The sequence below is a fragment of the Ottowia pentelensis genome, from assembly GCF_964341695.1.
In genome coordinates this window covers 1,332,704-1,386,534 of record NZ_OZ224513.1, presented here as the reverse complement: position 1 = coordinate 1,386,534, position 53,831 = coordinate 1,332,704, and the positions used below count along the sequence as shown (strand labels likewise).

Here is a 53,831-nt window from a genome sequence, read left to right as displayed (position 1 = left end):
ACGCCGGGCAAGGTGGTGTACCGCAATCACCTCATCGAGCTGATCCGCTACGCGCCGCAGACCGACAGGGTGCACCCCGAGCCGGTGTTCATGCTGCCCTCGTGGATCATGAAGTTCTACATCCTCGACCTGTCGCCGCACAACTCGCTGGTGCGCCACCTGGTCGAGCAGGGCCACACGGTGTACATGGTGTCGTGGCGCAACCCCGACGAGTCGGACCGCGAGCTGACGATGGACGACTACCTGGAGCTGGGCGTGCTCGAAGCCATGCGCGCGGCCCAGCACGACGCCGGCGGCGCGCCGCTGCACGCCATGGGCTACTGCCTGGGCGGCACGCTGATGGCCATAGCCGCCGCCGCGCTGTCGGCCAAGGGCGGCGTGGACGGCTACCACGATCTGCCGGCGCCGCGCACGCTGAGCCTGCTGGCGGCGCAGGTGGACTTTGCCGAGCCGGGCGAGCTGGGCCTGTTCATCGACGAGGGGCAGATCAACCTGCTGGACCACGTCACCAAGGGTCAGGGCTATCTGAGCGGGCAGCAGATGGCCGGCTCGTTCCAGTTTCTGCATTCGCGCGACCTGGTGTGGACGCGGCGCATGCGCGAATACCTGATGGGCGAGCGCGAGCAGGGCAACGACCTGATGGCCTGGAACGCCGACACCACCCGCCTGCCGGCCCGCATGCACCACGAATACCTGGTGGCGCTGTACCTGAAGAATGCGCTGGCGCACAACCACTACCTGGTGGCCGGCCGCCCGGTGGCGCTGGCCGATTTGCGCATGCCGATCTTTCTGGTGGGCACCGAGCGCGACCACGTCTCGCCCTGGCGCTCGGTCTACAAGCTGCACCTGCTGACGTCCACCGAGATCACTTTCGTGCTGGCCAGCGGCGGGCACAACGCCGGCATCGTGAGCGAGCCCGGCCACCCGCGGCGCCACTACCGCATCGACACGCGGCCCGAGCGCGGCGACTGGGTCAGCGCCGACGAATGGCCGCAGCAGGCCCGGCGCGTCGAAGGCTCGTGGTGGCCCGCCTGGCAGGGCTGGCTGGCGGCGCATTCGTCGGCCCCCGTCAAGGCCAGGCCCATCCCGGCCGGCCACGTGCTGGGCGACGCGCCGGGCGAATACGTGATGCAGCGCTACGCCGAGCCTTGAGGGTCAAATTGGGCTCTGGCCCGCTACAGACTTGCGCAAGGCGCTATCGTTTCAGGATTTTTCCGGCGCCATGGCGCGCGCCGCGCGCGGGTCGTACAGCCAGCGGCGCAGCTTGGCCAGGCGGATGCGCCCGGCCTGCGGGTGGCGCGGGTTGACCAGCAGGTTGCCCTCCTCGGGCACCACCACCGACGGTACCTCGGCCACGCAGCTGGCGCCGCCCTGCGCCCAGGCCGTGCCCCAGGCGATGCTGACGCGCCCGGGCGGCAGCGCGTCCCAGCCGACGTGAACGGCGGCGTCGAACACGGTGCGCTCGGCCCACACGTCGGCCGGCACGTCGACGCGCACCAGATAGCGGTTGAGCGGCAGCGCCAGGCCGCCGCCCAGGTGCACCACCGTCTCCAGGCAGGCCAGCGCGCGCGTGCTGCTGGCGTACAGCAGGGGCGTGCCACGCGCGTTCCAGCGCCCACCGCTGCGCTGGGCGCCGGTGCCGCTGGCGTCGTCGGCGGTGTAGTCGGGCGTGTCGGTGGCGATGCGCCAGAACGCCAGCGCCTCAGGCATACACGCCCGACTGCATCTGCAGCAGCAGCGTGCCCAGCGCCTCGCGGCCGTCGGCGGTGTCCAGCAGCTCGTGCGGGCACAGGCCGCCCAGCGCCGCCACGGGTTGTGCCATCCAGCCGGCAAACCAGCGCGCGGCGCTGAAGTCGGCCGGCGCCTGGCCCGACGCGCGCACCATGGCATCGACCTGCCCGATCAGGCGCGACAGGCCCACCAGCTTTTCGCTTTCGCCCTCCGACAGGCGCGCGCGCGCGGCGATCTTGCGCTCGACCGTGGAGCGCGCCAGGCCGACGGCGCGCATCAGCTGGTCGCGCGGCAGGCCCATGGCCACGCTCATCTCCTGCACCGTGCGCGCGGGCAGGCCCTGCTTGACCAGGCGCACGCGCTCGAGCGCCGACAGGGCAAAGGCATCGCCCTGCCCGGCGGTGGGCGTGCCCAAAAAGTAGGTGGCGCTGCGCTCGCGCGCGGCATGGTCGGCGGGTTGGGCGGCGGCGGGGTAGGCAGGCATGCGGATCTCCAATCGAGATTTAATTTACTCTCGATCGAGATGTTGCGCAAGACCGCGCCGGCCGCCGCGCAGCATGCCGCCCACGATCAGCGCCTGCGCCGCGTAGTAGCTGGCCAGCACCCAGACCTGCGCGCCCGGCAGCGGCGTGACGAAGCGGTTGATGGCCAGCAGCGAATCGCTCAGCATGAAGCAGCACGCCCCCAGCGCCACCAGCAGGGCCGGCCGGTCGCGCAGCGCGGCCCAGCGGCCCCAGGCCTGCGCCGCCATCAGGGCGATCACCCCCACGTACGCCGCCACCGGCCCGCGCAAGGCCACCGGCAGGCCGCCCCACCACAAGAAGGCATACATGCCGGCCGCCAGCCCCAGCGCCGCCACCAGCGCCGCGCGCTGCCCGAACCAAGGCACGCCCTGGCGAAACAGCGCGATGTAGCACAGGTGCGCCAGCAGGAAGCTGAGCAGGCCCGGGATGAACAGCCCGGGCAGCATCAGGAACACATCGCCCGCCAGCGAACCCAGCAGCGCCGCCAGCAGCAGCACCTGCGAGCGATTCAAGCAAAATCGGCCTCTGGCCCGCGTCGACCAAGCGCCGGCAGCTACCGCAACGATAGCAAACACCATCGCCGCCGGCTTGGCCAGCACATGCCATTCGCGCAGGCCCAGCGCGCTGGTGGCGGTGGCCAGCGCCCCGGCCTCGATCATCAGCGCCTCCCACATGCCGATGCGCCCCTGCATGGCCGCGCCCAGCGCCCACTGGCAGGCCGCCAGCGCCGCGAACCAGACGGCGTTGGTGGCCAGCGGCGCGCCTTCGGCCTGCCACAAGAAGGCTGCCACGCCGGCCAGCAGCAACACGAACTGCACACCGGCAAACCAGCGCAGGGCGGGCGACATGGCGGGGTTGAACAAGGGCATTTGGTCGATGTCGAAGGCGGGTTTGGGAAAGCGCCGGGCCACATCCTGCGGGCGCCAGCCGGGCGGCCGCAGCCACACGCCCAGCTTGTCGCGCCAGCGCCGCGTGTGCCAGCTGTCGCGCGCCAGGCCCGTATACACCTGCGCGTTGGCCCACAGCGGGTCCCAGCTGTTCAGCAGGCCGCGCGTGCCGTACACGCAGGGCTCGCGCGCGTCCTCGTCCTCGAAGGTGCCGAACAGGCGGTCCCACACGATCAGGATGCCGCCGTAGTTCTTGTCCACGTAGCGCTCGTTCACGGCGTGGTGCACGCGGTGGTTGCTGGGGCTGCAGAACCAGCGGTCGAACCAGCCCAGGCGCCCCACCTGCTCGGTGTGCACCCAAAACTGGTACAGCAGGTCGACCAGGCCGACGACGGCAAACACCAGCGGCGGCACGCCCACCAGCGCCATCGGCAGGTAGAACAGCCAGCCGAACAGCGCGCCCGAGCTGGTCTGGCGCAGCGCCGTCGACAGGTTGTAGTGCTGGCTGTGGTGGTGCACCGCGTGCGCCGCCCACAACACCGCCACGCGATGGCCCAGGCGGTGATACCAGTAATAGCAAAAGTCGTACAGCAGCAGCGCCAGCAGCCAGCCCACCGCGCTGTGCCAGAACGCATCGCCGCGCCACAGCGCCAGCGTTTGCCAGGTCAGCGTGTACAGCCCCAGGCGCAGCACGCGCGTGAACACCGCGCTGGTCTGGCTGAGCATGCCCAGGCTGATGCTGGTGAGGGCATCGGCCAGCCGAAACGCCGGCCGCCCGCGCCAGCGGCCCGCCGCCCACTCCAGCGCCATCAGCGCAAAGAACGCGGGCGTGACGAGGACGATGACTTGGCTGCCGGACATGGCGGCGATTTTGAGCGAAACTCCTGCCATCGGGTTGCAGTTCAACGTTCTCGATCCACACGCCCTCGACGCGGCTTGTGAAGCGGTCGCCGACCAAAAACACCATGGATTTCAATTTGATGAATAGACATGGACGAGCGTACATGGATTGAAAGAGGATCAACTTCACACAGCGGCTGGAAGCCGCTGTGTGAACATGCGGTCTGGCGCATTGGGCAAATCATCCACCGACCGAACGGTAACCGCGGCATCACCGCGTTGGAGTTGAAAATTCAGCCAAAAACGCCCCCGGGACTTAAGGCAATGCTGAAGTAGCGGTAGTTTTCAAACTCATCGCAATCGTGGGTCTCTGGATTTCTCGGATTGCGAGATATCGAGACTTTCGCGTGTCGTTTTGGGGCAGTTCTCGGCGTTTCGGGGCACTTGCCGCCCCGAGTTGCGCCCTTACGGACGCGCCTGTGCCATCAACGTTCGGCGGCACATGTAGATATTGGCACCAGCGTCAACGCTGCCACGGAACGCGTCGGCATATTCGTCCGAGTCGCGAAATGTGTCTATCGCCCCCATACCGACCGCAAGGGGCAGAGTGCGCAGCGCGGCGCGTGGCGCGCCTCTTGCAAGCTGCCCGACGTCGGGGTTCAGCGCCCGCCCCGCGCGCTGCATCAGGCCCGGCTTTGCGGCCTGGGCAGCAGGACCCGCAGGAGCGACGGGCGGTGCAGCAGGTGGTGGGGGCTGGTTTACCCACTGCCCGCCACCCATCCCCCGCTGCCGGTATTGCGAATAGTCGGTGGGGGTGGGGGTCGGCGGAGGGCTGCGCAGGTCGGGGCGGTTGAAGCGCTGGCTGTCAGCGTTCTCCCAGGGGCGCTCGACGGCGTCGATTCCGGGGATGGCCATGGTGGTGCTCCAGGTTGAGCACCTTCACAGCCGTTGGCTCCGGTGGGGTCGGGGGTGGGTCTATTCTACCGGGGGTGGGTCAGGACATGCGCGAGAGCGCCCAGATAAATATCAGTACCAATGCAAATCCGACGAGCGCCCACGTCAGGTACGTCCGGGGGCGTATTTCCTGGCCTGGTCTACTCCGCCACGGCATGAAGGCGGCGACGGCGGCGATCAGCAGCATCCAGCCGTACGCGACATCGCTGAGTCGCCCTGCGGCGAACCCCACCCGGTAAGAAAAATCCCAGGCGGGGTCGGCGGCGTCCTTAAATTCCCCGGACACGAACAAGGCGAACATCGCGCCCAGCACGAGTAGCGCCTTCCCAAACCAGATCAAAACTCGCCGCCCACCCTTCGCCGCCGCTCCGCCCACGGCCGCGGCACCACGCCCCAGGCCCTCCACGGCGCCCTGCCGGCGCTGCATCTGAGCCAGCTTGTGCCGCTCCTGCTCGAGCTGGAGCTTGGCAATTTCAAGTTGGGTCTGTTCGAGCTCGGTGGTCATGGCGGCCTTCAGTCTGTAAAGAGGTCCCGGTATTGCGCGCGGCGGTACGTCCCGTCCCAGACGGTGCCGCACAGACAGTGGCCCAGATCGCATTTGGCGGCGCCGCAGGCACTGCAGTTCTCCGCTTCGGTTGGGAAGATGTCGTGCTTGCAGTGGGGGCACTGGAGCTTGGCGTGCCGTTGTGGCGTGTTCGGGTGAGCTTCTAGCCACTTCAGGTTGTTCCAACGGTCTCGGAACTGCGGGTCCATCACCGCGTCGAAGGCGAGGTCGTTGAACTTGCTGACGCTGATGCGCTCAGTCTTGCCGCGTGGCACCACGCGATGCAGGTAGCCGTAGAAGTAGTACAGGGGGATCGAGACTACGCCAGAGCTATCTACGGCCTCTTCGGCGTATCGCGTCACCCACGCCTCGTGTCCAGTGCGAACAAGTTGGTCGGGGTTAGCCTCCGCTACCTGTCGTGCAAGCGCGAGCGCGTCCAGTTCTCTCTGCGTGCTGGCCGCATACTCTTCCACATACCCGTATTCAGACACTATCCGCCGATAGTCCGCCGCCCGTGCGTCCCCCATACCTTCGCCCTCCGTCAAGAAGCCCAGTAACAGGGAGTGTCTCACATCAGCTCGTGTAGTTGTAGTTGTGGCTCGTGCTCGTGGAATTGGTCGTGCTGTCGCTCTGGCTGCGCGCTGCCGCTGCGTACAGGTGCGTCCAGTTCAGCAGCGTGTTCTGCAGCAGGTCGGCATTGATCTGCTGCGTGCCGCCCTTGAGCTTCTTCCAGGCCTGCTGGTTGGTCAGGCCCGAACTGAAGCGCGGGCCCTGCATGCCGCCATCGTCTTCCATCAGGCGGTAGAACGGCACGTAGGGCTGCTCCTTCATCAGGTCATAGGCCGTTTGGTCGATCAGGCCCGACTCCAGCGCCACCTTCAGCGTCGATTCGTTGAAGGCGTTGAGCTGCTGCAGCGCCTGCCGGGCGCCCATCTGCAGGCCGTAGATTTTGTGCAGCGGTGGCATTCGTCGCTCCTTGGTTCGCCGCCGGCTGCCCGGCCACTTCACGCGCCGCGATCCGCAACATCCCGGCCGCCTGCCGGTTGGCCGCCTGAACATCGGGCAGGTTGGACTGCCCGGACGCGGTGCGCTCCAGCCGATCGGCTTCGCCGTGCATCAGCTCGGCCTTGCGCGCGGCCGGCAAGTCGCCGCTCATGATGCCGTCGCCCAGGTTGCGCGCGATGGCCGCCGCCCGGGTGGTCACGTGGTTGGCCGCACGCTCCGTGTCGGGCGGCGCCAGCAAGAGCCGCCGCGCCCGGTCAATCCCCATCGTCTCCAGCCTGCGCCCGTGGCTGGCCTACCTGCCGCTGGATGTGAGCGCCGAGGGGATCAAGAGCGGGTTCCGGCGCGCACGCGAGAAAGCCGGCATGCCCGAGGTGCAGTTCCGCGACTTGCGCCGATCCTGCGGGACGCTGATGCGCCAGCACGGCGTTGATCTACACACAATCAGCCGCATCCTCGGGCACTCCAGCGTGCAAGTGACCGAGCGCGTCTACGCCCACCTGTCCACCCAGCAGATGCGCGAGGGGCTGGAGGTGCTGGACGGATTGCACTCAGGATTACACTCAGAAAGAAAAACGCTCCGAAGTTTGTAGCTACGGAGCGTTTGTGTATGCTGGTGGGTGATACATGGATCGAACATGTGACCCCTGCCGTGTGAAGGCAGTGCTCTACCGCTGAGCTAATCACCCGCTTCGCCTTGCAGCGAAGGGCGAATTATAGCGTGGATTTTTCGGCCTTCCAGATGGCGCGGCCGCCGCTGGCCTTGTCGATTTCGGCCAGCACGGCGGCATGCATCGCCAGCTCGGCCTCGCTGGCGGCGAGCACCGGCAGGTCGAAGCCGCTCAGGTCCACGCGCTCGGCGTGCACGCCCGGCTGGGCCACTTCGCCCAGGTCGATCAGCAGCGCTTCCTGGCCGCGCGTGAGGTTGATGTAGACGTCGGCCAGCAGCTCGGCGTCGAGCAGCGCGCCGTGCAGCGTGCGGCCGGAGTTGTCCACGCCCAGCCGGTCGCACAGCGCGTCCAGGCTGTTGCGCTTGCCCGGATACAGCTGCTTGGCCATGGCCAGGGTGTCGGTCACGCCGTCGACGAAACGCTCGAAGGCCGGCTGGCCGACGCGCTCGAGCTCCTTGTCCAGAAAGCCGACGTCGAACGCGGCGTTGTGGATGATGATCTCGGCGCCCTCGACGTAGCGCAAAAAATCCTGCGCCACCTCGGCGAACTTGGGCTTGTCGCGCAAAAATTCGTTGCTGATGCCGTGCACCTTGAGCGCGTCCTCGTGGCTGTCGCGCTCGGGGTTCAGGTACAGGTGCAGGTTGTTGCCGGTCAGCTTGCGGCCCACCAGCTCGACGCAACCGATCTCGATGATGCGGTCGCCGCCCTCGGCCGACAGGCCGGTGGTCTCGGTGTCCAGGACGATCTGGCGCGTCATACCCGAAACGATTCGCCGCAGCCGCAGCGGTCGCGCTCGTTCGGGTTGGTGAACTTGAAGCCTTCGTTCAGGCCCTCGCGCACGTAGTCGAGCTCGGTGCCGTCGATGAAGGCGAGGTTCTTCGGGTCGACCAGCACTTTCACGCCGTGCTGCTCGATCACCAGGTCGCCGGGCGCCACGGCGTCGACGTATTCCAGCTCGTAGGACAGGCCCGAGCAGCCGGTGGTCTTGACGCCCAGGCGCACGCCCACGCCGGCGCCGCGCTTGGCCAGATGGGCGCTCACGTGCCGCGCGGCGGCTTCGGACAGGTGGATGTTCATGGTGAAAACAAAAAAGGCTGGGCAGGAATTGCGATGCGCCTAGCGTACCGCCAATCGGGCGCGCCTGCTGGGGCGCTGGCCATAGGCAGTCGAAACTATGCTTTTGATAGCTACTCGCGCACGACCGACAAGCGCTGAAGGCACATTTTACTGTGAATCGCGCAGCTGCGTCACGCCTTGGCGCAGCAGCTCGGCGGCGCGGTCGATCTCGGCGGCGGTGGTGAAGCGCCCCAGGCTGATGCGCAGCGAGGCGTGGGCGCGCTCGTCGCTGGCGCCCAGCGCGCGCAGCACGTGGCTGGGCTGCGCGCTGCCCGAGCTGCAGGCCGAGCCGCTGGACAGCGCCAGCTCGGGCACGGCCAGCATCAGGGCCTCGGCCGCCACGCCGTCGAAGGCGAGGTTCAGATTGTGCGGCACGCGCCGCGTGGGGTGGCCGTTGAGGTGCATGCCGCTCACGCCCTGCAGGCCGCGCAGCAGCCGCTGGTGCAGCGCCTGGGCGTGAGCCGTGTCGCGCGCCAGCTCTTGCGCGGCGATGCGAAAGGCCTCGCCCATGCCCACGATCTGGTGCGTGGCCAGGGTCCCCGAGCGCAGGCCGTGCTCGTGCCCGCCGCCGTGCATCTGCGCGGCCAGGCGCACGCGCGGCTCGCGGCGCACCACCAGCGCGCCGATGCCCTTGGGGCCATGGGTCTTGTGCGCCGTCAGGCTCATCAGGTCGACCGGCAGCGTGGCCCAGTCGATGGCCAGCTTGCCGGTGGCCTGCGCGGCGTCGACGTGAAACAGCACGCCGCGCGCGCGGCACAGCGCGCCCAGGGTGGCGATGTCCTGCACCACGCCGATCTCGTTGTTGACCAGCATGACGCTGGCCAGGAGGGTGTCGGGGCGCAGCGCGGCAGCAAAGGCCTGGGCGTCGACCAGGCCGTCGGCGCCGACGTCGAGCAGGGTGACGTCGAAGCCCTGGCGCTGCAGGGCGGACAGGGTGTCGAGCACCGCCTGGTGTTCGGTGCGCACGCTCAGCAGATGGCGCCCGCGCCCGGCGTGCTGCTGGGCGACGCCGGCGATGGCCAGGTTGTCGGATTCGGTGGCGCCGCTGGTCCAGACGATCTCGCGCGCATCGGCGCCGATCAGCGCCGCCACCTGGCGGCGCGCGGTCTCGACGGCCTGCTCGGCCTCCCAGCCCCAGGCGTGACTGCGGCTGGCGGGGTTGCCGAAGTGCTCGCCCAGCCAGGGCAGCATGGCGGCCACCACGCGCGGGTCGACCGGCGTGGTGGCACCGCAGTCCAGGTAGATCGGCCGCGGCGGCGTCATGGCGCGGCGCAAACTTCGACGCGGCCGCCGGCGCGGTTCACTTGTTGGTCAGGCCGCCCAGCGCGAACACCGAATTGGGCGCGGTGATGCGGATCGGCTTGACCACCGGCGCGGCCGAGATGGCGCGCTTGGCGGCCGGGCGGTCTTCCAGCTCGAAGCCGTTGGCGTGCTGCTCGTCCACCAGCTTTTGCAGCGTGACGGACTGCAGAAAGTCCAGCATGTGCACGTTGAGCGCGGCCCACAGGTCGTGCGTCATGCAGCGCCCGCCGTCGGCACGGCAGTTTTCGCGCCCGCCGCAGTGGGTGGCGTCCAGCGGCTCGTCGACCGAGGTGATGATGTCGGCCACGGTGATCTCGCCGGCCTTGCGCCCCAGCGAATAGCCGCCGCCCGGGCCGCGGGTGGATTCGACCAGCTCGTTGCGGCGCAGCTTGCCAAACAGCTGCTCCAGGTAGGACAGCGAGATCTGCTGGCGCTGGCTGATGGCCGCCAGCGTGACGGGCCCGCCGTCCTGGCGCAGCGCCAGATCGATCATGGCAGTGACCGCAAATCGGCCCTTGGTGGTAAGGCGCATGGCCAACTCCTTGCTGATGAGAAATGCGGCGGACCGTGGTTGACCGGGCACTGTGCGCGCGTCTTGCGCGGCCGCGCAACCAAATCCGACTATTTTTCTCAAGTATAACGCAAACCCGACTGAAAACTAGGGGCTTGGCTGGACTTGCGCACAAAAGTTGATCTGGTTCAAGCCGCCGCACTGCCCTCGCCGGCCGCGCCCAGCACGCGCTGCTTGAGCGCCGCCAGCTGGTCGCGCACGCGCGCGGCCTGCTCGAACTCCAGGTTGCGCGCGTGCTCCAGCATCAGCTTTTCGAGCCGGCGCAGCTCGCGCGACAGGTCCTTCTCGGACAGCGCCTCGGGCGCCACGGCGGCCGCGGCGCGCATGCGCTCGGCCTCGCGCCCGGCCTTCTCGCTGTACACGCCGTCGATCAAATCGCGCACCTGCTTGACGATGCCGCGCGGCGTGATGCCGTGCTCGGCATTGAAGGCGATCTGCCGGGCGCGCCGGCGCTCGGTCTCGCCCATGGCCTTCTTCATCGAGTCGGTGATGCGGTCGGCGTACAGGATGGCCTTGCCGTTGACGTTGCGCGCGGCGCGGCCGATGGTCTGGATCAGGCTGCGCTCGGCGCGCAGAAAGCCCTCCTTGTCGGCGTCCAGGATGGCCACCAGCGACACCTCGGGAATGTCCAGGCCCTCCCTCAGCAGGTTGATGCCGACCAGCACGTCAAAGGCGCCCAGGCGCAGGTCGCGGATGATCTCCACGCGCTCCACCGTGTCGACGTCGCTGTGCAGGTAGCGCACCTTGACGCCGTTTTCGCTCAGGTATTCGGTCAGCTGCTCGGCCATGCGCTTGGTCAGCGTGGTGATCAGCACGCGCTCGTTCTTCTCGACGCGCTCGCGGATTTCCTGCAGCACGTCGTCGACCTGGTGCGTGGCCGGGCGCACCTCGACCTCGGGGTCGACCAGGCCGGTGGGGCGCACCACCTGCTCGACCACCTGGCCGGCATGCGTCTTCTCGTAGTCGGCCGGCGTGGCGCTGACGAAGACCACCTGGTGCATGCGGCGCTCGAACTCCTCGAACTTGAGCGGCCGGTTGTCCAGCGCGCTGGGCAGGCGAAAGCCATATTCGACCAGCGTGGTCTTGCGCGAGCGGTCGCCGTTGTACATGGCGTTGAGCTGGCCGATCATCTGGTGGCTTTCATCCAGGAACATGATCGCGTCGCGCGGCAGGTAGTCGGTCAGCGTGGCGGGCGGATCGCCCGGGCGCGCGCCCGACAGGTGGCGCGTGTAGTTCTCGATGCCCTTGCAGTGGCCCAGCTCGCTCAGCATCTCCAGGTCGAAGCGGGTGCGCTGCTCCAGCCGCTGGGCCTCGACCAGCTTGCCCTCGCCCACAAAATACTTCAGCCGCTCGGCCAGCTCCAGCTTGATGGTCTCGACCGCCGCCAGCGTCTTCTCGCGCGGGGTGACGTAGTGGCTGCTGGGGTAGACCACGAAGCGCGGCACCTTCTGCTGGATGTGGCCGGTGAGCGGATCGAACAGCGCCAGGCTCTCGACCTCGTCGTCGAACAGCTCGATGCGCACCGCCAGCTCGCTGTGCTCGGCCGGAAAGACGTCGATGGTGTCACCGCGCACGCGAAAGGTGCCGCGCTGAAAATCCAGGTCCTGGCGCTGATACTGCATGCGCACCAGCTGCTGGATGGTGTCGCGCTGGCCCAGCTTGCCGCCCACCTTCATGATCAAGCGCATCTGCAAATAGTCCTCGGGCGCGCCGATGCCGTAGATGGCCGACACAGTGGCCACGATCACCACGTCGCGCCGCTCCAGCACGCTCTTGGTGGCCGACAGGCGCATCTGCTCGATGTGCTCGTTGATGGCGCTGTCCTTCTCGATGAACAAATCGCGCTGCGGCACGTAGGCCTCGGGCTGGTAGTAGTCGTAGTAGCTGACGAAGTACTCGACCGCGTTCTTCGGGAAGAACTCGCGAAACTCGCTGTACAACTGCGCCGCCAGCGTCTTGTTGGGCGCGAACACGATGGCCGGCCGCCCCAGCCGCGCGATCACGTTGGCCATGGTGAAGGTCTTGCCCGAGCCCGTAACGCCCAGCAAGGTCTGAAACGACTCGCCGTCCTGCACGCCTTCGACCAACTGCGCGATGGCCGTGGGTTGGTCGCCCGCGGGCGGATAGGGCTGGTACAGCTGAAACGGCGAGTCGGGATAGCTGACGAACTGGCCCTGCGCGGGCGAAGGCGGCGGGGCGACGGCATGAATCGGAGTGGGCATTGGCAAGGACAGCGGCAAGGCTCGGCAAACGCGCCGTAAAATTTCGGGCGAACCGGCTAGGCTAACCCAGTCGGCCGTTTCTTGCCACCCGCTGGCGCTCCCACCGCAAGGATTTTTCTCATGTCGCTGTTTTCCGCCGTCGAGCTCGCCCCGCGCGACCCCATCTTGGGCCTGAACGAGCAATTTGCCGCCGACACCAACCCCAACAAGGTCAACCTGGGCGTGGGCGTGTACTTCGACGAAAACGGCAAGCTGCCGCTGCTGGCCTGCGTGCAGGCCGCCGAAAAGGCCATGATGGCCACGCCCAAGCCGCGCGGCTACCTGCCCATCGACGGCATCGCCGCCTACGACGACGGCGTCAAGAAGCTGGTGTTCGGCGCCGACTCGGAGCCCTACCGCTCGGGCCGCGTCGCTACCGTGCAGGGCCTGGGTGGCACCGGCGCGCTGAAGATCGGCGCCGACTTCCTCAAGCACCTCAATCCCAAGGCCAAGGTGCTGATTTCCGATCCCAGCTGGGAAAACCACCGTGCCCTGTTCACGCAGGCGGGTTTCGAGGTCGGCACCTACCGCTATTACGACGCCGCCACGCGCCAGCTCGATTTCGACGGCATGCTGGCCGACCTGCAGGCCGCCGCGGCCGGCACCATCGTGGTGCTGCACGCCTGCTGCCACAACCCCACCGGCTACGACATCACGCCCGCGCAGTGGGACCAGGTGATTGCCGCCGTCAAGGCGCGCGGCCTCACGCCCTTCCTGGACATGGCCTACCAGGGCTTTGCCGACGGCATCGCCGAGGACGGCGCGGTGATCGGCAAGTTCGTTGCCGCGGGCCTGACCTTCTTCGTCTCGACCTCGTTTTCCAAGAGCTTCAGCCTGTACGGCGAGCGCGTCGGCGCGCTGTCGGTGCTGTGCACCGACAAGGAAGAGGCCGCGCGCGTGCTCAGCCAGCTCAAGATCATGATCCGCACCAACTACAGCAACCCGCCCACGCACGGCGGCGCGGTGGTGGCCACGGTGCTGGGCGACGCCGCGCTGCGCGCGCAATGGGAGCAGGAGCTGGCCGGCATGCGCACCCGCATCAAGGCCATGCGCCAGGCGCTGGTGAAGGGCCTGAAGGCCGCCGGCGTGAAGAAGGACATGGGCTTCATCACCACCCAGGTGGGCATGTTCAGCTACTCGGGCCTGTCCAAGGACCAAATGGTGCGCCTGCGCAACGAGTTCGGCGTCTACGGCACCGACACCGGCCGCATGTGCGTGGCGGCGCTGAACGAGAAGAACATCGACTACGTCTGCCAGTCGATCGCCAAGGTGATGTAAGCCGGCGCCCCGCGCGCAGCAAAAAGCCGCGAATCATCGCGGCTTTTTTCATGCTGTGGGCGAACCAGAAACTATTATTTTGATAGCTGTCCGCGCTTTACTGACGCCGGCCAGAACCAAAAAACACTCAATAATCGTCGTTGCTGCCCGGCGCCAGGCTCTCGAAGCGCGTGAGCGGCTTGATGAAGGCCAGCTTGACGGTGCCCGTGGGCCCGTTGCGCTGCTTGCCGATGATGATCTCGGCCACGCCGGGCTCGCGCGAGTCCTTGTTGTAGTAGTCGTCGCGGTAGATGAACATGATGATGTCGGCGTCCTGCTCGATGGCGCCCGATTCGCGCAGGTCGCTCATCATGGGGCGCTTGTCGGTGCGCTGCTCGACGCTGCGGTTGAGCTGCGACAGCGCGATCACCGGGCATTCCAGCTCCTTGGCCAGCGCCTTCAGGCCGCGCGAGATCTCGCCCAGCTCGGTGGCGCGGTTCTCGTCGCCGCTGCTGCTGCCGCTCATCAGTTGCAGGTAGTCGACCACGATCAGCCCCAGCTTGCCGCACTGGCGCGCCAGGCGGCGCGCGTTGGCGCGCAGCTCGGCCGGGGTCAGGCCCGGCGTCTCGTCGATGTGCAGGCTGACGTTGCGCAGCCGCTCGATGGCCTCGGTCAGGCGCGGCCACTCCTCGTCGGTCAGGCGGCCGGTGCGCAGGTGGCCCTGGTCGATGCGGCCGATCGAGCCGACGATGCGCACCGCCAGCTGCGAGGCGCCCATTTCCATCGAGAACACGGCCACCGGCAGGCCTTCGTTCAGCGCCACGTGCTCGGCGATGTTGATGGCGAACGCCGTCTTGCCCATCGAGGGGCGCGCGGCCAGCACCACCAGGTCGCCCGCCTGCAGGCCGGCGGTCATGCGGTCCAGGTCGTAGAAGCCCGTGGGCACGCCGGTGACGTCGTTGGGGTTGTCGGCCATCTCCTGCACGCGGTCGAGCAGCTTGACCACCAGGCTGTCCATGGCCTGAAAGCCCTGCTTCATGCGCGAACTCTGCTCGCCGATCTTGAAGATCTTGCTTTCGGCGTCGTCCAGGATGCTGGCCACCGCGCGGCCCTGGGTGCTGAAGGCGCTGGTGGCGATGTCGTCGCTGGCGCTGACGAGCTGGCGCAGGATCGAGCGCTCGCGCACGATCTCGGCATAGCGGCGGATGTTGCTGGCGCTGGGCACGTACTGTGCCAGCGCGTTCAGGTAGGCCAGGCCGCCGATCTCGTCGCCCTTGCCCTGGCGCTGCAGCTCCTCGTGCACGGTGATCACGTCGGCCGGCTTGCTCTCGCCCACCAGCTTGGCCAGCACGCCGTACACCAGCCGGTGTTCGTAGCGGTAGAAGTCGCCCTCGATCAGCACGTCGCCCACGCGGTCCCAGGCACCGTTGTCCAGCAGCAGGCCGCCCAGCACGCTGGACTCGGCCTCGATCGAATGCGGCGGAATGCGCAGCTGGGCGACCTGGCGGTCGAGTGGCGCGTCGTCGCCGAGGCCGGCGTAGGAAGGATCGAAAACGGAGGACATGCGAAGGCGGCTGAAACGGTGCGGCGGACTGGAGGCTGGGCGATTGGCACGCACGGCGCCCATGCCTCGCCCCAAAGCGGCCCGATCCTACGCGCTGGGCGGCCGCCCGTCACCGCACAAGTCTGTGAACAAGCCGTTGATACCCGGTGATGAACCCGGTATTGGTCCGGCCCCAAGGCACACGGCGCCCCATGCGGGGCATGGGACGCCGTGCGTTGGCGAAGCGCCGGGCGATTTATTCGATGGTCAGGCGCTGGGCGGCGCTGGGCAGCTTCTTGGGCAGGGTCAGCGTCAGCACGCCGCTGTCGTACCTGGCCTTGGCCTGCGCGGGGTCGACCTCGGCCGGCAGCTGAAAGCTGCGCGCCACGGCGCCGTAGTAGCGCTCGCCGCGCAACAGCTTCTCGCCGCTGGAGGGGCTGTCCTGCTGCTTGATCTCGGCGCGCAGGGCGACGACGCCGCCGTCGATCGACACCTGGATGTCGTCCTTGCCGACGCCCGGCACCTCGGCCAGCACCACGTAGCCGGTGTCCGACTCCTTGACGTCGACGCGGATCTGCGCCGCGCGGGGCAAGGGGTCGCCGTGCAGGGGCTTGATGAAATAGCCCGGCGCGACGTCGCGGAAGAAGTCGTCGAACAGGCTGTTGCGGATCACTGGATTGGCCATGAAATTCTCCTGATGAGCGCGGCGTCATCGCCGCATGAGCCGTATCTCGGGGCCGGGCGACCGCTTTCAAGACCCGCGGTCCGCACATCCCGGCGCGCGACACCGCCGCGTCACACCCGCCTCCGACGTGGGAAAATACGCGTTTTGCCGCCGCCATCGGGCGCGGTCTGGCGGCTCTTTCGCCGCAGCTCTTCGCACAAATCATGTCGTCCTCCCTGCACCCCATGCTCAACGTGGCCATTCGGGCCGCCCGCGCCGCCGGCGCCATCATCAACCGCGCCGCGCTCGACATCGAGGCCGTTCGCATCTCGCAAAAGCGCGCCAACGATTTCGTCACTGAAGTCGACCACGCCAGCGAGGACGCCATCATCGAAACCCTGCTGACGGCCTACCCGCAGCACGGCATCCTGGCCGAGGAGTCCGGCCGCACGCACGGCAATTCGCGCTCCGACCACGTGTGGATCATCGACCCGCTGGACGGCACCACCAACTTCATCCACGGCTTTCCGGTCTACTGCATCAGCATCGCGCTGGCAGTGGCCGGCCGCGTCGAGCAGGCGGTGGTGTACGACCCCACGCGCAACGACCTGTTCACCGCCACGCGCGGGCGCGGCGCCTTCCTCAACGAGCGGCGCATCCGCGTCAGCAAGCGCACCCGCCTGGCCGAGAGCCTGATCGCCACCGGCTTTCCGTACCGCAAGGGCGACGACTTCGACGGCTACCTGCGCCTGATGGGCGAGCTGATGCGCCACACCGCCGGCCTGCGCCGCCCCGGCGCCGCCGCGCTGGACCTGGCCTACGTGGCCGCCGGCTATTCCGAAGGCTTTTTCGAGACCGGCCTCAAGCCCTGGGACGTGGCCGCCGGCTCGCTGCTGGTGACCGAGGCCGGCGGGCTGATCGGCAACTTCACCGGCGAGGTGGGCGACACCCTGGAGCAGGGCGAATGCCTGGCCGCCACGCCGCGCGTGTACGCCCAGCTGGTGTCGGTGCTGCACAAGCACTCGCGCTATCAGGGCCAGGCCGGCGCCGCCGCGGCGGGCGAACGCAAGGGCTCGCTGTCGCTGCGCAAGCACGAGGTGGGCGCGACCGAGGCGTTCTTGCACAGCGCGTCCGAACCCGACACCGGCGCCGAATGAGCACTCCCGAGGACAGCGCCACGGGCGTGGCGCACCCGCGCGCGGTGCGCAGCTTCGTCACCCGCGCCGGCCGCATGACCACCGGCCAGGCGCGCGCGCTGACCGATCTGGGGCCGCGCTACGTGCTGCCCTACGACCCGACAATTCCTGATTTGATAGCGTATTGCGCAGATCAGGAGCGGGCCAGCGGCCAAAATCACTTAAAAACCGTGCTGGAGATCGGCTTCGGCATGGGCCAGGCCACGGCGCACATCGCGGCGCTCAAGCCCGACACGCGGTTCATCGGCTGCGAGGTGCACGAGCCCGGCGTGGGCGCGCTGCTCAAGCTGGTCGACGCGCTGCAGCTGTCCAACGTGCGCATCGTCCAGCACGACGCGGTCGAGGTGCTGCGTGACATGATCGCCCCCGGCACGCTGGACGGCATCCACATCTTCTTTCCCGACCCCTGGCCCAAGAAGCGCCACCACAAGCGCCGCCTGATCCAGCCGGCCTTCGTGCACGAGCTGGCGCTGCGCCTGGCGCCCGGCGGCTACCTGCACTGCGCCACCGACTGGCAGGCCTACGCCGAGCAGATGCTGCAGGTGCTGGGCGCCGAGCCGCTGCTGGTGAACACCGCCGAGGGCTACGCGCCGCGCCCCGACTACCGGCCGCTCACCAAGTTCGAGCTGCGCGGCCTGCGCCTGGGGCATGGCGTGTGGGATTTGGTGTTCCAGCGCGCCTGAGGCCGCGCCCATGAGCCGCCGCGCCGGCGCCGTCGACCTGCCGCTGCGCGAGGGCGTGGCCGCCAGCACGGTGGCCGTGCCGGCCGGTGCCTGGCCGACGGTGCTGGACTTTCTGGCCGAGCGCCTGCCGGCGCTGTCGCGCGCCGACTGGCACGCCCGTCTGGCCGGCGGCGAGGTGCTGGACGAGACCGGCCAGCGCCTGGCCCCGCACGCGCCCTGCCCGCACGGCCGGCGCCTGCACTACTGGCGCTGGCACGCGCAGGAGCCGGCGCTGCCCGGGCACGAATCCATCGTCTTTCAGGACGAGTGGCTGGTGGTGGCCGACAAGCCGCACTTCATGCCCGTCACGCCCGGCGGCCGCTTTGCGCGCCAAAGCCTGCTGGCGCGCCTGCGCCACCGCCTGGGCCTGCCGCTGCTGAGTCCCGTGCACCGCATCGACCGCGACACCGCCGGCCTGGTGCTGCTGGCCGTGCAGCCGCACACCCGCGACGCCTACCAGGCGCTGTTTCGCGCCCGTGCCGTGCACAAGCTCTACGAGGCGGTAGCGCCGCACCGGCCCGAACTGGCCCTGCCGCGCCGATACGCCAGCCGGCTCGAACCCGACCCCGCGCGCTTTTTCATCAGCCGCGAAGTGCCGGGCGAGCCCAACAGCGTGAGCGAGCTGGCCTGCGCCCAGGGGCTGGGCCGCCACGCGCTGTACCACCTGCGGCCCGTCACCGGCCAGCGCCACCAGCTGCGCCTGCACATGGCGGCGCTGGGCCGCCCCATCTTGGGCGATGCCTTCTACCCTGCCGTGCGCCACGCCGCCGGCGTGGACGACTGGCAGCGGCCGCTGCAGCTGCTGGCGCGCGCCTTGGCCTTCACCGACCCCGTCACGGGGCAAGCGCGCGCCTTCCGCTCCAGCCTGCAACTGGCGGCCGCGCAGGGCCGCTGGCCGGACGGTGGCGCGTGATCAGGCGTCGGCCAGCGGGCTCAGTTCGGTCAGGGTCAAGCCCTGCAGCGGGGCAAAGTCGCTGTCGATGCGCTGACGCCGGCGTGCGCTCAGGTGCTGGCGCAACTGCGTCACCCGGTCGGCCTGGCGCGGCGGGGGCGCCGCCTCGGGGTTGGCGCGGCGCAACATGGACGCCACGCGGCGCGAACTGACGTGCCCAACCGGCTGCTCGCCCACGCGGGCCTGGTCCTCGCCGTCCACGACGTGCAGGCGCAGCAGGCCGCGCTCGCCCAACTCGCCCAGCTCGCACAGCTTGCGCTGGAAATAGGCCTGCAGCTGCGGCCGCTCGGCCGGCGGCACGCACTGCGGCGTTTCGATGTGCAGCAGCACGCCGTGCTGCCCCCACTGATCGCGCGTCAGCACGCAGTCGCACTGGCCGGCCAGGCCCACGTGCCGCATCACCAGCCGGGCGGCCCCGCGCAAGCGCCGCAGGCGCGCCTCGCGCGTCAACACGGGCCAGCGGGCCCTTTGGATAAACTGCATCAGCACAGGCACTCCATTCGACGTCGCCGAACGTTACATAAAGTTCGGGCTTGGTTTGGATTGTGTGGCATTTTTGGCCGTTTTGGCCGTTTGATTAAACCTTTTTGGGTATGTCCACCCCTTCCCCTCCCATCCCGATCGGCGACGACGTCCTGGTCTTCGATCGCGGCTGGCTGTCGTCCACCAACGTCCTGTGCCGGGGCGACGAGCCCGCCGTGGTCGACACCGGCTACGTCAAGGACGCCGGGCAAACCGTAGCCCTGATGCAACAGGCGCTGGGCGACCAGCCCTTGGCGCGCATTGCCCACACCCATTTGCACAGCGACCATTGCGGCGGCACGGCCGCGCTGCAGGCCGCCTGGCCGCAAGCGCGCACCTGGGTGCCGCAGGTGTCGCTGGCGGTCGTGCAAGGCTGGGACGAAAGCGCCCTCAGCTTCGGCGTCACCGGCCAGCGCTGCGCGCGCTTCGTCGCCCAGCACGGCCTGCGCCCCGGCGACACGGTGCGACTGGGCCGCCGCGACTGGCAGATCCACGCGGCACCCGGTCACGACAACCAGGCCGTGCTGCTGTTCGAGCCCGCCGCGCGCATCCTGATCGCCGGCGATGCGCTGTGGGAGCACGGCGTGGGCGTGATCTTTCCGGAGTTCGACGGCGACGAGGGCTTCGAGCCCTTCGAGCGCACGCTGCAAACCGTCGAGGCCTTGCAGCCCGAGTGGGTGGTGCCCGGCCACGGCGGCCCCATCGCCCGCGCCGACGGCGGCATCGCGCACGCCCTGGGCCAGGCGCGCACGCGCGTGCAGCAACTTCGGGCGCACCCGGCGCAGCACGCGCTGCATGCGGCCAAGGTGATGGTCAAGTACCAGCTGCTAGACGCCGAGGTCATGCCGCGCGACGCCTTCCTGGCCTGGGCCGACGCGGCGCCCATCCTGCACCGCCTGCACCGGCAGCATCGCCCCGACCTGGCCTGGGGCGACTGGCTGCAGCACGCCGTGCTGGCGCCGCTGCTGGCGCGCGGCGCGCTGCTGCAAGATGCCACCCACCTGCGCAACGGCGCCTGATGAACCCCAACATGAACCTGATCCACATCGTGGCCCTGCTGGCCGTCATCCAGTTCTTTTACTTCGGCGTCAAGGTCGGCCGCGCGCGCGTGCAGTACGGCATCAAGGCGCCGGCCGTGACCGGCCACGAGATGTTCGAGCGCGCCTATCGGGTGCAGATGAACACGCTGGAGCAGTTGGTCGGCTTCCTGCCCGCGCTGCTGATCGCCGGCACCTACTGGCCGCAGGCCGTGATCGCGCCCATCGGCGTGGTGTATTTGGTCGGCCGCGCGCTGTACCGCCAGCGCTACATGCAAGACCCCGCCCGGCGCGCGCCGGGCTTTCTGCTCACCGTGCTGGCCACCGGCATCCTGCTGGCGGCGGGGCTGATCGGCGCCGCCATGCGCTGACGCGCTTTATCCCTCGGCCAGCAGGGTGCCCAAGGCTGCCCCCAGCGCCAAATCGGGCACGTGGCCGAAGCTGTGCTGGCGCACGCGTCCCTGGCGGTCGATCAGGATCAGCGTCGGCGTGCCCTGCATGCCGTAGGTGCGCATCGTGCGCGGCAGGCCGCCGTGACCGTCCGGCTGGTCCACCCCGATTGCAAAGCGCAGCCGGTTCTCGTGGATGTAGGCCTCCAGCGACACCGGCCGCATCGCCTCGTGGTGCTCGAACACGGTGTGCAGCCCGACCACCGTCAGGCCCTGGCCGCCGAACTGCTCGTGCACCTGCTGCGCCTGCGGCGTGGCCAAGCGCACGCAGGCCGGGCACAGCATCTGGAACGCATGCAGCATCACCACCTGGCCGCGCAGATCGGCCAGCGTCAAAGGTGTGTCGCGGTTGAACCACTGCGCCACCTCCCACTCGGGCGCGGGAGGCCCATAAGCCTGCGGGGTCGATGCATGTGCCACGTTCGCCCTTCGGCCGCCGCCGATGGCAGCCATGGCCCGATTATCGGCAGGCCGGCGCGCCGCCAGACCCATCGGGCTCGGGCAGCCCTGCGCGCGGTGATGCTTCGCCGCACCGCCCGGCCCGAGGCGGCGCGCGCACGGCTACGATGGCACGCAGGAGACTTCGACATGACCCACGCCCCCACCCCGGCCCAGATCGCGGACCGCCGCGCCGCCTTTCGCCAGTTGCACGCCAGCGGCTGCTTCGCCCTGCCCAACCCCTGGGACGTGGGCTCGGCGCGCTACCTGGCGCAGCGCGGCTTCAAGGCGCTGGCCAGCACCAGCTCGGGCGCGGCCTGGTCGCGCGGCTGCGCCGACGGCCAGATGCCGCTGGAGGCCGTGCTGCAGTATCTGCACGAGCTGGTGGCGGCCACCGAGCTGCCCGTCAACGCCAACTTCGAGAAGGGCTTTGCCGACGACCCCGAGGGCGTGGCGCGCCACGTGCGCCTGGCCATCGACACCGGCGTGGCCGGCCTGTCGATCGAGGACTCGACCGGCGACGCCGCCCGCCCCCTGTTCGAACTGCCCGTCGCCGTGGCCCGCATGCGCGCGGCGCGCGCGGCCATCGACGCCTCGGGCCAGGACGTGATGCTGATCGGCCGCGCGGAAAACTTCTTTGCCGGTCAGCCCGACCTTCAAGATGCCATCCGCCGCCTGCGCGCCTACGCCGAGGCCGGCGCCGACTGCCTGTATGCGCCGGGCTTGACCACGCGCGAGCAGATGGCCGCCGTGGTGGCGGCTGTGGCACCCAAACCCGTCAACGTGCTCTACACCGCGCCGGGCGCGCTGACCCTGGCCGACCTGGCCGCCCTGGGGGTGCGCCGCGTCAGCGTGGGCGGCGGCCTGGCACGCGCCGCCTGGGCCGGCTTTCAGCACGCGGCCGACGCGCTGGCCGAGGGCCGGTTCGATGGTTTTGCGGGCGCCGCGCCAGGGGGCGAGCTGAACCGCCTGCTGCGCCATTGAACTGGCCGGCTTGACCCAGCGCAAAACCATGCCGGCGGCAATGCGCCAATCTGCCGGTTCGAGATCGCGTCATGACCCACCCCCCCAAGCCCGACTGGGACCCCCTTGCCGCCGAAGTGCAGGCCGACCCGCGCGCCGCCGTCGACGCCCTGCGTGAGCGCTGCCCGGTCGCCTTCGACCGCAGCGGCACGGCCACCGTGCTGCGTCACGCCGACGTGCTGCGCGTGCTGCACGACCCCGCCACCTTCAGCAGCGCGGTGTCGGCCCACCCGGCCGTGCCCAACGGCTACGACCCGCCGCGCCACACCGCCTATCGGCGGGCGCTGGACCCGTTCTTCGCGCCCCAGCGCATCCGCCACTTCGGGCCCCAGTGCCGCCGGCTGGCGGTGCGCACCGTGCAGGAGGCGCTGACCCTGGGCGACGTGGACGTCGGCCGCGAGCTGGCCTTGCCCTTTGCCGCCCGCGTGCAATCGGCCTTTCTGGGCTGGCCCGAGCTGATCCAGGACGAGCTGCTGGACTGGTTGCAGCGCAGCCACGCCGCCACGCGTTCGGGCGATCGCCAGCAGACCGCCGCCGTGGCGCGCGAGTTCGAGGCCTTCGTCGAGCGCGTGCGTGACGCACGCACCGGCGCGCCGCCCACGCAGGACATCAGCACCGAGCTGATGCACGTGCAAATCGACGGCCGGCCGCTGGACCTGCGCGAGCTGTCCAGCGTGCTGCGCAACTGGACGGTGGGCGAGATCGGCACCATTGCCGCCTCGGTCGGCATCCTGCTGCACTGGCTGGCCACCGAGCCCGACTGGCAGCAGCGCCTGCGCGACGAGCCGACGCTGCTGCCGGCCGCCATCGACGAGGTGCTGCGCCGCGACGGACCGCTGCCGGCCAACCGGCGCGTCACCACCCGTGCCGTGGAACTGGGCGGGCGCCCCCTGCCCGCCGGCACGCGCCTGTCGCTCAACTGGATCGCGGCCAACCGCGACCCGCGGGCGCTGGCGGAGCCCGATTGCCTGCGCCTGGACCGTGACCCGGCCCTCAATCTGCTGTATGGCACGGGCATCCACGTGTGCCCCGGGGCGCCGCTGGCCCGGCTGGAATTGCGCCTGCTGATGGAAGAAGTGCTGATCCGCACGAAGTCGATCGCGCTGCCCGCCGGGCACACGCCCACGCGCGCCGCGCCGCCCGACGCCGGCTACGCCCAGCTGCGCATCCGCCTGCGCTGAAGCGGCGTGCTGCTCAAATCAAATCGCCACCCAACGCCCGCAGGCGCTCGGCAATGTGGTCGCGGTCGGGCGCCTGGTCGGCCTGGCGCAAGTACACCGCCAGGTCGGCGCGCGCGCGCTGCAGCTCGCCCAGCTCGGCCAGGGCCAGGCCGCGCTCGCGGTATTCGTCCCAGGCGCGCGGCAGCAGGGTGATCAGCCGGTCCTGCACCGCCACCGCGCGCTGCCAGTCCTGCGCGCTGTGGTGGATGTGCTTGAGGTTGCCCAACATGCGCGCCAGGATCTGGCGTGGCGTGGCGCCTTCCAGAAACAAGGTGAGTGGCAGTTCCTGCGCAAAACCGGGGCCGCTGGCCGGGCGCGTCCATTCGTCCAGCCGCTCGCGCAACTCGCCCTGGCTCAGCGACTGGCCGGTGAAGGGGTCGATCACCACGCGCCCCTCGTCCAGATGGGCCTGCACCAGGAAGTGGCCCGGAAAACTCACGCCATCGACCGCCAGCTCGATGCTGCGCGCCAGCTCCAGCCACAGCACGGCCAGCGAGATCGGAATGCCGCGGCGGGTGTGCAGCACCCGGTGCAGGTAGCTGTTTTCGACCGCGTAGTAATCGTTGGCGTTGCCGGCAAATCCCAGCTCGCCGAAAAAGAACTGCCCCAGCGCGCTCAGCCGGTCGAACACCGGCGCCTGCCCGCTCACCTGCCGCTGCAGGCGCGCCGCCAGCTGATCCACGTCGGCCAGCACCTGCTGCACGTCCAGCTCGGGCCAGTCGTCCTGTGCCAGGCTGGCCGCCGCCTCCAGCAACGGCAGGTCGTCGTCGCTCTGCACCAGAACGGCGAAGTACTGAAGAGGGGTCGGTGTGGCCCAGTCGTGTTGCATGCGTGCCCTGCGGGCTGCTGGCGCAGCGTCGTCCCCGTGACTGTAGCCCGAGCGGCGCGTCAACGCCGAAGCAGGGTGCGCAGGCGCAGGCCGCTGAGCGCCAGGGTGCCGAAGTAGATCAGCGCCGCGCCCAGGCCCACCCCACCCAGCAGGCCGACGCGCGGCCACGTCGGCGTGGCCAGCCAGTCGAAGTGGCGCGCCGCCCACAGCAAAAAGGCCGTCAGCACGACCGTGGCCATGGCCACTTGCAGGCCGAAGCGCCCCCAGCCCGGCGCCGGCCGGAAGTGGCCACGACGCACCAGCCCGTGCAGCAGCCAGGCGGCATTGATCAAGGCCCCCAGGCCGATCGACAGCGTGAGCGCCGCGTGCTGCAGAAAGGGCACGAACAGCGCATTGAACGCCTGCGTGATGATGAGCACCGCCACCGCGATCTTCACCGGCGTGCGGATGTCCAGGCTGGCGTAGTAGCCCGGCGCCAACACTTTCACCGCCACCAGGCCCAGCAGGCCCACGCCGTACAGGGTCAGAGCGAAAGCGGTGCGCTCGACGTCGTGAGCCGAAAAGCGCCCGTGGTGGAACAGCGTGGCGATCAGCGGCGTGGCGAAGCTGAGCAGCGCCGCGGCGCAGGGCACGGTCAGCAGCACCACCAGCCGCAGGCCCCAGTCCAGCAGCTGCGAATAGCGCGCATCGTCGCCGCTGGCGCGCGCCGCCGCCAGCTGCGGGGTCAGCACCACGCCCAGCGCCACACCCAGCAGCGCGGTCGGAAACTCCATCAACCGGTCGGCGTAGAACAGCCAGGTCACGCTGCCCACCGCCAGATGCGAGGCGATCTGCGTGTTGATCAGCAGCGACAGCTGCGCCACGCCCACGCCCAGCAGCGCCGGCAGCATCAGGCCGAGCACCTGCCGCACGCCCGCGTCGCGCCAGGCCGACCGTACGCGCGCGGGCCACAGGCCGATGCGTGGCAGCAGGCCCAGGCGCGCCAGCGCCGGCACCTGCACCGCCAGTTGCAGCAGGCCGCCGACCAGCACGCCGCCGGCCATGGCGTAGATCGGCTCCACGCCCCGGCGCGCCAGCCAAGGCGCACCCAGCCAGGCCGCCAAGATCATCGCCAGGTTCAGCAGCACCGGCGTGGCGGCCGGCACGGCAAAGTGCCGCCACGTGTTCAGGATGCCGGCCGACAGGGCGACCAGCGACATGCAGCCGATGTACGGGAACATCCAGCGCGTCATCAGCACGCCGGCGTCGAAGCTGGGGCCGTCGAGCCCGCTGGCCAGCGCCCACACCAGCGCCGGCGCCGCGACGATGCCCAGCACGGTCACGGCCACCAGCACCCAGGCCAGCACGGTGGCCACGGCGTCGATCAGCTGGTGCGTGGCGGCGTCGCCCGCACTGGCCCGGCTGCGCGCCAGCACCGGCACGAAGGCCTGGCTGAAGGCGCCCTCGGCAAACAGGCGCCGCAGCAGGTTGGGAATGCGAAAGGCGACGTTGAAGGCGTCGGTCAGTCCGTTGACGCCGAACACCGAGGCCATCAGCAAATCGCGCACCAGGCCCGTGATGCGCGAGGCCAGGGTGAGCAGGGAAACGGTGGAAGCGGCTTTGAACAGGCTCACGAGGGGCTCTCGGCAAGGCCCTGCAGTGTAGCCGCCGCCCGCCCAAGCCCGCAAAAGAGTAGAATGCGCGGTTTGCCGACAACATCCTCAAACCCAAAGGAACATTGAAATGGCTGCTGGAAAGCCCAAGAAAAAGAACCCGCGCCTGGCGTCGGGCCGCAAACGCGCGCGTCAGGACGTCGCGCTGAACGCCGCGAACACCTCGTTGCGCTCCAAATACCGCACCTCGGTCAAGAACGTCGAGAAGGCCGTGCTGGCCGGCGACAAGACCAAGGCGCAGGCCGCCTTCGCCATCATGCAGTCGGTGGTCGACAACGTGGCCGACAAGGGCATCTTCCACAAGAACAAGGCGGCGCGCGACAAGAGCCGCCTGTCGGCCAAGCTCAAGGCGCTGACCCAGGCCACGGCCTGAGTCCAGCCCTTCATCCGCCCGGAGCGGTCATCCCCTGACCCGCTCCGCCGTTTGAATCGGGTGCGCTGTCGGCAAACAGCACAAGAACCGCCTTCGGGCGGTTTTTTCGTTTCCGGGCGGTGCCGCTCTGAGTGGCGCCGCTCAGGCACCGGGCGCGCCGGCATTCGGCGTCCCGGCCGAGGCCTGGTACAGCGCGATGCTGTCGGCCAGCCGCTGCGCCTGCGCCGCAACGAGGCCGACCTGGCTTTGCTGCGCCTGCTGCCGCGCCAGCAAGACCTGCACGTAGCCGGCGGCACCGAGCGCATATTGCCGCTCGACCGAGCGCAGGGCCTCGCGTGCCGCGCCGTCGGCCGCTGCCTGGGCGGCCAGCGCCTGCGCATCGTGGTCAAGCGCGCGCAAGGCGTCGGCCACCTCGCGCAGCGCGCCCAGCACCACGCCCTGGTAGTTGGCCCCGGCGGCATCGAGCGCCGCCAGCGAAGCGCGCCGCTCGGCCGGCAAGCCGGGGTTGAACAGCGGCTGCGTCAACTGCCCGAGCAGCGCCCAGGCGGCCGAGGCGCCGCCGAACAAGGCCCCCGCCGTCAGCGCCTGGCTGCCCAGGCTGGCGCTCAGTTCGATCTGCGGGTACAGCTTGGCCACCGCCACCCCGTGCTCGGCGTTGGCGGCGTGCAGCAGCGCCTCGGCGGCCTGGATGTCGGGACGGCGGCGCGCCAGTTCGGACGGCAGCACCACCGGCATGACGGCGGGCAAGCTGAATTCGGCCAGGGTGAAATCCGGCACCGGCGTCACCCCCGGCGCCTGGCCGGCCAGCACGGCCAGCCCGTGCTCGCTTTGATCGAGCTGCTTGCGCAACAGCGGCACGCCGGCGCGCGTCTGCTCGATCTGCGCCTGCAAGGCCAGCAGTTCGTCGGGCGCGGCCTGGCCCAGGCGCACGCGCTCGCGCGTCAGGCCCAGCTGTTCCTGCTGCACGCCCAGCAGCGCCTCGGTGGCGGCAATCTGCCCGGCCAGCCGGGCGCGCCCGATGGCGGTGGCGGCAATGCTGCCCGCCAGCGTCAGGCGCGCGCCCTCCAACTGCTGGCGTCGATGATCGGTGCGCGCCGCCAGTGCCTCCAGCGCGCGCCGATTGCCGCCCGACAGGTCGAGCCGATAGCGCACGCCGACGCTGGCGCTGTACAGATTGAATTCGCGCGCATCGCCGGCCTGACCCTGCACGCTGGGGTTCAGGCGCTGGCGCTGCGCCCCCAGGTTGCCACTGACCTGCGGGTACAGGGTCGATCCGGCCTGCGCGGCGTAGGTCTCGTCGGCCTGGCGCAAGGTGGCCTCGGCCGCCGCCAGCGTGGGGCTGGCGGCGAAGGCCTGCTCGATCCAGTCGTCCAGCCGCCGCGAACCCAGGCTGCGCCACCATTGCGCCGGCACCGGCGCGCCCACCCCGAGGCTCTGCGTCCCGCCCAAATCGGTGGCGGCCGATGCCGTCTGCGCCGGCAAGGGCGTCGCCGTGTAAGCAGCCACCTTCGGCGCCGGCGGGCGCTGAAAATCAGGGCCGGCGGCGCAACCGACCAGCAGGCCGAGCGCGGCCAGCGTGGCCAGCACCGGCACCATGTGCGGGGGTGCGCCGGCGCCTCGGCCGGCGCCCGGCGGGACAGCGAGCCCATAGCGCGGCGTGACGATGCAGGCAGTGTTGCGTCTCATGTCCGACTCCTTGAGCGCCTGGCGCTCGATTGGCAGCGCTCAATCGAGCGCCCGCCCCTCCCCCGCCTCCTCGTGCGTCACGCCGTCGCGGATGTGATAGATGCGTTTGAAGGTGGGAATGATCTTTTCGTCGTGCGTGACGACGATGATGGCGGTCTCGTACTTGCGCGCCATGTCGTTGAGAATGCGCACCACGGCCATGGCGCGCTGCGAATCGAGGGGCGCCGTCGGCTCGTCGGCCAGGATCACCGGCGGGCGGTTGACCAGGCCGCGCGCGATCGCCACGCGCTGCTGCTCGCCACCCGAAAGCTGCGCCGGCATGGCCTGGGCGCGGTGCTGCACGTCCAGCGCCGTCAGCAGCTCGAGCGCCCGCTTGCGCGCCTCGTCGTTGGACGCGCCGGCCAGCATCGGCAGCAGCGCCACGTTGTCGGTGACATCGAGAAACGGGATCAGGTAGGGCGCCTGGAACACGAAGCCGATCTTGTCGCGCCGCAGCGCGCGCAGATCGCGCACCTTCCAGCCGTCGTCGTAGATCACCTCATCGCCCAGCGTCATGCGGCCGGCCGTGGGGTCGATCACCGCGCCCAGGCACTTCAGCAGCGTGCTCTTGCCCGAACCCGAAGGCCCGATCAGGCCCACCACCTCGCCCGGCGCGACCTGCATGTTCACGTCCCGCAGCGCCAGCACGGCCGTGTCGCCGCTGCCGTAGCGCTTGGACAGCCCCTCGATGCGAATGCCCTTGCCGGCCATGGTGCTCACCCGATCGCCTCGGCCGGATCGACCTTCAGCGCCATGCGGATCGCCACCAGACTGGCCAGCACGCAGATCGCCATCAGGGCGAAGAAGCCGGCGATCGAGTCCTCGGGCACCAGGAGCACGTATTTGGGAAAGATGGGCGCCGCGAAGGTGGCGCTGATCTTGCCGACCACGAAGCCGATCAGCCCCAGCACCAGCGCCTGCTGCAGGATCATGCCGGCGATGGTGCGGTTGCGCGTGCCGATCAGCTTGAGCACGGCGATCTCGCGGATCTTGTCCATCGTCAGCGTGTAGATGATGAAGGCGACGATGGCCGCGCTGACCAGCGCCAGAATCACCAGGAACATGCCGATCTGCTTGGCCGAGGTGGCGATCAGCTTGCCCAGCACGATGCCTTCCATCTGCGCGCGGTCGTATACCGTCAGGCGCTTCCAGCGCCGGATCGGCTCGGCCACCTGCGCCGGCGCGAAGCCGGGCTGGGCGCGCACCAGCACGGCGTTGACCGAGCTGTTGCTGGTCTGGGTGGCGATGACGGCATCGAGCAGGCCGGGCACGCCGGGACGGTTGAAGGCCGGGTTGGCCTCGGTGCGCCGCCGCTGCATCAGGATGGCGTCGTTGTCCTTGAGAAACTGCGCTTCCTGCGCGTCCTTGAGCGGGATGAACACCATCGGATCGCCGCCCGAGGACACCATGCGGCGCGTGAGGCCGACCACGCGGTAGTGGTTGCGCCGGATCTTCAGCTCGTCGCCCAGCTGAAACCCCGAGGCCAGGTCGGCCACCGCCTCGTAGTGGCCGCGCGTGATCTGCCGGCCGGCCACCAGCTGCGGCGGCCAGCCCGGATCGCCCGGACCGCCGGCGGTGATGCCCACCACCATGGCGCGCACGTCGCGCTGGCCCTGGCCGACCTGCATCGTCAGGTAGGTCACGTTGACCGCCTGCGCCACGCCGGGCATGGCGCGAATGCCGCGCCACAGGTCGTCCGGCACGCTGGACGACTCGGCATAGGGCCCCAGCGTGTCCTTCTGCACCACCCACAGATCGGCCCCGCTCGCGTCGAGCAACACTTTGCCGTCGTCGACCATGCCCCGGTACACGCCGGCCATGGTCAGCGTGACCCCGATCAACAAGCCCAGGCCGACCCCGGTGAAGATGAACTTGCCCCAGGCATGCAGGATGTCGCGCCCGGCCAGGCTGATCATGGCGACACCCCGGCAATGCGCTCGACCACCTGGATGCGGCTGCGCGCGCTCAGGGTCTTCTCGCTGTACACCACCACCTGCTCGCCCGCGGCCAGGCCCTGCGCCACCTGGACCCAGCCGTCCAGGTCGCCGCGGCCAGGTGTCACCGCCGCGAAGGCCAGCTTGCCGTCGGTCATTTTCCAGACGCCCCGCTGGCCGCCGACGGTGCGCAGCGCCGCGTTCGGAATGGCGGGCGCCGCGGCCAGCGCGGGCAATTGCACGGTCACCTCGGCCAGCTCGCCGACCGGCGGCAAGGAGGCCGGTGGCGCATCGAAGCTCAGCTTGGCCAGCGTTTCCTCGGTCACGGCGTCGGCGCGCGGCTCCACGCGCAGCACGCGGGCGTCCAGCGCCTGGCCGCGTCGCGACCGCAGCACCGCCTTGGCCGGCAAGCCGGCCGCCAGCCCCTCGGCCGCGATCTGGTCGAAGCGCGTGTCCACCCACAGGCTGGCCGGGTCGATGAGTTCGATCACCGCCTGCCCGGCCACCACCGTGGTGCCGGGATCGACGTCGCGCGCCACCACCAGTCCGGCCACCGGCGCCACCAGCACCAGGTTGCCGCGCTGCGCGCGCACCGCCTGCAACTCGGCACGCAGCCGGGCGCCGTCGGCGCGCGCCGCCACCAGCGCGGCATCGGCCAGCGCCAGCTCCTGGCGCTTGATGACGGCCTGCTCCTCGCTGGTGCCACGCGCCGCCAGCAGCTGCTCGTAGCGCGCCGCCTGCGTGCGGGCAAAGACCTGCCTGGCCTCGGCCTGGCGCAGGGCCGCGTCGGCGCTGACGATGGCGGCCTGCTGCGCGCGCAGGCGCTCGTCCAGATCGACCGGGTCCATCTCGCCCAGCACCTGGCCGGCGGCCACGTGATCGCCCACCTGCACGTCGACGCGGCGCACGCGCCCGGCGCCGGTGGGGCCGATCTTGTAGGTGTAGCGCGCCTGCACCGTGCCGATGCCGGCCAGCGCCGGCGCGATGCTGCGCGATTCGACCTGCGTCACCGTCACGGCCACCGGCGCCAGCGGCCCCGAGCGCAGGGCGACGTAGGCGAACAGCACCGCCAGCGGCACGGTGACGGCCAGCAGCGTGAGCGTGCGGCGTTGCAGGCGTGGAAATTTCATGGCGCACTCCCGATGCCGCGGCGGTAGATGGCGAACGCTCCCGGCGCCGCGTGGCGAATCTGGCCCACCTTGCCCGCCAGCAGCGACTGCATGACCAAACCCTGGATGGTGCCGATGAACAGCACCGCCGCCGCGTCCACGTCGAGCGCGCGGTCGAACTTGCCCTGCGCCTTGCCGGCGTCGAGCAGTCGGCGCAGGCGCACGCCGTACTGCTGCAGCAGCGTGCGCACCATCTGCTTGGGCAGGCTGTCGTCGGCGCGCTGCAGCTCGCCGAACAGCAGGCGCGGCACGCCCGGGTGCCGGGCGACGAAGTCGATGTGCGCCATGAACATGGCCTCCAGCGCGGCGGCCGGGCCAGCGGCCTGCGCGGCCGCCTGGTCGATGCGGGCCAACAGGCGCTCGCTGACCCAGGTCATGCAGGCCTGCACGATCGCGTCCCTGCTCGGGAAGTGCCGAAACAGCGCTCCCTGGGTCAGGCCCATGCGCTCGGCGATGGCGGCGGTGGTGATGTCGCTCGGGTTTTGCCGGGCGGCCAGGTCGATCAGGGCCGCCACGGTGGCTGCGCGCCGCTCGTCGGCCGGCAGGTGTCGTGCGCGTTCGGTCATGGTCGGGCAGCGTCATGAAGTTAGTAATTGATTACTATCTTATGGCCATCGCCCGATGTCATGCAAGCCGCGCATCGCCTGCCCACTTCAGGAAAGGGGTCACCCGTCTTTCAGGCGCAACAGACCGGCACCGGCCGTTCAGCCGCCCGCGCCCGGCGCCGCCCCGTCGGCCGCCGGCAGGCACAGCCGCATGCGCAGGCCGCCCAGCGGCGAGGCCAGCGCCTGCACGCTGCCGCCGTAGGTCTCGGTCAGCGTGCGCACGATGTCCAGGCCCAGGCCCGAGCCGGGGCGCCGCTCGTCGCCCTGCACGCCGCGCTGGAACATGCGCTCGCGCTCGGCCTCGGCAATGCCGGGGCCGTCGTCGTCGACCGTGAAGCACAGCTCGCCGCCCGCCGGCTGCACGTCGAGCACCACGCGCGTGCGGGCCCACTTGCCGGCGTTGTCCAGCAGATTGCCCAGCAGCTCGTACAGGTCCTGCGCCTCGCCGCGAAAGGCCCCGTCACGCGCCTGCGGCGCCAGCTCGAAGACGACGCCGCGCTCCACGTGCAGGCGCGCCATGGTGCGCAGCAGCGAGCGCATGGGCCCCAGCACCGGGGTGCGCAGCCCGGTGGCGCGCACGGCGGCGGCGGCACGCGCGCGCGCCAGGTGCCAGTCGACCTGGCGCCGCGCCAGCTCGACCTGCTCGCGCACCTGCTGCGCCAGCGGGCTGGCGTCCTGCTGCGCGGCGTTGGCCAGAATCGCCAGCGGCGTGTGCACCGCATGCGCCAGGTTGCCGGCCTGGGTGCGCGCGCGCTGCACCATGTCGGCGTTTTCGCGCAGCACGTGGTTGAACTCGCCCACCAGCGGCTGCAGCTCCTGCGGGAAGTCGCCGCTCAACTGCGCCGCCTCGCCGCTGCGCACGGCGGCCAGACGCTGGCGCAGCAGCTTGAGCGGCTGCAGCGCGAAGTGCAATTGCAGGGCCACCGCCACCGCCAGGCCCAGCGCCAGCATGGCCAGCGCCGTCAGCAGCAGGCGCGTGAAGCGCTGCAGCGGCTCGGCCAGCAGCGCCTCGTCGCCGGCCACCACCAGGCGCAGCGGCGGCGCGGCGGGCTCGGGCAACTGCAGCGGCCGTGCCACGGCCAGCAGCGCGTGGCCCTGCGCATCGTGCAGGTGCAGCACGCCATGGCCGGCGGCGGGGTACTGCGCGGGCGGCGGCGGCAGGGTCAGGGCCTGGTCCCACAGCGAGCGCGAGCGCGCGACGGCCGCGCGCGGCCGGGCGCCCCCTTCGTCCACCTGCCAGTACAGGCCCGACAGCGGCTGCTGCAGCCGCGCGTCGCCCGCCATCGGGGCCACGGTGACGCCCGTCCCCGGCGCCCAGTCGACCGCCGCGCTCAGCTGGTCGAGCTGCAGCAGCAGTTGCGCCTGCAGCTGCTGCGTGATGTGCTCCAGAAACAGCGCGCGCAGGCCCCAGCCGGCCACCGCCACCGCCAGCACGATCCAGGCCAGCGTGCCCGCCAGCAGCCGCAGGCGCAGCGATCCGCCGTTCATTGGACGAGCTGCGGCCTGGCGGCCTGCGGTGCGAGCACCTTGGGGCGGCCCGGCGGTGCTCATGCCGCCGCGCCGGTGTCCACCAGCCGGTAACCCAGGCCGCGCACGGTCTCGATGCTGCCCTCGGGCAGCTTCTTGCGCAGGCGCCCGACGAACACCTCGATGGTGTTGGAGTCGCGGTCGCTGTCTTGCGCGTAGATGTGCTCGGACAGCTCGGTGCGCGAGAGCACCTCGCCCTTGCGCTGCATCAAGAGCGACAGCAGCTTGAACTCGTGGCTGGTCAGCACCAGCGGCTGGCCGTCGACCAGCACGCGCGCCTGGCGCGTGTCCAGCCAGATCGGGCCGCAGCGCCACTCGGCACTGGCGTGCTCGCCGCCACGGCGCAGCAGCGCGCGCAGCCGCGCCAGCAGCTCCTCCATGTGAAAGGGCTTGGCCAGGTAGTCGTCGGCGCCGGCGTCCATGCCCTCGACCTTTTCCTGCCAGCTGCCGCGCGCGGTCAGGATCAGCACCGGCATGTTGCGCCCGGCGGCGCGCCAGCGGCGCAGCACCGACAGGCCGTCCTGCACCGGCAGGCCCAGGTCCAGCACCACGGCGTCGAAGGCTTCCACCTCGCCCAGGTAATGCGCCTCGCGCCCGTCGGCGGCGCCCTCCACCGTGTGGCCGGCGGCGGCGATGGCCTGCATCAGCTGCTCGCGCAAGGTGGGTTCATCTTCCACCACGAGGATGCGCATCCGTGTCCCTTCCCGCTTCGCGGCGCTTGATCGACAGCACGCGGCCATCGACCGCATCGACCTTGAGTTTGGCCACGCGGCCGTCGTTTTGCAACAGGCGGATTTCGTAGATGAAGCGGCCGTCCTCGCGCTCGAACTCGACCTTCAGCACCTGCCCCGGCGCCTCGTGCGCCAGCTTGCCCAGCACGGTGGCCAGCGGCAGCACCTGGCCGCTTTCCAGCGCCTGGCGCGCCAGCTCGTGATCCTCGTGCGCCACCGCCGCGCCGCCGGCGCCCAGCGCGCACAGCAGCAGCACGGCCGGCAGCAGCCGGTGCGGGCGATGGGTGAAGAACGGGCTCATGAGGCCGATTTATACCGACGCGGCGATGAACCATCGATGAATGGCGTCTTCAGCAAGCGTTCACCCGGCGTGCCGAGAATGCATGGCAGGCCCGGCATGGCGCCGGACCGCAAGGACCGCTGGAGCCAACATGAAAACCCAAGGCAAGCATTACCACCCCCTGCAGATCGGTGTGCACTGGCTGACGCTGCTGCTGCTGATCGCCGTCTACGCGCTGATCGAGCTGCGCGACATCTACCCCAAGGGCAGCGCCGGGCACGAGCTGATGAAGACCTGGCACTTCATGCTGGGCATGGCCGTGCTGGCCGTGGTGCTGGTGCGCCTGCCGCTGCGGCTGGCGCTGCAGGCGCCCCCCATCACGCCGCCGCCGCCGGCCTGGCAGGAGCAGCTGGCGCACGCCATGCACTGGGCGCTCTACGGCTTTCTGATCGTGATGCCCCTGCTGGGCTGGCTGACGCTGAGCGCCAAGGGGCAGCCGATCCCCTTCTTCGGGCTGGAGTTGCCGGCCCTGATGGGGCCCGACCGCGCCACGGCCAAGAACCTGGAGGGCATCCACGAGCTGATCGGCAACCTGGGCTTCTTCCTGATCGGCCTGCACGCCGTCGCCGCGCTGTGGCACCACTACTTCATGCGCGACGACACGCTGGAGCGCATGTTGCCGCTGGCGACCCGGCAGCCCGAACGGGGCGCGCAGGCCCGCCTGCATCGACCGAGCTGACAAGGAGCACACACCATGAAAACCCGCCAGACCATCGCCCCGGGCCTGCTGGCCCTCACCTTGGGCGCCGCGGCGCTGCCGGCCTGGGCCGGCGACGACTGCGACGTGCCGATCCAGCGCTGGCAGTCGCGCGAAGCGGTGCGCCAGATGGCCGCCGACAAGGGCTGGGAGCTGCAGCGCCTGAAGATCGACGACGGCTGCTACGAGGTGCGCGGCCGCGACGCCGAAGGGCGCCGCTTCAAGGCCAAGCTGGACCCCGAGACGCTGGAGCCCGTCAGCATGAAGCGGCGCGAACGCGGCGACGACGGCCGGCGTGACCGAGAGCGCGAGCGCCGCCGCGAGCACGCGCCCAGCGAGCCGGCCGCATCGCCGGGCGCCGGCCCCGCCTCGCCGCTGTTCACGCCCGGCAGCAAGCCGCGCGCGCAGGTCGAGTGAGGGTGGAAGTTTTAAGTCAAATGTGCCTGCAGCGCTTGATGGACAAGCGCGAGCAGCTATCGAATTGAGAGGAATGATCATGAAAAAGCCCGTTCTCACCGCCCTCGCCGCCGCCGCTGTGCTGGCCCTGCCCGCGCTGGCCCAAAGCCGTGAGCTCACGCTAAGCACGCAGTTGAAGAACTACGGCGGCGACGGCGCCTACCTGGCCGTGTACCTGACCGACGCCAAGGGCGCCTACGCCGGCACGCTGTGGGTGGCAGGCGGCAAGGCCAAGTACTACAAGCACCTGGCGGACTGGAACCGCCTGTCCGCCGGCGACGCCAAGCGCCTGCAGGGCGTGACCGGCGCCAGCGTGGGCGCCGGCCGCACGCTCAAGGTGACGGCCGACTTGGCGGACGCGCTGATCGACGCCGGCTACGAAATCCACGTCGACGCCGCGGTCGAGGACATGCGCGACAGCCCGTCCGAAATCCGCGTGCCGCTGACCGCCGCCGGCGCCGGCAAGGCGCAGGCCGGCAAGGCCTACGTCCAGTCCTTCAGCTATCAACTCAAGTAAGCAACCTCCATGTTCTGGCGCAAGATTCATCGCTGGTTGGGCCTGGTGGCCGGCACCGTGGCGCTGGTGCTGGGCCTGACGGGCGCCGTGCTCTCGCTGGACCCGGTGCTCTCGCGCTGGCAAGCCGCGCCCACGCCCCCGGGCCTCAGCGTGGCGCAACTGGCCGAGCGCGTCGCGGCCGGCACCGCCGGCGCGGAGGAAATCCGCCGCCTGCCCTCGGGCGAGGTGGTGGTCTATGCCTTCGACAACGGCCAGGCGCGCGCCAACCGGGTCGACCCGGCCAGCGGCCAGCTGCTGGGCGCGTACCAGCCCTCGGCCACCATGCGCTGGTTCAAGAACCTGCACCGCAGCTTTCTGCTGGGCGATGCCGGGCGGCTGGCGGCGGCGGGCATCGCGCTGGCGATGGGCTTGATCTCGATCAGCGGCCTGGTGCTGCTGGCGCGGCGCCTGGGCGGCTGGCGGCAGCTGGCGGCGCGCGTGCGCGGCACGGGGGTGCAGCGCCTGCATGCGGTCACCGGCCGCGTGGTGCTGGCGGTGCTGCTGCTCACCTCGGTCACGGCGCTCACCCTGAGCGCGGCCACCTTCGGCCTGGTCACGCTGGACGCGGCGCAGGAGCCCGACGTCGCGTCCAACGTTGTCACCCAGGGGGAACTTCCCGTTGCCCAAGTGCCCCTGCTGCGCGAACTGCCGCTGCGCGATCTGCGCAAGCTGAATTTCCCCTCGGCCGACGACCCGGCCGACACCTGGCAGGTGACGACGGCGCAAGGCCAGGGTTGGATCGACCGCCACAGCGGCCAGACCCTGGCCTGGCAGCCGGCCAGCACGGCGCAGCGCATCAACGACTGGGCCCAGCTGCTGCACACCGGCGAAGGCGCCTGGGCCTGGGCGCCGGTGCTGGGGCTGGCGGGCCTGAGCATCCCGCTGTTCTGGGTCACGGGCGTCATGCTGTGGTGGCAGGCGCGCCGCCAGCGGCCGCGCCTGGCCGACAACGCCGCGGCCGCGCAGGCCGACACGCTGATCTTCGTGGCCAGCGAAAACGGCTCCACCTGGGGCTTCGCGCAGGCGCTGCACGCCGCCCTGGTGCAGGGCGGGCACCGGGTGCACAGCGCGGGCCTGGAAAGCTTTGCGGTGCCGGCCGATGCCAGCCAAGTCTTCGTGCTCGCCGCCACCTATGGCGACGGCCAGGCGCCGGCGCATGCGGCGCACGCGCTGGAGCGCATCGCGCGCGCGCCGATCACATCGGCCCGCGTCACGGTGCTGGGCTTTGGCGACCGCCAGTTCGGCGCCTTCTGCGCCTATGCCGAGGCGCTGGAGGCGGCGCTGCGCGAACGCGGCTGGGCCGCCCTGTTGCCGCTGGCCCGCATCCACCAGCAATCCGCGCAAGAGTTTGCCCGCTGGGGCGAACAGCTGGGCGAGGCACTGGGCGAACCGCTGGCGCTGCGCTACCGCCCGCGCATTCCGCGCACCACCGAGCTGGAGCTGGTGTCGCGCCAGGACTACCCGGGCGGCGCGGGCGAGCCGGCGGCGATCCTGCGCTTCCAATGGCCGCGGGCGGGTTGGTTCGATCGCATCACGGGTCGCTCTTGGCCGCGCTTTTCTGCCGGCGACCTGCTGGGCGTGCTGCCGCCCGATGGCGCCGTGCCGCGCCTGTATTCGCTGGCCAGCAGCTGGCGCGACGGCTTTGTCGAAATCTGCGTGCGCCGCCGCGCCGGCGGCGTGTGCTCGGGCTATCTGCACGGCCTGCAGCCGGGCGCGCGCATCCAGGCCTTCATCCGGCCCAACCCCGCCTTCACGCTGCAGGCCACGCGCCGCCCGGTGATGCTGATCGGCGCCGGCACGGGCGTGGCGCCGCTGGCCGGCTTCATCCGCGGCAACACCGGGCGCGCGCCCATGCACCTGTACTACGGCGTGCGCGACCCGGCGCTGGACTTTTATTTCGAGGCCGACCTGCAGCGCTGGCTCGATGAGCAGCGCCTGGCCAGCCTGCACACCAGCTTCTCGCGCACGCCCCAGGGCGGCGGCTACGTGCAGGACGCGCTCCAGCGCGACGCGGCGCGGCTGCGCAAGCTCATCGCCAAGGGCGCCATCGTGCGCGTGTGCGGCAGCCAGGCCATGGCGCGCGGCGTGGCGCAGGCGCTGGACGCCATCCTGGGCACGGTGGGCCTGAGCGTGCAGCAACTGAAGGCCCATGGACGCTATGCCGAAGACACCTTCTGAGCCCTTCGTGCGCGCGCGCCTGCACGGCCCGACCATGGGCACGCGCTGGTCGGTGCTGTGCGACCTCGAACCCACGGTGGACCAGCCTGCCCTGCAGCTTGCGCTGGCGGCAGCCGTGCAGCAGGTCGACCAGCAGATGTCGCCCTGGAAGCCCGACAGCGAGTTGATGCGCCTGAACCGCGCCGCGCCCGAGGAATGGGTGGCGCTGCCGCCCGAGATCATGACGGTGCTGACGCGCGCACTCGAAGTCGGGCGCCAAAGCGGCGGCGCGTTCGACCCCACGGTGGGCGCGCTGGTCGACGCCTGGGGCTTCGGCGCCGCGCGCGACGCACCCGACGCCGCCGCCATCCGCGCCGCCACGCAGGCCACGCACGGGCCGGCGCATCAGAGCCTGGAGCTGGACGCCGCCAAGGGCCGCGCCCGCAAGCACGCGCCACTGCAGGTCGACCTGTGCGGCATCGCCAAGGGCTACGCGGTCGACCGCATGACCGCCGTGCTGCAGCGGCACGGCGTGGCGCACGCGCTGGCCGCGCTGGACGGCGAGCTGCGCGCCCTGGGCGGCCAGGCCGATGGCCAGCCCTGGGCGGTGGCGCTGGAAAGCCCCATGCCCGGCCGACGCAGCGCCCACGGCGTGCTCGAGCTGCACGACCTGGCCGTCGCCACCTCGGGCGACTACCGCCGCTTCGTGCAGGTGGGCGCCGATCGCCTGGCCCACACCATGGACCCGCGCCGCGCCGCCCCGGTGCGCAACGACGTCGCCTCCGTCACCGTGCTGGCGCCGGAGGGCATGAGCGCCAACGCCTGGGCCACAGCGCTGCTGGTGGCCGGCGGCGACCACGGCCTGGCCCTGGCGCAACGCCTGGGCCTGGAGGCGCTGTTCCTGCTGCGGCGCGGCGCGGGCCTGGTCGAGCTGGGCCTGGGCCGCTTCGATGCCCGCGCGGTCGGCGCCAACGGGTGAACGCCCGATGAATCGGGCATTCAGCATCGATTCACCGTCCGGCGCGCAAACTTCAGGCACAGTCAGCTTCGACTGCAACCCAGTCCAGTGAAACGGAGAAATCGGCGGTGCGTGAATGCCAGGCAGAGCCGCAATCGAGGCGTCGGGCGCAGCCGGGTTGGACACCCGGCGAGCACGGCAACGAAGAGTGCGGCCCTGCCAGGCGTTCACCCGAAGGGCGGGTGCCGCAACAGGCGCATACCGGCGTTGCGCACCTTGCCAAGGCCACCAGCCTTGGCTGCGGCACGCGCCTTGGCCTGCACCCGTTGCGACACCCGCGCACCGCCGATTTCTCCGTTTCACTGGACTAAACCCAGGAGACCATCATGCGCACCACCGCCCTTCTCGCCACGATCGCCGTGCTGGGCACGGCCCTCAGCGCCCCCGTGCTGGCCGGCGACCACCACAAACGTGAGCGTCGGCAGCACATCAGCGCGCCGGCCCAAACCGGCTACGACCACGGCATGCAGGTCGTGGCCAACGACGCCGGCCCCGGCCAACCCGGCCACGGCTGGCAGTATTTTTCCGACGCCAACGCGCAGCGCGCCGTGGTCATCAGCCCCCAGGGCGACTACTACCTCAGCCAGGGCCGCGGCCTGCACTGGGTGGCTGCCGCGCAGGGGCAGGCCTGACCGGCGCCGCCTCCGCCCCGGCCGCATGGTTTCGGGGCGGAGCGGCGCAGCACGACACCCGGCGGGCGAACCCGCACCCTGAGAATCCGCCCACCGCCGACGCACCGACGATCCCTCGCCCATGCCCATCCACGACCCCGCCCCAGCCACCGAGCCCCAGGGCCTGAGCAGCCAGCAGGCGGCCGAGCTTCTCGCGCGTGACGGCCCGAACCAGCTGCCCGGCAGCGCGCCCAAGTCCACCCTGGCCATCGTGCGCGAGGTGCTGACCGAGCCCATGTTCCTGATGCTGCTGGCCGCCGGCGGCATCTACCTGGCGCTGGGCGACAAGGGCGAGGCGCTGTTCCTGCTCGGCTTCGTCTTCGTGGTCATCGGCATCACGCTGGTGCAGGAGCGGCGCACGCAGCGCGCGCTGGAGTCGCTGCGCGCGCTGTCCGCCCCGCGCGCGCTGGTGCTGCGCGACGGCCAGGAGCGGCGCATCGCCGGCACCGAGGTGGTCTGCGGCGACCTGCTGGTGCTGCACGAGGGCGACCGCATCGCCGCCGACGCGCGGCTGCTGCAGGGCGAACTGGAGGTGGATGAATCGCTGCTCACGGGCGAATCCGTGCCCGTGGCCAAGCTGGCGGGCGACGCGGCCAAACCCGATGCAGGAGCCGACCTGTTCGCCAGCACCGTGATCACGCGCGGCCGGGGCCTGGCCCGCGTGCTGGCCACGGCCGGGCGCACGGCCGTGGGCCGCATAGGCGCCGACCTGGCCAGGGCCGAGGCGCCGCCTTCGCCGCTGCAGCAGCGCTCACGCCGGCTGGTGCGCGGCCTGGGGGCGCTGGCGCTCGCGCTGGCGCTGGCGCAGGTGCTGCTGGGCTGGTGGTGGAACGGCCGGCCGCTGCTCGACAGCCTGCTGGCCGGCATCGCCCTGGCCATGGCGCTGCTGCCCGAGGAGATTCCCGTCATCCTCACCGTGTTCCTGGCGCTTGGCGCCTGGCGATTGACGCGGCTGCAGGTGCTGACGCGGTGCGTCACCGCCGTGGAGACCCTGGGCGCCATCACCGTGCTGGCGGTGGACAAGACCGGCACGCTGACCATGAACCGCATGGCCGTGGCCGAGCTGGCCACTCCCACCGGCCATTGGAGCGCACAGGACGCACAGGAGCTGCCCGAGGACTTTCACCGGCTGGTGGAATTCGGCATGCTGGCCACGCCGGGCGACCCGTTCGACCCCATGGAGCAGGCCATACAGCGCTTCGGCCACGACTGGCTGCGCGGCACCGAGCATGTGCACGACGGGCGCGAGCCGGTGTTCGAGTACGCGCTGTCGGGCGAGATCCTGGCCATGACGCGCGTGTACGCCAGCGGTGCCCCCGACCTGCACTTGCTGGCCACCAAGGGCGCGCCCGAGGCCGTGGCCGACCTGTGCCACCTGGACGCGCCACGCCTGGCCGCCGTGCGCGCCCAGGTAGACGCCCTGGCCGAGCGCGGCCTGCGCGTGCTGGGCGTGGCCTGCGGGCGCTGGACCGGCCAGCCCGCCCAAGCGTGGCCGCCCAGCCAGCACGACTTCGACTTCGAGTTCCTGGGCCTGCTGGCGCTGGCCGACCCGCCGCGCCCCGAGGTGCCGGGCGCCATTGCCGAATGCCGCGCCGCCGGCGTGCGCGTGGTGATGATGACCGGCGACCACCCGGCGACGGCGCGCGCCATCGCGCGCCAGGTGGGCCTGTCCGAGCGGCCAGAGGTCATCACCGGCGACGAGATCGGGCAGCTGGACGACGCCACGCTGCGCGAGCGCCTGCGCCATGTGGACCTGTGCGCGCGCCTGAAGCCCGAGCACAAGCTGCGCCTGGTGCAGCTGCTGCACGCGGGCGGCGAGGTAGTGGCCATGACCGGCGACGGCGTGAACGACGCCCCCGCGCTCAAGGCCGCGCATGTGGGCATCGCCATGGGCGAACGCGGCACCGACGTGGCGCGCGAGGCAGCGGCCCTGGTGCTGCTCCAGGACAGCTTCGCCCACATCGTCGCCGCCGTCGCGCAAGGCCGGCGCATCGACGACAACCTGCGCAAGGCCACGCGCTTCGTGTTTGCCGTGCACCTGCCCATCGTGGCGCTGGCCCTCGCCCCCACGCTGCTGCACTGGCCGGCGCTGCTGCTGCCGGTGCACATCGTGCTGATGGAGCTGCTCATCGACCCGGCCTGCTCCATCGTCTTCGAGGCCGAGCCCGCGGCGGACGACCTCATGCAACGCCCGCCGCGGCCGGTGGATGACTCGCCGTTCGCGCTGCGCGCCCTGCTGCCGCCGCTGCTGCAGGGCGCCGGCATCGCCGCCCTGCTGCTGGCCGCGCAGGCCTGGCTGCAAGCCCAAGGCTGGAGCCAGGCCCAGGGCCGCACGGTGGTCTTCGGCGCGCTGCTGATCTGCGTGCCGCTGCTGATCCTGGCGCAGCGCAACCCGGCGCGCGCCGTGCTGCACCGCGGCGCGGCGCCCAATCCCTGGCTGCGGCCCATGGTGGCCGCCGTGGGCCTGCTGCTGCTGGCCGTGCTGGCCATCCCGGGTCTGCGCCAGCTGATGGGGCTGGCCGAGGTCGGCTGGGCGGGTCTCGCGGCCGGCGCCGCCGTGCTGGCGCTGTGCCTGCTCTGGCTGGAGCTGCTGCGCCTGGCCTTCAGATCGAGCGCATCAGCCCGCCGTCGACCCGGATATTCTGCCCCGTGATGTAGGCCGCGCCGGCGGACGCCAGGAAGGCCACGGTGGCCGCAATCTCGTCGGCCGTGCCGTAGCGCTGCATGGGCACGCTCTGGCGGCGTGCCTCCTGCGCGGGCAGGCTGTCGATCCAGCCGGGCAGCACGTTGTTCATGCGAATGCCGTCCGCCGCGTAGCGGTCGGCAAACAGCTTGGTGAAGGCCGCCAGGCCGGCGCGAAACACGGCCGATGTCGGGAACAGCTCGCTCGGCTCGAAGGCCCAGGCGCTGGAGATGTTGACGATGGCGCCGCCCCCCTGGCGCTGCATGGCGGGCACCACCAGGCGCGCCGGGCGGATGACGTTGAGCAGGTAGGTGTCCATGCCGCGCTGCCAGTCGGCATCGGGGATGCCCAGCAGCGGCCCCTTGGGCCCGTGGCCGGCGCTGTTGACCAGCACGTCGATGCTGCCGAAGCGCGCCAGCGCCGCGTCGACGAAGCGCGCCAGGTCGTCGGGCGACTGGTTGGAGCCCGTGACGCCCAGGCCACCCAGCTCCTGCGCCAACCGCTCGCCCTTGCCGGACGAGGACAGGATGGCGACCTGGTAGCCATCGGCGGCCAGCCGGCGCGCGGCGGCGGCGCCCATGCCGCTGCCGGCGGCGGTGAGAAGGGCGACCTTGGATTCGGGCATCGTGGGCTCCTAGTACTATTCGATTGATAGCTGCTCGCGCTTGTTCAACGGGCGCCAACGGCCGATTTGGTTCATGTTTTCGGCGTCGGGTCGTCGCTCAGCAGGCAGGCTTCGACGGTCTGCAAGTCGTTGTCGCGGGCGAAGTTCATCACGAAGTCCCAGGCCATGGGCTCGTACTCGCGCAGCGCGCGGTTGACCACCACGCACTTCACGCCACCGATCACGGTGGGCAGGCACCAGGGCGAATAGCCCAGGTGGGCGCCAGGGCCTTCCGCACCGCCCGGGCGAAAACGCGCCATCACGCCGGCCAGCCGCTCGGCCCAGTCGCTGGGGCGAAAGCTGCGCCCGTCGCGGGTGATGCCCTGGATGAAAACTTCGCTGCTGGAGGGGGAGGCGGCCATCGATCCGAGACGGCGAGCCGTCCGCAAGAACGCAAAAAAAGACGCCGCTCGAACCGGCATCGACAGCCGGAGGCGGCCCGCGCATTTTATCCGCCGCCTCGAAGCGGCGCCGCCGGTGGGCGCATCGCTGTCATGCAAAAGCCGCAACGCGGGCGGCGGGCCGCACTTCTAGAATAGGGCTTCGACGGGCCGCGTTGGCCCGCTTCTTTTTGGCCCCGTGCCGTTTGAGGAGTCCACCGCCGTGACCACCGCCCCCGAACTCGATCAGCCTCATGTGATGAACACCTACGGCCGCCTGCCCGCGGCCATGGCCTATGGCAAGGGCTGCCGACTGTGGGACGTCAACGGCAAGAGCTACCTGGACGGCCTGGGCGGCATCGCCGTCAACACCCTGGGCCACGCCCACCCCAGGCTGGTGCCGGCGCTGCAGGACCAGATCGCCAAGCTCATTCACACCAGCAACTACTACTACACGCCCAACGCCGAGAAGCTGGCCGCCAAATTGGCCGAGATCTCGGGCATGAGCAACGTGTTTTTCTGCTGCACCGGGCTGGAGGCCAACGAGGCGGCGCTGAAGCTGGCGCGCAAGTACGGCCACGACAAGGGCATCGACAAGCCGCAGATCGTGGTGTATGAGCACGCCTTCCACGGCCGCAGCATCGCCACCCTGTCGGCCACCGGCAACCCCAAGGTGCAACAGGGCTTCGGCCCGCTGGTGGAGGGCTTCATCCGCGTGCCGCTGAACGACATCGAGGCGCTGAAAAAGGCCACCGCGGGCAACCCCGACGTGGTGGCCGTGTTCTTCGAGACCATCCAGGGCGAAGGCGGCATCCACCCCATGCGTGTGGAATACCTCAAGCAGGTGCGCGCCCTGTGCGACGAGCGCGGCTGGCTCTTGATGATCGACGAGGTGCAGTGCGGCATGGGCCGCACCGGCAAGTGGTTTGCCCACCAGTGGGCCGGCATCGTGCCCGACGTGATGCCGCTGGCCAAGGGCCTGGGCTCGGGAGTGCCGATCGGCGCCGTGGTGGCGGGCCCCAAGGCCGCGCACATCTTCGGCCCGGGCAACCACGGCACCACCTTCGGCGGCAACCCGCTGGCCATGCGCGCGGGGGTCGAGACCCTGCGCATCATGGAAGAAGAAAAGCTGCTTCAGAATGCCGCCACCGTGGGCGCGCACCTCAAGTCGGCGCTGCAAAAGGCGCTGGCCGGCAACCCCGGCGTGCGCGAGGTGCGCGGCCAGGGCCTGATGCTGGGCATCGAGCTGGCCAAGCCCTGCGGCGTGCTGGCCGAGCGCGCGCTGCACGCCGGCCTGCTGCTCAGCGTCACGGCCGACTCGGTGATCCGCCTGGTGCCGCCACTGATCCTGAGCACGGCCGAGGCCGACGAGATCGTCGCCATCCTGGTGCCGCTGATCGACGCATTTTTGAAGGAGTGAAGCGGCCATGACCCCGCCCCCAGTCAAGCATTACCTGCAGTTTTCCGACCTCACGGCCGACGAGTACGACTACCTGCTGGGCCGCGCCGCGCTGATCAAGCGCAAGTTCAAGGCCTATGAAAAGCACCACACGCTGAACGACCGCACGCTGGCCATGATCTTCGAGAAGGCCAGCACGCGCACGCGCGTCAGCTTCGAGGCCGGCATGTACCAGCTGGGCGGCAGCGTGGTGCACCTCACGTCCGAGGGCAGCCAGCTGGGTCGCAGCGAGCCGATCGAGGACACCGCGCGCGTCATCAGCCGCATGACCGACATCGTGATGATCCGCACCTTCGAGCAGGCGCGCATCGAGCAGTTTGCCCAGTATTCGCGCGTGCCGGTCATCAACGGCCTGACCAACGAGTACCACCCCTGCCAGATCCTGGCCGACATCTTCACCTTCATCGAGCACCGCGGCTCCATTCGCGGCAAGACCGTGGCCTGGATCGGCGACGGCAACAACATGGCCAACACCTGGGCGCAGGCGGCGGCCTTGCTGGGCTTCACGCTGCGCGTGGCCACGCCGCGCGGCTACGAGGTCGATTCGCAACTGGCCACGCTCGACAGCGGCGGCGGCGGCCAGCGCGGCTGGCAGGACTTCAGCGACCCGCGCGCGGCCTGCGCCGGCGCCGACCTGGTCACCACCGACGTGTGGACCAGCATGGGCTACGAGGCCGAGAACGAGGCGCGCAAAAAGGCCTTTGCCGACTGGTGCGTGGACGCCGCCATGATGCGCGCCGCCAAGCCCGACGCCCTGTTCATGCACTGCCTGCCCGCGCACCGCGGCGAGGAAGTCACCGCCGAGGTCATCGACGGCCCGCAGTCGGTCGTGTGGGACGAGGCCGAGAACAGAATGCACGTGCAGAAGGCGTTGCTGGAGTACCTGCTGCTCGGTCGGCTGGCGTAGACGTCGGCGCCTCGCCCGCCCGCCGCCGCTCTCGCACGAAGCTGTTCTTGCCGGCGCGCCCCGGCTTGCGTACCATGCGGCCAAGGCCACGCTGAACGCACCTTGGCGCGCAGCGCCGGCTACTGACGAACGATGTCGCCCTTGAGCGACCAGGCGATGGACAGCAGGTCTTTCTGCACGTCGTCCCCCAGGCCGCAGGCGCGCGCCGCCGCCAGGATGTCGTCGATCACCGCCATGTATTCGGCGTCGCTGATGTTCATGCCGCGATGGGTGTCCGGCATCGAGCGTCCGGCGTATTCGGCCGGGCCGCCGGTGCCCATGGCCAGAAAGGCGCAGGAGTGCCGCTTGATTTCGGCCACGCGCTCGGGTGATTCGAGATAGGGCAGAAAGCGCTGCTTCACCACGGGGTTGGCCAGGTGCAGCTCGACCAGCTTGTCGACCAGCTTGGCAATGCCGGCCGATGCACCGAGACGGTCGTAGAGCGAGGGGGTCATGAGTTTCTCCTTGCGTTCTGGCGCCCGCTCCAGGCAAAGGCCACGGCTGCACCGAAACCATGGCGTCCCGCCCCGCACGCTGGCGTGGGCCGGCCCCTGGAGTGATTTGAATCTACGCAAGGAAATGGGCTTTCGATAGTACAGATTCTGGAGTTCCGGCCGCGCCGCAAACGGCCCACACTGGCAGCTCGACAGGAGGCAGACATGACCGTCGGATACCGTCAATTTTGTCCCGTGGCCAAGGCCGCCGAGCTGCTGTGCGAGCGCTGGACTTTGCTGGTGGCGCGCGAGCTGATTGCCGGCAGCCGGCATTTCAACGAGCTGCGCCGCGGCCTGCCGCGCATGTCGCCGACCCTGTTGTCGACGCGCCTGTCGCAGCTGGTCGCCAGCGGTGTCATCCGCCGCTCGGCCGAAGGCCCCATGCAGCACGCCTACGAGTTGACCCAGGCCGGGCAGGAGCTGGTGCCCCTCATCGAAACCATGGGCGTGTGGGGCCATCGCTGGGTCAGCAAGCACCTGCACGACGACGACCTGGACGCCGGGCTGCTGATGTGGGACATCGGCCGCGGCGTCGATTCGTCCGTGCTGCCCGAGCGGCGCGTGGTGATCGAAGTCGAGCTGACTGACGCGCCGCGCGACCGGCGCCACTGGTGGCTGGTGTCGGAGGCCGAACACGTCGACCTGTGCCTGGAAGACCCGGGGCACGAGGTGGACCTGCTCATCCGCGCCACCGTGCGCATGCTCACCTCGGTGTGGATGTGCCGCCTGAGCCTGGATGAAGCGCGCGACACGGGCGGCCTCACGCTGAGCGGCCCCGAGCGCCTCAAGCGCCTGATGCCCCGGTGGCTCATCGGCAGCCCGCTGGCGCGCCTGGGCGCCCAATCGCTGGTGGCACGGCCGATCGGGGCCTGATTCTATTTCCATATCAATAGATCAATAATATCCATGTCACCGATCCCGCAAGGAGAACGACATGGCAAGAACAGCCCGAGGTGCCGACAGTCTGGAGTCGGCCCGTCAAATGCTGGCCGGCGCACAGACCGCTGAGCAGCTTCGCCAAGCACAGGCGGTGGTGTTGCCGCTGGACTATGGCTTGAGCCTGGAGCAAACCGCGCAGGTCATCGGCCGCTCCCCGGCGGGGACCTGCCGCTTGCGCAATCGCTTCCTGGCCGGCGAGGTTGCAGGTGACGGCCAGCGCCCCGCGCGCGGCGGCAGGCGCCACCAGAACATGACGACTGAGCAGGAGCGCCAGGTGCTGGCGCCCTTTCTTGATCGCGCTCGCACGGGCGGCATCCTGGTGGTCGGTCAAGTCAAGTGTGAAATCGAAGCTGCCCTGGGCCGTCCCATGGCGCTGTCCTCGGTCTACAACCTGCTGCACCGCCACGGCTGGCGCAAGCTGGCCCCCGACAAACGCCATCCGCAAAGCGATCCTTTGGCTCAAGAGGAGTGGAAAAAAAACTCCCCGAGCGCCTTGCCGAAATCTGCTCGCACTGGCCGCAGCAAGGCCCCATCAAGCTGATGTTCCAGGACGAGGCGCGCTTTGGACGCATCAACGACGTGCGCCGCTGCTGGGCGCCCAAGCCGGTGCGGCCGCTGTGCCAAGCCATGTTGACCCACGAGTACACCTACGCGTACGCCGCCGTCGATGTGGCAAGCGGCCAGTTGGACTCGCTCATCTTGCCTCACGTCAACACCGAGTGCATGCAGTTGTTTCTCGACGAGGTGAGCGAGCGTCACCCGCACGAGCGCATCGTCATGGTGCTTGACGGTGCCGGCTGGCATGCCAGTGGTGAGCTGCACCCGCCCGCCAACATGCGCCTACTGAGCCTGCCCCCCTATGCGCCGGAGCTCAACCCGGTGGAGCACGTGTGGGACGAGCTGCGCGAGAAGCGATTCCACAACCGCGTCTTCGACAGCCTGGAGGCGCTCGAAGATCACCTTGAGCTCGCCCTGCGAGACTTCGAGAGCAACTGCGAACGGATCCGATCCATCGTCGCCTGGCCGTGGATTATTGATGCGCTATTGAATTAGAAATGGAATGAGGTCGAATCGCGGCATGATCGCGCCATGAGCCTTGCCCCGCCCCCGCTCGACTGCCAGGCCTGCGGCGCCTGCTGCGCCAGCTTTCGCGTCGATTTCTCGGTTTTTGAAACCGAGGCCGCGGGCGGACGCGTGCCCGACGGCCTGGCCGATCCGGTGACCGACGGCATCTGCCGCCTGCGCGGCACCGACCACGCACGCCCGCGCTGCGCCGCGCTCACCGGCCGCATCGGCGAGCGGGTGGCCTGCGCCATCTACGAGTGGCGGCCCTCGCCCTGCCGCGAGTTCGAAGCCGGCTCGGACGCCTGCCTGCGCGCGCGCCGCCGGCACGGGCTGGCCACGCCCGACTGACAAGGCGCGATTTCTCGCCACCCGTTGCGATTAACCGACACCACGCCCGGCGCGGGCGCGCTAACGTCGGCCCATGTCACTCGATACCCTGTCCTTGTGGGACATCTCGCCACCCGTGCAGCCGGGCGCGCCGGTGTTTCCGGGCGACACGCCCTACCAGCAGCACTGGAGCGCGCAGATCGGCCCCGGCTGCCCGGTCAACGTCAGCAGAATCACGCTGTCGCCCCACGTGGGCGCGCACGCCGACGCGCCGCTGCACTACGACCCGGCCGGCCGCGCGGTCGGCGCGCTCGATCTGGCGCCCTACCTCGGCCGCTGCCGCGTGATCCACGCCATCGGCGTGCGGCCGCTCATTTTTTGGCAGCACCTCGCGCACGCCACGCAAGGGCTGCCGCCGCGCGTGCTGGTGCGCACCTACGCTCGGGCGCCGGTCGACCGCTGGGATCCGCAGCTCGCCGCCTTCGCGCCCGAGACGGTGGAGCGCCTGGCCGACGCGGGCGTGGTGCTGATCGGCATCGACACCGCCAGCATCGACCCGGCCGACAGCAAGGCGCTGGCCAGCCACCAGGTGATCCGCCGGCGCCAGTTGCGCGTGCTGGAAAACCTGGTGCTCGACGACGTGCCCGAGGGCGACTACGAGCTGATTGCGCTGCCGCTCAAGCTGACGACGGCCGACGCCTCGCCGGTGCGCGCCGTGCTGCGTGCCCTGCCTTCTTGAAAGTTTGAATCGAACAAGGCTCTTGCGCGCATCCAGCGAGCGCAGGCAGCTATCAAACCAATAGTATTTCAACCATAACCACTGCCCATTGGGCAGATCGCCCAACCCATTTCAGGAGACCGCACCATGACCGACCCACGCCCCGAATCCATCGTCCGCGACGAGCACGCCCAGCTCGACTACTCCAGCAGCATGAGCTATGGCGACTACCTGCACATCGACCAGGTGCTGTCGGCGCAGCATCCGCTGTCGCCCGCGCACGACGAGATGCTGTTCATCATCCAGCACCAGACCAGCGAGCTGTGGATGAAGCTGATGCTGACCGAGATCGGCGCAGCCATGCAGGACGTGCGCGGCGACCACCTGCCGCCAGCCTTCAAGAAGCTGGCGCGCGCCAGCCGCATCTTCGAGCAGTTGGTCAACGCCTGGGACGTGCTGGCCACCATGACGCCACCCGAATACAGCGCCATCCGCCCCTATCTGGGGCCGTCCAGCGGTTTCCAGAGCTTTCAGTACCGCTGCATCGAGTTCGCGCTGGGCAACAAGAACGCCGCCATGCTGAAGGTGCACGCGCACAAGCCCGAGCGCCTGGCGCTGGTCAAGAGCTATTTCGACGCGCCCTCGCTGTACGACGAGAGCCTGCGCCTGATGGCCCGGCGCGGCCTGGCCATTCCGGCCGACCACCTGGAGCGCGACTGGAACCAGCCCTACGAGGCCAGCGACGCCGTGGAGGCGGCCTGGCTCAGCGTCTACCGCGACCCGGAGACGCACTGGGACCTGTACCAGTTGGGCGAGAAGCTGACCGACCTGGAGGACGCCTTCCGCGTCTGGCGCTTCAAGCACGTCACCACGGTGGAGCGCATCATCGGCTTCAAGCGCGGCACCGGCGGCACCAGCGGCGTGGGCTATCTGCGCAAGATGCTGGACGTGGTGCTGTTTCCGGAGCTGTGGCGGCTGCGCACCGATCTGTGAGTCACAAAAAAAAGGCCGCGATCGCTCGCGGCCTTTTCGTTGCGGCGGACCCGGTTCAGTTCCGCGACTTGTCGACCAGCTTGTTGGCCTTGATCCAGGGCATCATGGCGCGCAGCTTCTCGCCGACCTGCTCGATCTGGCTTTCGGCGTTCAGGCGGCGGCGGCTTTGCAGCTCGGGCGCGCCGGCCTGGTTTTCCAGGATGAAGTTCTTGGCGTAGACGCCGCTCTGGATGTCCTTGAGCGCCTGGCGCATGGCGGCGCGCGTGGCGTCGGTCACGATCTTGGGGCCGGTCACGTATTCGCCGTACTCGGCGTTGTTGCTGATCGAGTAGTTCATGTTGGCGATGCCGCCTTCATAGATCAGGTCGACGATCAGTTTCAGCTCGTGCAGGCACTCGAAGTAGGCCATCTCGGGCGCGTAGCCGGCATCCACCAGGGTCTCGAAGCCGGCCTTGATCAGCTCGACGGTGCCGCCGCACAGCACGGCCTGCTCGCCGAACAGGTCGGTCTCGGTCTCCTCGCGGAAGTTGGTCTCGATGATGCCGGCGCGGCCGCCGCCGTTGGCCATGGCGTAGGACAGGGCCAGGTCGCGCGCCTTGCCGCTGGGGTCTTGATGCACGGCGATCAGCTGCGGCACGCCGCCGCCCTGGGTGTAGGTGCTGCGCACGGTGTGGCCGGGCGCCTTGGGCGCGACCATCCACACGTCCAGGTCGGCGCGCGGCACGACCTGGCCGTAGTGCACGTTGAAGCCGTGCGCGAACACCAGCGAGGCGCCCTGCTTGATGTTGGGCTCGATGTCCTCGCGGTACACCTTGGCGATCTGCTCGTCGGGCAGCAGGATCATCACCACGTCGGCCTGCTTGACGGCCGCGCCGACCTCGGCCACCTTCAGGCCGGCCTTCTCGACCTTGGGCCAGCTGGCGCCGCCCTTGCGCAGGCCGACCACCACCTTCACGCCGCTGTCGTTCAGGTTTTGCGCGTGCGCGTGGCCCTGGCTGCCGTAGCCGATGATGGCCACGGTCTTGCCCTTGATGAGGGACAGGTCACAGTCTTTGTCGTAGAACACTTTCACGGGTTTTCTCCTTGGATGATCCGGTTAACTATCAAAAATGAAGCGCCTGCCGCACGACGGACGGGCGCTGCAGCCTCAAACCTTCAATAAACGCTCGCCGCGCCCGATGCCGCTGGCGCCGGTGCGCACGGTCTCCAGGATGGCGCTCTTGTCGATCGAGTTGAGAAACGCATCGTGCTTGGCCTGGTCGCCGGTCAGCTCGATGGTGTAGCTCTTGTCGGTCACGTCGATGATGCGGCCGCGGAAGATGTCCGTCGTCCGCTTGATCTCCTCGCGCTCCTTGCCGACGGCGCGCACCTTCACCATCATGTGCTCGCGCTCGATGTAGGCGCCCTCGGTCAGTTCGACCACCTTGACCACCTCGATCAGACGGTTCAGGTGCTTGGTGATCTGCTCGATCACCTCCTCCGAGCCGGTGGTCTGGATCGTCATGCGCGAGAGGCTCGCGTCCTCGGTGGGCGCGACGATCAGCGACTCGATGTTGTAGCCCCGGGCCGAGAACAGGCCCACCACGCGGGACAGCGCGCCCGCCTCGTTTTCAATCAGTACGGCAATGATGTGTTTCATGTCTCGATTCCTCTTCTCGCCGCCCTCCCCCGCAGCCGGTAAGCGGCGGGCTTGGCGGGCAATAGATTCGTCTTTGGGGGGATAAAAATTCAAATACCGGACGCAGAGGACGCAAAAGTTGCGCAAAGGACGCAAAAAAAATCATGAATTTTCTTCGGTCTCTTTTGCGTTCTTTGCGAATTCTTTGCGTCCTCTGCGTCCTGTCTTGGACTTCAAAGGTCTTCCGAGCCCAGCAGCATCTCGGTGATGCCCATGCCCGCGCGCACCATCGGAAAGACGTTTTCCGTCGGGTCGGTGCGAAAGTCCATGAACACGGTGCGGTCCTTGAGCTTGCGCGCCTCGCGCAGCGCGGGCTCCACGTCCTGCGGGCGCTCGATCAGCATGCCGACGTGGCCGTAGGCCTCGGCCAGCTTGACGAAGTTGGGCAGCGCGTCCATGTAGCTCTGGCTGTAGCGGCCCGAATACTCGATCTCCTGCCACTGCCGCACCATGCCCAGGTAGCGGTTGTTGAGCGAGACGATCTTGATCGGCGTGTTGTATTGCAGGCAGGTGGACAGCTCCTGGATGCACATCTGCACCGAGCCCTCGCCGGTGATGCAAAACACCTCCGAATCGGGCCTGGCCAGCTTGATGCCCATGGCATAGGGAATGCCCACGCCCATGGTGCCCAGGCCGCCCGAGTTGATCCAGCGGCGCGGCTCGTCGAAGCGGTAGTACTGCGCCGCCCACATCTGGTGCTGGCCCACGTCGGAGGTGATGTAGGTGTCGGCGTCCTTGGTCATGTTCCACAGCGTCTCGACCACGTGCTGCGGCTTGATGACCTCGGTGTTGCCGCGGTCGTAGGCCAGGCAGTCGCGCCCGCGCCAGCCGTCGATGGACTTCCACCAGTCGGCCAGCGCCGCCGCGTTGGGCTTGGCGGGCGACTCGCGCAGCATGCCGATCAGCTCGGTCAGCACGTCCTTGACGTCGCCCACGATCGGCACGTCCACCCGCACGCGCTTGGAAATGCTGGACGGGTCGATGTCGATGTGGATGATCTTGCGGTCGACCGAGGCGAAGTGCTTGGGGTTGCCGATCACGCGATCGTCGAAGCGCGCGCCCACGGCCAGCAGCACGTCGCAGTTCTGCATGGCGTTGTTGGCCTCCCAGGTGCCGTGCATGCCCAGCATGCCGACGAAGCGCTTGTCCGAGGCCGGAAACGCCCCCAGGCCCATCAGCGTATTTGTGACCGGTGCGCCCAGCAGGTCGACCAGGGTGCGCAACTCGGCGCTGGCGTTGGCCAGCAGCACGCCACCGCCGGTGTAGATGTAGGGCCGCTTGGCGCCCAGCAGCAGCTGCAGCGCCTTGCGGATCTGCCCGCTGTGGCCCTTGCGCACCGGGTTGTACGAGCGCATCTCGATGCTGTCGGGATAGCCCTTGAAGGCGGTCTTGGCAAAGGACACGTCCTTGGGAATGTCGACCACCACCGGTCCCGGGCGGCCCGAGCGCGCGATGTGGAAAGCCTTTTTCATCACCGTGGCCATGTCGCGCACGTCCTTGACCAGGAAGTTGTGCTTGACGATCGGGCGCGTGATGCCCACGGTGTCGCACTCCTGGAAGGCGTCCTGGCCGATCGCCGCCGTGGGCACCTGGCCGCAGACGATCACCATCGGGATCGA

The 53,831-nt window shown here is 69.8% G+C and carries 59 protein-coding genes and 1 tRNA gene (2 of these 60 running past the window's edge); 27 read left to right on the top strand and 33 right to left on the bottom strand.

The window, feature by feature from the left end; translation table 11 throughout:
• Positions 1–1,152 carry the 3' portion of a PHA/PHB synthase family protein gene (locus ACWHMB_RS06720; RefSeq protein ID WP_377480638.1) on the top strand. The gene continues 663 nt to the left of window position 1, outside the view, so only the last 1,152 of its 1,815 coding nucleotides appear in the window; its start codon lies off the left edge, out of view; it ends in the stop codon at positions 1,150–1,152.
• A 51-nt stretch (positions 1,153–1,203) separates the two neighbouring features.
• Here ACWHMB_RS06720 and ACWHMB_RS06715 read toward each other — a convergent pair whose 3' ends face one another.
• From ACWHMB_RS06715 to ACWHMB_RS06705, 3 genes are read right to left on the bottom strand one after another with little or no spacing between them, the layout of a single operon-like run.
• A complete protein-coding gene (locus ACWHMB_RS06715) occupies positions 1,204–1,710 on the bottom strand; it encodes an RES family NAD+ phosphorylase (protein ID WP_293224047.1) in 507 nt (168 codons plus the stop codon).
• Entirely contained in the window at positions 1,703–2,215 is a 513-nt protein-coding gene (locus ACWHMB_RS06710) for an antitoxin Xre-like helix-turn-helix domain-containing protein (protein WP_377480641.1), read from the bottom strand. The genes ACWHMB_RS06715 and ACWHMB_RS06710 overlap by 8 nt, the downstream gene beginning before the upstream one ends.
• A gap of 24 nt (positions 2,216–2,239) precedes the next feature.
• Entirely contained in the window at positions 2,240–4,003 is a 1,764-nt protein-coding gene (locus tag ACWHMB_RS06705; RefSeq protein WP_377480644.1) for a lysoplasmalogenase family protein, read from the bottom strand.
• A 129-nt stretch (positions 4,004–4,132) separates the two neighbouring features.
• On the opposite strand from ACWHMB_RS06705, the gene ACWHMB_RS06700 reads away from it, so the two are divergent.
• Complete coding sequence (locus ACWHMB_RS06700; RefSeq protein WP_377553515.1) at positions 4,133–4,318, top strand: hypothetical protein; 186 nt, start codon at positions 4,133–4,135, stop codon at positions 4,316–4,318.
• A 129-nt stretch (positions 4,319–4,447) separates the two neighbouring features.
• Here ACWHMB_RS06700 and ACWHMB_RS06695 read toward each other — a convergent pair whose 3' ends face one another.
• From ACWHMB_RS06695 to ACWHMB_RS06680, 4 genes are all read right to left on the bottom strand, one after another.
• The gene (locus ACWHMB_RS06695) at positions 4,448–4,897 is read right to left on the bottom strand and encodes a hypothetical protein (RefSeq protein WP_377480647.1); all 450 of its coding nucleotides are present in this window, start codon (positions 4,895–4,897) and stop codon (positions 4,448–4,450) included.
• Between the two features lie 79 nt (positions 4,898–4,976).
• On the bottom strand, positions 4,977–5,441 hold the full coding sequence (locus ACWHMB_RS06690) for a hypothetical protein (protein ID WP_377480650.1): 465 nt from the start codon (positions 5,439–5,441) through the stop codon (positions 4,977–4,979).
• Positions 5,442–5,449: 8 nt separating this feature from the next.
• Complete coding sequence (locus tag ACWHMB_RS06685; RefSeq protein ID WP_377480653.1) at positions 5,450–6,007, bottom strand: hypothetical protein; 558 nt, start codon at positions 6,005–6,007, stop codon at positions 5,450–5,452.
• 46 nt (positions 6,008–6,053) lie between these two features.
• The gene (locus ACWHMB_RS06680) at positions 6,054–6,446 is read right to left on the bottom strand and encodes a hypothetical protein (RefSeq protein ID WP_377480656.1); all 393 of its coding nucleotides are present in this window, start codon (positions 6,444–6,446) and stop codon (positions 6,054–6,056) included.
• Between the two features lie 101 nt (positions 6,447–6,547).
• Here ACWHMB_RS06680 and ACWHMB_RS06675 point away from each other — a divergent pair, with 101 nt between their 5' ends.
• On the top strand, positions 6,548–7,075 hold the full coding sequence (locus ACWHMB_RS06675) for a tyrosine-type recombinase/integrase (protein ID WP_377480659.1): 528 nt from the start codon (positions 6,548–6,550) through the stop codon (positions 7,073–7,075).
• A gap of 21 nt (positions 7,076–7,096) precedes the next feature.
• Here the strand turns inward: ACWHMB_RS06675 and ACWHMB_RS06670 are convergent.
• From ACWHMB_RS06670 to uvrB, 6 genes are all read right to left on the bottom strand, one after another.
• Positions 7,097–7,171, bottom strand: a tRNA-Val gene (locus ACWHMB_RS06670).
• Between the two features lie 25 nt (positions 7,172–7,196).
• Positions 7,197–7,910: a DNA polymerase III subunit epsilon gene (gene dnaQ / locus ACWHMB_RS06665; RefSeq protein WP_377480661.1), complete on the bottom strand. Its 714-nt coding sequence runs from the start codon at positions 7,908–7,910 to the stop codon at positions 7,197–7,199.
• Positions 7,907–8,230, bottom strand: coding sequence for an iron-sulfur cluster assembly protein IscA (iscA, locus tag ACWHMB_RS06660; RefSeq protein WP_377480663.1), 324 nt, complete (start codon positions 8,228–8,230; stop codon positions 7,907–7,909). Before iscA ends, dnaQ begins: the two co-directional genes overlap by 4 nt.
• 147 nt (positions 8,231–8,377) lie before the next feature.
• A complete protein-coding gene (locus ACWHMB_RS06655; protein ID WP_377480665.1) occupies positions 8,378–9,532 on the bottom strand; it encodes an IscS subfamily cysteine desulfurase in 1,155 nt (384 codons plus the stop codon).
• A 37-nt stretch (positions 9,533–9,569) separates the two neighbouring features.
• Complete coding sequence (gene iscR, locus ACWHMB_RS06650) at positions 9,570–10,103, bottom strand: Fe-S cluster assembly transcriptional regulator IscR (protein WP_293226503.1); 534 nt, start codon at positions 10,101–10,103, stop codon at positions 9,570–9,572.
• A gap of 167 nt (positions 10,104–10,270) precedes the next feature.
• Positions 10,271–12,364 (bottom strand): excinuclease ABC subunit UvrB, encoded by a 2,094-nt coding sequence (gene uvrB / locus ACWHMB_RS06645; protein ID WP_377480667.1) that lies wholly within the window; start codon positions 12,362–12,364, stop codon positions 10,271–10,273.
• A 120-nt stretch (positions 12,365–12,484) separates the two neighbouring features.
• On the opposite strand from uvrB, the gene ACWHMB_RS06640 reads away from it, so the two are divergent.
• A complete protein-coding gene (locus tag ACWHMB_RS06640) occupies positions 12,485–13,681 on the top strand; it encodes an amino acid aminotransferase (protein WP_377480670.1) in 1,197 nt (398 codons plus the stop codon).
• A 127-nt stretch (positions 13,682–13,808) separates the two neighbouring features.
• Here the strand turns inward: ACWHMB_RS06640 and dnaB are convergent, their stop codons facing one another.
• A complete protein-coding gene (gene dnaB, locus ACWHMB_RS06635; RefSeq protein ID WP_377480673.1) occupies positions 13,809–15,224 on the bottom strand; it encodes a replicative DNA helicase in 1,416 nt (471 codons plus the stop codon).
• A gap of 235 nt (positions 15,225–15,459) precedes the next feature.
• Positions 15,460–15,888: an Hsp20/alpha crystallin family protein gene (locus tag ACWHMB_RS06630; protein ID WP_377480676.1), complete on the bottom strand. Its 429-nt coding sequence runs from the start codon at positions 15,886–15,888 to the stop codon at positions 15,460–15,462.
• A 203-nt stretch (positions 15,889–16,091) separates the two neighbouring features.
• On the opposite strand from ACWHMB_RS06630, the gene ACWHMB_RS06625 reads away from it, so the two are divergent.
• Genes ACWHMB_RS06625 through ACWHMB_RS06615 form a run of 3 tightly spaced genes read left to right on the top strand, consistent with a single transcriptional unit; the run spans position 16,092 to position 18,698 of the window.
• Entirely contained in the window at positions 16,092–17,024 is a 933-nt protein-coding gene (locus ACWHMB_RS06625; RefSeq protein ID WP_377480679.1) for an inositol monophosphatase family protein, read from the top strand.
• A complete protein-coding gene (gene trmB, locus ACWHMB_RS06620) occupies positions 17,021–17,746 on the top strand; it encodes a tRNA (guanosine(46)-N7)-methyltransferase TrmB (RefSeq protein ID WP_377480682.1) in 726 nt (241 codons plus the stop codon). The genes ACWHMB_RS06625 and trmB overlap by 4 nt, the downstream gene beginning before the upstream one ends.
• A gap of 10 nt (positions 17,747–17,756) precedes the next feature.
• A complete protein-coding gene (locus ACWHMB_RS06615; protein ID WP_377480685.1) occupies positions 17,757–18,698 on the top strand; it encodes a pseudouridine synthase in 942 nt (313 codons plus the stop codon).
• On the opposite strand, the gene ACWHMB_RS06610 is transcribed toward ACWHMB_RS06615, so the two are convergent.
• Entirely contained in the window at positions 18,699–19,220 is a 522-nt protein-coding gene (locus tag ACWHMB_RS06610) for a hypothetical protein (RefSeq protein WP_377480687.1), read from the bottom strand. It lies immediately after the preceding gene.
• A 110-nt stretch (positions 19,221–19,330) separates the two neighbouring features.
• Here ACWHMB_RS06610 and ACWHMB_RS06605 point away from each other — a divergent pair, with 110 nt between their 5' ends.
• Both ACWHMB_RS06605 and ACWHMB_RS06600 read left to right on the top strand, forming a co-directional pair.
• Positions 19,331–20,278, top strand: a complete 948-nt coding sequence (locus ACWHMB_RS06605; protein ID WP_377480690.1) for an MBL fold metallo-hydrolase — start codon at positions 19,331–19,333, stop codon at positions 20,276–20,278.
• The gene (locus tag ACWHMB_RS06600; protein ID WP_293222777.1) at positions 20,278–20,667 is read left to right on the top strand and encodes an MAPEG family protein; all 390 of its coding nucleotides are present in this window, start codon (positions 20,278–20,280) and stop codon (positions 20,665–20,667) included. The genes ACWHMB_RS06605 and ACWHMB_RS06600 overlap by 1 nt, the downstream gene beginning before the upstream one ends.
• A gap of 6 nt (positions 20,668–20,673) precedes the next feature.
• On the opposite strand, the gene ACWHMB_RS06595 is transcribed toward ACWHMB_RS06600, so the two are convergent.
• Positions 20,674–21,198 carry a peroxiredoxin family protein gene (locus tag ACWHMB_RS06595; protein WP_377480694.1) on the bottom strand — a complete coding sequence of 175 codons (525 nt, stop codon included), beginning with the start codon at positions 21,196–21,198 and terminating at the stop codon, positions 20,674–20,676.
• Positions 21,199–21,333: 135 nt separating this feature from the next.
• Between ACWHMB_RS06595 and ACWHMB_RS06590 the strand changes: the two genes are divergently transcribed.
• A complete protein-coding gene (locus ACWHMB_RS06590; protein ID WP_447648480.1) occupies positions 21,334–22,167 on the top strand; it encodes an isocitrate lyase/PEP mutase family protein in 834 nt (277 codons plus the stop codon).
• Positions 22,168–22,238: 71 nt separating this feature from the next.
• Entirely contained in the window at positions 22,239–23,387 is a 1,149-nt protein-coding gene (locus ACWHMB_RS06585; protein WP_377480700.1) for a cytochrome P450, read from the top strand.
• Positions 23,388–23,400: 13 nt separating this feature from the next.
• Here the strand turns inward: ACWHMB_RS06585 and ACWHMB_RS06580 are convergent, their stop codons facing one another.
• Complete coding sequence (locus ACWHMB_RS06580) at positions 23,401–24,255, bottom strand: SirB1 family protein (protein ID WP_377480703.1); 855 nt, start codon at positions 24,253–24,255, stop codon at positions 23,401–23,403.
• Between the two features lie 59 nt (positions 24,256–24,314).
• On the bottom strand, positions 24,315–25,868 hold the full coding sequence (murJ, locus tag ACWHMB_RS06575; RefSeq protein ID WP_377480706.1) for a murein biosynthesis integral membrane protein MurJ: 1,554 nt from the start codon (positions 25,866–25,868) through the stop codon (positions 24,315–24,317).
• A 109-nt stretch (positions 25,869–25,977) separates the two neighbouring features.
• On the opposite strand from murJ, the gene rpsT reads away from it, so the two are divergent.
• Positions 25,978–26,280 carry a 30S ribosomal protein S20 gene (gene rpsT / locus ACWHMB_RS06570; RefSeq protein WP_377480709.1) on the top strand — a complete coding sequence of 101 codons (303 nt, stop codon included), beginning with the start codon at positions 25,978–25,980 and terminating at the stop codon, positions 26,278–26,280.
• A 141-nt stretch (positions 26,281–26,421) separates the two neighbouring features.
• Here rpsT and ACWHMB_RS06565 read toward each other — a convergent pair whose 3' ends face one another.
• From ACWHMB_RS06565 to ACWHMB_RS06530, 8 genes are all read right to left on the bottom strand, one after another.
• Positions 26,422–27,966: an efflux transporter outer membrane subunit gene (locus tag ACWHMB_RS06565; protein WP_377480712.1), complete on the bottom strand. Its 1,545-nt coding sequence runs from the start codon at positions 27,964–27,966 to the stop codon at positions 26,422–26,424.
• A gap of 39 nt (positions 27,967–28,005) precedes the next feature.
• Positions 28,006–28,716, bottom strand: a complete 711-nt coding sequence (locus tag ACWHMB_RS06560; RefSeq protein ID WP_377480822.1) for an ABC transporter ATP-binding protein — start codon at positions 28,714–28,716, stop codon at positions 28,006–28,008.
• A gap of 5 nt (positions 28,717–28,721) precedes the next feature.
• Positions 28,722–29,921: an ABC transporter permease gene (locus ACWHMB_RS06555; RefSeq protein WP_377480715.1), complete on the bottom strand. Its 1,200-nt coding sequence runs from the start codon at positions 29,919–29,921 to the stop codon at positions 28,722–28,724.
• Positions 29,918–31,069, bottom strand: coding sequence for an efflux RND transporter periplasmic adaptor subunit (locus ACWHMB_RS06550; protein WP_377480719.1), 1,152 nt, complete (start codon positions 31,067–31,069; stop codon positions 29,918–29,920). Before ACWHMB_RS06550 ends, ACWHMB_RS06555 begins: the two co-directional genes overlap by 4 nt.
• Positions 31,066–31,674 carry a TetR/AcrR family transcriptional regulator gene (locus tag ACWHMB_RS06545; protein WP_377480722.1) on the bottom strand — a complete coding sequence of 203 codons (609 nt, stop codon included), beginning with the start codon at positions 31,672–31,674 and terminating at the stop codon, positions 31,066–31,068. The genes ACWHMB_RS06550 and ACWHMB_RS06545 overlap by 4 nt, the downstream gene beginning before the upstream one ends.
• A 138-nt stretch (positions 31,675–31,812) precedes the next feature.
• Positions 31,813–33,201, bottom strand: coding sequence for a sensor histidine kinase (locus ACWHMB_RS06540; protein ID WP_377480724.1), 1,389 nt, complete (start codon positions 33,199–33,201; stop codon positions 31,813–31,815).
• Between the two features lie 59 nt (positions 33,202–33,260).
• Positions 33,261–33,932: a response regulator transcription factor gene (locus tag ACWHMB_RS06535; RefSeq protein ID WP_377480727.1), complete on the bottom strand. Its 672-nt coding sequence runs from the start codon at positions 33,930–33,932 to the stop codon at positions 33,261–33,263.
• Positions 33,907–34,272, bottom strand: a complete 366-nt coding sequence (locus ACWHMB_RS06530) for a PepSY domain-containing protein (protein ID WP_377480730.1) — start codon at positions 34,270–34,272, stop codon at positions 33,907–33,909. The genes ACWHMB_RS06535 and ACWHMB_RS06530 overlap by 26 nt, the downstream gene beginning before the upstream one ends.
• A gap of 130 nt (positions 34,273–34,402) precedes the next feature.
• On the opposite strand from ACWHMB_RS06530, the gene ACWHMB_RS06525 reads away from it, so the two are divergent.
• The 7 genes from ACWHMB_RS06525 (at position 34,403) to ACWHMB_RS06495 (ending at position 42,519) form a co-directional block, all read left to right on the top strand.
• Entirely contained in the window at positions 34,403–34,990 is a 588-nt protein-coding gene (locus ACWHMB_RS06525; RefSeq protein WP_377480732.1) for a cytochrome b, read from the top strand.
• Positions 34,991–35,005: 15 nt separating this feature from the next.
• Positions 35,006–35,425, top strand: coding sequence for a PepSY domain-containing protein (locus ACWHMB_RS06520; protein WP_377480734.1), 420 nt, complete (start codon positions 35,006–35,008; stop codon positions 35,423–35,425).
• A gap of 79 nt (positions 35,426–35,504) precedes the next feature.
• Positions 35,505–35,981 carry a DUF2271 domain-containing protein gene (locus ACWHMB_RS06515; protein WP_377480737.1) on the top strand — a complete coding sequence of 159 codons (477 nt, stop codon included), beginning with the start codon at positions 35,505–35,507 and terminating at the stop codon, positions 35,979–35,981.
• A 9-nt stretch (positions 35,982–35,990) separates the two neighbouring features.
• Complete coding sequence (locus tag ACWHMB_RS06510) at positions 35,991–38,198, top strand: PepSY domain-containing protein (RefSeq protein ID WP_377480740.1); 2,208 nt, start codon at positions 35,991–35,993, stop codon at positions 38,196–38,198.
• Positions 38,179–39,156 carry an FAD:protein FMN transferase gene (locus tag ACWHMB_RS06505; protein ID WP_447648691.1) on the top strand — a complete coding sequence of 326 codons (978 nt, stop codon included), beginning with the start codon at positions 38,179–38,181 and terminating at the stop codon, positions 39,154–39,156. Before ACWHMB_RS06510 ends, ACWHMB_RS06505 begins: the two co-directional genes overlap by 20 nt.
• A 365-nt stretch (positions 39,157–39,521) precedes the next feature.
• Complete coding sequence (locus tag ACWHMB_RS06500) at positions 39,522–39,827, top strand: hypothetical protein (RefSeq protein WP_377480743.1); 306 nt, start codon at positions 39,522–39,524, stop codon at positions 39,825–39,827.
• Between the two features lie 121 nt (positions 39,828–39,948).
• On the top strand, positions 39,949–42,519 hold the full coding sequence (locus ACWHMB_RS06495) for a cation-translocating P-type ATPase (protein WP_377480746.1): 2,571 nt from the start codon (positions 39,949–39,951) through the stop codon (positions 42,517–42,519).
• Here ACWHMB_RS06495 and ACWHMB_RS06490 read toward each other — a convergent pair.
• Both ACWHMB_RS06490 and ACWHMB_RS06485 read right to left on the bottom strand, forming a co-directional pair.
• Positions 42,470–43,174, bottom strand: coding sequence for an SDR family oxidoreductase (locus ACWHMB_RS06490; RefSeq protein ID WP_377480748.1), 705 nt, complete (start codon positions 43,172–43,174; stop codon positions 42,470–42,472). The genes ACWHMB_RS06495 and ACWHMB_RS06490 overlap by 50 nt on opposite strands.
• 71 nt (positions 43,175–43,245) lie before the next feature.
• Positions 43,246–43,575, bottom strand: a complete 330-nt coding sequence (locus ACWHMB_RS06485; RefSeq protein WP_293220874.1) for a DUF3579 domain-containing protein — start codon at positions 43,573–43,575, stop codon at positions 43,246–43,248.
• A 241-nt stretch (positions 43,576–43,816) separates the two neighbouring features.
• Here ACWHMB_RS06485 and ACWHMB_RS06480 point away from each other — a divergent pair, with 241 nt between their 5' ends.
• The gene (locus ACWHMB_RS06480) at positions 43,817–45,013 is read left to right on the top strand and encodes an aspartate aminotransferase family protein (RefSeq protein WP_377480751.1); all 1,197 of its coding nucleotides are present in this window, start codon (positions 43,817–43,819) and stop codon (positions 45,011–45,013) included.
• Between the two features lie 7 nt (positions 45,014–45,020).
• Entirely contained in the window at positions 45,021–45,959 is a 939-nt protein-coding gene (gene argF, locus ACWHMB_RS06475) for an ornithine carbamoyltransferase (RefSeq protein WP_377480755.1), read from the top strand.
• 119 nt (positions 45,960–46,078) lie between these two features.
• On the opposite strand, the gene ACWHMB_RS06470 is transcribed toward argF, so the two are convergent.
• Positions 46,079–46,453, bottom strand: a complete 375-nt coding sequence (locus tag ACWHMB_RS06470) for a group I truncated hemoglobin (protein WP_293220880.1) — start codon at positions 46,451–46,453, stop codon at positions 46,079–46,081.
• Positions 46,454–46,657: 204 nt separating this feature from the next.
• On the opposite strand from ACWHMB_RS06470, the gene ACWHMB_RS06465 reads away from it, so the two are divergent.
• From ACWHMB_RS06465 to kynA, 6 genes are all read left to right on the top strand, one after another.
• The gene (locus ACWHMB_RS06465) at positions 46,658–47,365 is read left to right on the top strand and encodes a winged helix-turn-helix transcriptional regulator (RefSeq protein ID WP_293220883.1); all 708 of its coding nucleotides are present in this window, start codon (positions 46,658–46,660) and stop codon (positions 47,363–47,365) included.
• 61 nt (positions 47,366–47,426) lie between these two features.
• Positions 47,427–47,972 (top strand): winged helix-turn-helix domain-containing protein, encoded by a 546-nt coding sequence (locus ACWHMB_RS06460; protein WP_377542580.1) that lies wholly within the window; start codon positions 47,427–47,429, stop codon positions 47,970–47,972.
• Entirely contained in the window at positions 47,900–48,484 is a 585-nt protein-coding gene (locus ACWHMB_RS06455; protein ID WP_377516475.1) for an IS630 family transposase, read from the top strand. The genes ACWHMB_RS06460 and ACWHMB_RS06455 overlap by 73 nt, the downstream gene beginning before the upstream one ends.
• A 36-nt stretch (positions 48,485–48,520) precedes the next feature.
• Complete coding sequence (locus ACWHMB_RS06450; RefSeq protein WP_377483743.1) at positions 48,521–48,844, top strand: YkgJ family cysteine cluster protein; 324 nt, start codon at positions 48,521–48,523, stop codon at positions 48,842–48,844.
• 73 nt (positions 48,845–48,917) lie between these two features.
• The gene (kynB, locus tag ACWHMB_RS06445; RefSeq protein WP_377483745.1) at positions 48,918–49,562 is read left to right on the top strand and encodes an arylformamidase; all 645 of its coding nucleotides are present in this window, start codon (positions 48,918–48,920) and stop codon (positions 49,560–49,562) included.
• Positions 49,563–49,688: 126 nt separating this feature from the next.
• A complete protein-coding gene (kynA, locus tag ACWHMB_RS06440; protein WP_293220892.1) occupies positions 49,689–50,534 on the top strand; it encodes a tryptophan 2,3-dioxygenase in 846 nt (281 codons plus the stop codon).
• Between the two features lie 55 nt (positions 50,535–50,589).
• Here kynA and ilvC read toward each other — a convergent pair whose 3' ends face one another.
• The 3 genes from ilvC to ACWHMB_RS06425 form a co-directional block, all read right to left on the bottom strand.
• Entirely contained in the window at positions 50,590–51,606 is a 1,017-nt protein-coding gene (ilvC, locus tag ACWHMB_RS06435) for a ketol-acid reductoisomerase (protein WP_293220895.1), read from the bottom strand.
• 75 nt (positions 51,607–51,681) lie between these two features.
• Positions 51,682–52,173: an acetolactate synthase small subunit gene (ilvN, locus tag ACWHMB_RS06430; RefSeq protein WP_293220898.1), complete on the bottom strand. Its 492-nt coding sequence runs from the start codon at positions 52,171–52,173 to the stop codon at positions 51,682–51,684.
• Between the two features lie 212 nt (positions 52,174–52,385).
• On the bottom strand, positions 52,386–53,831 hold the 3' portion of the coding sequence (locus tag ACWHMB_RS06425) for an acetolactate synthase 3 catalytic subunit (protein ID WP_377483748.1). 345 nt of this gene lie beyond the right edge of the window; the window shows 1,446 of its 1,791 coding nt (coding positions 346–1,791); its start codon lies off the right edge, out of view; it ends in the stop codon at positions 52,386–52,388.

Coding starts and splice junctions, on each gene's coding strand:
- ACWHMB_RS06505 (WP_447648691.1), top strand. CDS start 38,179: ATGCCGAAGACACCTTCTGAGCCCTTCGTGCGCGCGCGCCTGCACGGC.
- ACWHMB_RS06585 (WP_377480700.1), top strand. CDS start 22,239: ATGACCCACCCCCCCAAGCCCGACTGGGACCCCCTTGCCGCCGAAGTG.
- ACWHMB_RS06545 (WP_377480722.1), bottom strand. CDS start 31,674: ATGACCGAACGCGCACGACACCTGCCGGCCGACGAGCGGCGCGCAGCC.
- ACWHMB_RS06710 (WP_377480641.1), bottom strand. CDS start 2,215: ATGCCTGCCTACCCCGCCGCCGCCCAACCCGCCGACCATGCCGCGCGC.
- ACWHMB_RS06520 (WP_377480734.1), top strand. CDS start 35,006: ATGAAAACCCGCCAGACCATCGCCCCGGGCCTGCTGGCCCTCACCTTG.
- ACWHMB_RS06705 (WP_377480644.1), bottom strand. CDS start 4,003: ATGTCCGGCAGCCAAGTCATCGTCCTCGTCACGCCCGCGTTCTTTGCG.
- ACWHMB_RS06685 (WP_377480653.1), bottom strand. CDS start 6,007: ATGGGGGACGCACGGGCGGCGGACTATCGGCGGATAGTGTCTGAATAC.
- ACWHMB_RS06515 (WP_377480737.1), top strand. CDS start 35,505: ATGAAAAAGCCCGTTCTCACCGCCCTCGCCGCCGCCGCTGTGCTGGCC.
- ACWHMB_RS06595 (WP_377480694.1), bottom strand. CDS start 21,198: ATGGCTGCCATCGGCGGCGGCCGAAGGGCGAACGTGGCACATGCATCG.
- ACWHMB_RS06470 (WP_293220880.1), bottom strand. CDS start 46,453: ATGACCCCCTCGCTCTACGACCGTCTCGGTGCATCGGCCGGCATTGCC.
- ACWHMB_RS06555 (WP_377480715.1), bottom strand. CDS start 29,921: ATGATCAGCCTGGCCGGGCGCGACATCCTGCATGCCTGGGGCAAGTTC.
- ACWHMB_RS06510 (WP_377480740.1), top strand. CDS start 35,991: ATGTTCTGGCGCAAGATTCATCGCTGGTTGGGCCTGGTGGCCGGCACC.
- ACWHMB_RS06640 (WP_377480670.1), top strand. CDS start 12,485: ATGTCGCTGTTTTCCGCCGTCGAGCTCGCCCCGCGCGACCCCATCTTG.
- iscR (WP_293226503.1), bottom strand. CDS start 10,103: ATGCGCCTTACCACCAAGGGCCGATTTGCGGTCACTGCCATGATCGAT.
- uvrB (WP_377480667.1), bottom strand. CDS start 12,364: ATGCCCACTCCGATTCATGCCGTCGCCCCGCCGCCTTCGCCCGCGCAG.
- argF (WP_377480755.1), top strand. CDS start 45,021: ATGACCCCGCCCCCAGTCAAGCATTACCTGCAGTTTTCCGACCTCACG.
- ACWHMB_RS06605 (WP_377480690.1), top strand. CDS start 19,331: ATGTCCACCCCTTCCCCTCCCATCCCGATCGGCGACGACGTCCTGGTC.
- ACWHMB_RS06695 (WP_377480647.1), bottom strand. CDS start 4,897: ATGGCCATCCCCGGAATCGACGCCGTCGAGCGCCCCTGGGAGAACGCT.
- iscA (WP_377480663.1), bottom strand. CDS start 8,230: ATGAACATCCACCTGTCCGAAGCCGCCGCGCGGCACGTGAGCGCCCAT.
- ACWHMB_RS06465 (WP_293220883.1), top strand. CDS start 46,658: ATGACCGTCGGATACCGTCAATTTTGTCCCGTGGCCAAGGCCGCCGAG.
- ACWHMB_RS06485 (WP_293220874.1), bottom strand. CDS start 43,575: ATGGCCGCCTCCCCCTCCAGCAGCGAAGTTTTCATCCAGGGCATCACC.
- trmB (WP_377480682.1), top strand. CDS start 17,021: ATGAGCACTCCCGAGGACAGCGCCACGGGCGTGGCGCACCCGCGCGCG.
- ACWHMB_RS06450 (WP_377483743.1), top strand. CDS start 48,521: ATGAGCCTTGCCCCGCCCCCGCTCGACTGCCAGGCCTGCGGCGCCTGC.
- ACWHMB_RS06535 (WP_377480727.1), bottom strand. CDS start 33,932: ATGCGCATCCTCGTGGTGGAAGATGAACCCACCTTGCGCGAGCAGCTG.
- ACWHMB_RS06565 (WP_377480712.1), bottom strand. CDS start 27,966: ATGAGACGCAACACTGCCTGCATCGTCACGCCGCGCTATGGGCTCGCT.
- ACWHMB_RS06500 (WP_377480743.1), top strand. CDS start 39,522: ATGCGCACCACCGCCCTTCTCGCCACGATCGCCGTGCTGGGCACGGCC.
- ACWHMB_RS06540 (WP_377480724.1), bottom strand. CDS start 33,201: ATGAACGGCGGATCGCTGCGCCTGCGGCTGCTGGCGGGCACGCTGGCC.
- ACWHMB_RS06495 (WP_377480746.1), top strand. CDS start 39,949: ATGCCCATCCACGACCCCGCCCCAGCCACCGAGCCCCAGGGCCTGAGC.
- ACWHMB_RS06590 (WP_447648480.1), top strand. CDS start 21,334: ATGACCCACGCCCCCACCCCGGCCCAGATCGCGGACCGCCGCGCCGCC.
- kynB (WP_377483745.1), top strand. CDS start 48,918: ATGTCACTCGATACCCTGTCCTTGTGGGACATCTCGCCACCCGTGCAG.
- ACWHMB_RS06715 (WP_293224047.1), bottom strand. CDS start 1,710: ATGCCTGAGGCGCTGGCGTTCTGGCGCATCGCCACCGACACGCCCGAC.
- ACWHMB_RS06460 (WP_377542580.1), top strand. CDS start 47,427: ATGGCAAGAACAGCCCGAGGTGCCGACAGTCTGGAGTCGGCCCGTCAA.
- ACWHMB_RS06630 (WP_377480676.1), bottom strand. CDS start 15,888: ATGGCCAATCCAGTGATCCGCAACAGCCTGTTCGACGACTTCTTCCGC.
- dnaB (WP_377480673.1), bottom strand. CDS start 15,224: ATGTCCTCCGTTTTCGATCCTTCCTACGCCGGCCTCGGCGACGACGCG.
- ACWHMB_RS06700 (WP_377553515.1), top strand. CDS start 4,133: ATGGACGAGCGTACATGGATTGAAAGAGGATCAACTTCACACAGCGGC.
- dnaQ (WP_377480661.1), bottom strand. CDS start 7,910: ATGACGCGCCAGATCGTCCTGGACACCGAGACCACCGGCCTGTCGGCC.
- ACWHMB_RS06525 (WP_377480732.1), top strand. CDS start 34,403: ATGAAAACCCAAGGCAAGCATTACCACCCCCTGCAGATCGGTGTGCAC.
- ACWHMB_RS06680 (WP_377480656.1), bottom strand. CDS start 6,446: ATGCCACCGCTGCACAAAATCTACGGCCTGCAGATGGGCGCCCGGCAG.
- ACWHMB_RS06610 (WP_377480687.1), bottom strand. CDS start 19,220: ATGCAGTTTATCCAAAGGGCCCGCTGGCCCGTGTTGACGCGCGAGGCG.
- ACWHMB_RS06560 (WP_377480822.1), bottom strand. CDS start 28,716: ATGGCCGGCAAGGGCATTCGCATCGAGGGGCTGTCCAAGCGCTACGGC.
- ACWHMB_RS06600 (WP_293222777.1), top strand. CDS start 20,278: ATGAACCCCAACATGAACCTGATCCACATCGTGGCCCTGCTGGCCGTC.
- ACWHMB_RS06690 (WP_377480650.1), bottom strand. CDS start 5,441: ATGACCACCGAGCTCGAACAGACCCAACTTGAAATTGCCAAGCTCCAG.
- ilvN (WP_293220898.1), bottom strand. CDS start 52,173: ATGAAACACATCATTGCCGTACTGATTGAAAACGAGGCGGGCGCGCTG.
- ACWHMB_RS06615 (WP_377480685.1), top strand. CDS start 17,757: ATGAGCCGCCGCGCCGGCGCCGTCGACCTGCCGCTGCGCGAGGGCGTG.
- ACWHMB_RS06490 (WP_377480748.1), bottom strand. CDS start 43,174: ATGCCCGAATCCAAGGTCGCCCTTCTCACCGCCGCCGGCAGCGGCATG.
- ACWHMB_RS06625 (WP_377480679.1), top strand. CDS start 16,092: ATGTCGTCCTCCCTGCACCCCATGCTCAACGTGGCCATTCGGGCCGCC.
- ACWHMB_RS06530 (WP_377480730.1), bottom strand. CDS start 34,272: ATGAGCCCGTTCTTCACCCATCGCCCGCACCGGCTGCTGCCGGCCGTG.
- ACWHMB_RS06550 (WP_377480719.1), bottom strand. CDS start 31,069: ATGAAATTTCCACGCCTGCAACGCCGCACGCTCACGCTGCTGGCCGTC.
- rpsT (WP_377480709.1), top strand. CDS start 25,978: ATGGCTGCTGGAAAGCCCAAGAAAAAGAACCCGCGCCTGGCGTCGGGC.
- ACWHMB_RS06580 (WP_377480703.1), bottom strand. CDS start 24,255: ATGCAACACGACTGGGCCACACCGACCCCTCTTCAGTACTTCGCCGTT.
- ACWHMB_RS06655 (WP_377480665.1), bottom strand. CDS start 9,532: ATGACGCCGCCGCGGCCGATCTACCTGGACTGCGGTGCCACCACGCCG.
- kynA (WP_293220892.1), top strand. CDS start 49,689: ATGACCGACCCACGCCCCGAATCCATCGTCCGCGACGAGCACGCCCAG.